Origin of the sequence: Pseudomonas sp. 50_B (assembly GCF_017491625.1) — a bacterium.
Classification (GTDB): Bacteria; Pseudomonadota; Gammaproteobacteria; order Pseudomonadales; family Pseudomonadaceae; genus Aquipseudomonas; species Aquipseudomonas danubii.
The window spans coordinates 1-55,743 of record NZ_JAFGYX010000025.1 but is presented as its reverse complement, the minus strand read 5'-3'; the positions used below and the strand labels follow the sequence as shown (position 1 = coordinate 55,743).

Annotated in this window: 54 protein-coding genes and 1 pseudogene (1 of these 55 only partly in view); 20 read left to right on the top strand and 35 right to left on the bottom strand. The window is 63.4% G+C overall.

Features of this window, described 5'->3' with window-relative positions:
* The 5 genes from J5M73_RS26385 to J5M73_RS26365 all read left to right on the top strand — a co-directional run.
* A protein-coding gene (locus J5M73_RS26385; protein ID WP_115580975.1) for a bifunctional diguanylate cyclase/phosphodiesterase crosses the window boundary here: on the top strand, positions 1-140 show its 3' end. 3,709 nt of this gene lie to the left of the window's left edge; 140 of the gene's 3,849 nt are visible here — the last part of the coding sequence; its start codon lies off the left edge, out of view; its stop codon occupies positions 138-140.
* Positions 141-333: 193 nt separating this feature from the next.
* A complete protein-coding gene (gene glyA, locus J5M73_RS26380) occupies positions 334-1,587 on the top strand; it encodes a serine hydroxymethyltransferase (protein WP_102865433.1) in 1,254 nt (417 codons plus the stop codon).
* A 352-nt stretch (positions 1,588-1,939) separates the two neighbouring features.
* Positions 1,940-3,253, top strand: a complete 1,314-nt coding sequence (locus tag J5M73_RS26375) for a C4-dicarboxylate transporter DctA (protein WP_102865432.1) — start codon at positions 1,940-1,942, stop codon at positions 3,251-3,253.
* A 79-nt stretch (positions 3,254-3,332) separates the two neighbouring features.
* Complete coding sequence (locus tag J5M73_RS26370) at positions 3,333-4,046, top strand: FCD domain-containing protein (protein WP_102865431.1); 714 nt, start codon at positions 3,333-3,335, stop codon at positions 4,044-4,046.
* 37 nt (positions 4,047-4,083) lie between these two features.
* A complete protein-coding gene (locus tag J5M73_RS26365) occupies positions 4,084-4,791 on the top strand; it encodes a GntR family transcriptional regulator (RefSeq protein WP_102865430.1) in 708 nt (235 codons plus the stop codon).
* Positions 4,792-4,814: 23 nt separating this feature from the next.
* Here J5M73_RS26365 and yjiA read toward each other — a convergent pair whose 3' ends face one another.
* The 3 genes from yjiA to J5M73_RS26350 all read right to left on the bottom strand — a co-directional run bounded on the left by yjiA (position 4,815) and on the right by J5M73_RS26350 (position 8,181).
* Positions 4,815-5,786: a GTPase gene (yjiA, locus tag J5M73_RS26360; protein WP_102865429.1), complete on the bottom strand. Its 972-nt coding sequence runs from the start codon at positions 5,784-5,786 to the stop codon at positions 4,815-4,817.
* Positions 5,787-5,900: 114 nt separating this feature from the next.
* Positions 5,901-6,098, bottom strand: a complete 198-nt coding sequence (locus tag J5M73_RS26355) for a YbdD/YjiX family protein (protein WP_007937254.1) — start codon at positions 6,096-6,098, stop codon at positions 5,901-5,903.
* Positions 6,099-6,114: 16 nt separating this feature from the next.
* Positions 6,115-8,181, bottom strand: coding sequence for a carbon starvation CstA family protein (locus J5M73_RS26350; protein ID WP_102865428.1), 2,067 nt, complete (start codon positions 8,179-8,181; stop codon positions 6,115-6,117).
* Between the two features lie 286 nt (positions 8,182-8,467).
* Between J5M73_RS26350 and J5M73_RS26345 the strand changes: the two genes are divergently transcribed.
* Positions 8,468-8,836 carry a PilZ domain-containing protein gene (locus J5M73_RS26345; RefSeq protein ID WP_102865427.1) on the top strand — a complete coding sequence of 123 codons (369 nt, stop codon included), beginning with the start codon at positions 8,468-8,470 and terminating at the stop codon, positions 8,834-8,836.
* A 16-nt stretch (positions 8,837-8,852) separates the two neighbouring features.
* On the opposite strand, the gene J5M73_RS26340 is transcribed toward J5M73_RS26345, so the two are convergent.
* The 4 genes from J5M73_RS26340 to J5M73_RS26325 form a co-directional block, all read right to left on the bottom strand.
* A complete protein-coding gene (locus J5M73_RS26340) occupies positions 8,853-9,575 on the bottom strand; it encodes a hypothetical protein (protein ID WP_102865513.1) in 723 nt (240 codons plus the stop codon).
* A 39-nt stretch (positions 9,576-9,614) separates the two neighbouring features.
* Entirely contained in the window at positions 9,615-10,982 is a 1,368-nt protein-coding gene (gene radA / locus J5M73_RS26335; RefSeq protein WP_025129215.1) for a DNA repair protein RadA, read from the bottom strand.
* A 45-nt stretch (positions 10,983-11,027) separates the two neighbouring features.
* Positions 11,028-11,588, bottom strand: coding sequence for an ankyrin repeat domain-containing protein (locus J5M73_RS26330; RefSeq protein WP_102865426.1), 561 nt, complete (start codon positions 11,586-11,588; stop codon positions 11,028-11,030).
* 67 nt (positions 11,589-11,655) lie between these two features.
* Positions 11,656-13,197, bottom strand: a complete 1,542-nt coding sequence (locus J5M73_RS26325) for a catalase (RefSeq protein ID WP_102865425.1) — start codon at positions 13,195-13,197, stop codon at positions 11,656-11,658.
* 287 nt (positions 13,198-13,484) lie between these two features.
* Here J5M73_RS26325 and mscL point away from each other — a divergent pair, with 287 nt between their 5' ends.
* Positions 13,485-13,898, top strand: a complete 414-nt coding sequence (gene mscL / locus J5M73_RS26320; protein ID WP_102865424.1) for a large-conductance mechanosensitive channel protein MscL — start codon at positions 13,485-13,487, stop codon at positions 13,896-13,898.
* A 49-nt stretch (positions 13,899-13,947) separates the two neighbouring features.
* Here the strand turns inward: mscL and J5M73_RS26315 are convergent, their stop codons facing one another.
* Positions 13,948-14,724 carry a ferredoxin--NADP reductase gene (locus J5M73_RS26315; protein ID WP_102865423.1) on the bottom strand — a complete coding sequence of 259 codons (777 nt, stop codon included), beginning with the start codon at positions 14,722-14,724 and terminating at the stop codon, positions 13,948-13,950.
* Positions 14,725-14,938: 214 nt separating this feature from the next.
* Here J5M73_RS26315 and J5M73_RS26310 point away from each other — a divergent pair, with 214 nt between their 5' ends.
* A complete protein-coding gene (locus J5M73_RS26310; RefSeq protein WP_102865422.1) occupies positions 14,939-16,063 on the top strand; it encodes a methyltransferase in 1,125 nt (374 codons plus the stop codon).
* A 65-nt stretch (positions 16,064-16,128) separates the two neighbouring features.
* Here J5M73_RS26310 and J5M73_RS26305 read toward each other — a convergent pair whose 3' ends face one another.
* The 3 genes from J5M73_RS26305 to J5M73_RS26295 all read right to left on the bottom strand — a co-directional run bounded on the left by J5M73_RS26305 (position 16,129) and on the right by J5M73_RS26295 (position 18,858).
* Positions 16,129-16,296 (bottom strand): DUF2474 domain-containing protein, encoded by a 168-nt coding sequence (locus tag J5M73_RS26305; RefSeq protein ID WP_102865421.1) that lies wholly within the window; start codon positions 16,294-16,296, stop codon positions 16,129-16,131.
* Between the two features lie 111 nt (positions 16,297-16,407).
* Complete coding sequence (cydB, locus tag J5M73_RS26300; RefSeq protein WP_102865420.1) at positions 16,408-17,415, bottom strand: cytochrome d ubiquinol oxidase subunit II; 1,008 nt, start codon at positions 17,413-17,415, stop codon at positions 16,408-16,410.
* A 3-nt stretch (positions 17,416-17,418) separates the two neighbouring features.
* The gene (locus J5M73_RS26295) at positions 17,419-18,858 is read right to left on the bottom strand and encodes a cytochrome ubiquinol oxidase subunit I (protein ID WP_102865419.1); all 1,440 of its coding nucleotides are present in this window, start codon (positions 18,856-18,858) and stop codon (positions 17,419-17,421) included.
* 574 nt (positions 18,859-19,432) lie between these two features.
* Here J5M73_RS26295 and J5M73_RS26290 point away from each other — a divergent pair.
* The 3 genes from J5M73_RS26290 to J5M73_RS26280 all read left to right on the top strand — a co-directional run bounded on the left by J5M73_RS26290 (position 19,433) and on the right by J5M73_RS26280 (position 21,471).
* Positions 19,433-20,671 carry an MFS transporter gene (locus J5M73_RS26290; protein WP_102865418.1) on the top strand — a complete coding sequence of 413 codons (1,239 nt, stop codon included), beginning with the start codon at positions 19,433-19,435 and terminating at the stop codon, positions 20,669-20,671.
* Positions 20,672-20,886: 215 nt separating this feature from the next.
* The gene (locus J5M73_RS26285) at positions 20,887-21,165 is read left to right on the top strand and encodes a type II toxin-antitoxin system RelE/ParE family toxin (protein ID WP_016966171.1); all 279 of its coding nucleotides are present in this window, start codon (positions 20,887-20,889) and stop codon (positions 21,163-21,165) included.
* Positions 21,166-21,180: 15 nt separating this feature from the next.
* Positions 21,181-21,471, top strand: a complete 291-nt coding sequence (locus J5M73_RS26280; RefSeq protein WP_016966170.1) for a HigA family addiction module antitoxin — start codon at positions 21,181-21,183, stop codon at positions 21,469-21,471.
* Between the two features lie 3 nt (positions 21,472-21,474).
* Here J5M73_RS26280 and J5M73_RS26275 read toward each other — a convergent pair whose 3' ends face one another.
* Both J5M73_RS26275 and J5M73_RS26270 read right to left on the bottom strand, forming a co-directional pair.
* A complete protein-coding gene (locus tag J5M73_RS26275) occupies positions 21,475-22,026 on the bottom strand; it encodes a DJ-1 family glyoxalase III (RefSeq protein WP_102865417.1) in 552 nt (183 codons plus the stop codon).
* A 62-nt stretch (positions 22,027-22,088) separates the two neighbouring features.
* The gene (locus J5M73_RS26270) at positions 22,089-22,538 is read right to left on the bottom strand and encodes a DUF4879 domain-containing protein (RefSeq protein ID WP_102865416.1); all 450 of its coding nucleotides are present in this window, start codon (positions 22,536-22,538) and stop codon (positions 22,089-22,091) included.
* 207 nt (positions 22,539-22,745) lie between these two features.
* Here J5M73_RS26270 and J5M73_RS26265 point away from each other — a divergent pair, with 207 nt between their 5' ends.
* A complete protein-coding gene (locus J5M73_RS26265) occupies positions 22,746-24,041 on the top strand; it encodes an NCS2 family permease (RefSeq protein ID WP_102865415.1) in 1,296 nt (431 codons plus the stop codon).
* Positions 24,038-25,117 carry a tRNA (uridine(54)-C5)-methyltransferase TrmA gene (gene trmA, locus J5M73_RS26260; RefSeq protein WP_102865414.1) on the top strand — a complete coding sequence of 360 codons (1,080 nt, stop codon included), beginning with the start codon at positions 24,038-24,040 and terminating at the stop codon, positions 25,115-25,117. Before J5M73_RS26265 ends, trmA begins: the two co-directional genes overlap by 4 nt.
* 207 nt (positions 25,118-25,324) lie before the next feature.
* Here the strand turns inward: trmA and J5M73_RS26255 are convergent, their stop codons facing one another.
* The 9 genes from J5M73_RS26255 to J5M73_RS26215 form a co-directional block, all read right to left on the bottom strand.
* Positions 25,325-26,662 (bottom strand): TolC family outer membrane protein, encoded by a 1,338-nt coding sequence (locus J5M73_RS26255; protein ID WP_102865413.1) that lies wholly within the window; start codon positions 26,660-26,662, stop codon positions 25,325-25,327.
* Positions 26,659-28,008, bottom strand: a complete 1,350-nt coding sequence (locus tag J5M73_RS26250; protein WP_102865412.1) for an HlyD family type I secretion periplasmic adaptor subunit — start codon at positions 28,006-28,008, stop codon at positions 26,659-26,661. Before J5M73_RS26250 ends, J5M73_RS26255 begins: the two co-directional genes overlap by 4 nt.
* Positions 28,005-29,789, bottom strand: coding sequence for a type I secretion system permease/ATPase (locus J5M73_RS26245; protein WP_102865411.1), 1,785 nt, complete (start codon positions 29,787-29,789; stop codon positions 28,005-28,007). Before J5M73_RS26245 ends, J5M73_RS26250 begins: the two co-directional genes overlap by 4 nt.
* A 218-nt stretch (positions 29,790-30,007) precedes the next feature.
* Positions 30,008-30,625 (bottom strand): heme acquisition protein HasA, encoded by a 618-nt coding sequence (locus J5M73_RS26240; RefSeq protein WP_102865410.1) that lies wholly within the window; start codon positions 30,623-30,625, stop codon positions 30,008-30,010.
* A gap of 83 nt (positions 30,626-30,708) precedes the next feature.
* Positions 30,709-33,414: a TonB-dependent receptor gene (locus J5M73_RS26235; protein WP_102865409.1), complete on the bottom strand. Its 2,706-nt coding sequence runs from the start codon at positions 33,412-33,414 to the stop codon at positions 30,709-30,711.
* A gap of 131 nt (positions 33,415-33,545) precedes the next feature.
* Entirely contained in the window at positions 33,546-34,559 is a 1,014-nt protein-coding gene (locus J5M73_RS26230; RefSeq protein WP_102865408.1) for a FecR family protein, read from the bottom strand.
* Positions 34,560-34,622: 63 nt separating this feature from the next.
* Positions 34,623-35,144 (bottom strand): RNA polymerase sigma factor, encoded by a 522-nt coding sequence (locus J5M73_RS26225; protein ID WP_102865512.1) that lies wholly within the window; start codon positions 35,142-35,144, stop codon positions 34,623-34,625.
* 121 nt (positions 35,145-35,265) lie between these two features.
* Positions 35,266-35,712, bottom strand: coding sequence for a DUF2442 domain-containing protein (locus tag J5M73_RS26220; protein ID WP_102865407.1), 447 nt, complete (start codon positions 35,710-35,712; stop codon positions 35,266-35,268).
* Positions 35,709-36,056 carry a DUF4160 domain-containing protein gene (locus J5M73_RS26215; RefSeq protein ID WP_102865406.1) on the bottom strand — a complete coding sequence of 116 codons (348 nt, stop codon included), beginning with the start codon at positions 36,054-36,056 and terminating at the stop codon, positions 35,709-35,711. The genes J5M73_RS26220 and J5M73_RS26215 overlap by 4 nt, the downstream gene beginning before the upstream one ends.
* A gap of 261 nt (positions 36,057-36,317) precedes the next feature.
* On the opposite strand from J5M73_RS26215, the gene aroQ reads away from it, so the two are divergent.
* Positions 36,318-36,767 carry a type II 3-dehydroquinate dehydratase gene (aroQ, locus tag J5M73_RS26210; RefSeq protein ID WP_102865405.1) on the top strand — a complete coding sequence of 150 codons (450 nt, stop codon included), beginning with the start codon at positions 36,318-36,320 and terminating at the stop codon, positions 36,765-36,767.
* Positions 36,764-37,618: a shikimate dehydrogenase gene (locus J5M73_RS26205; protein ID WP_102865404.1), complete on the top strand. Its 855-nt coding sequence runs from the start codon at positions 36,764-36,766 to the stop codon at positions 37,616-37,618. The genes aroQ and J5M73_RS26205 overlap by 4 nt, the downstream gene beginning before the upstream one ends.
* 121 nt (positions 37,619-37,739) lie before the next feature.
* On the opposite strand, the gene J5M73_RS26200 is transcribed toward J5M73_RS26205, so the two are convergent.
* From J5M73_RS26200 to quiC, 3 genes are all read right to left on the bottom strand, one after another.
* Positions 37,740-37,964: a hypothetical protein gene (locus J5M73_RS26200; protein WP_102865403.1), complete on the bottom strand. Its 225-nt coding sequence runs from the start codon at positions 37,962-37,964 to the stop codon at positions 37,740-37,742.
* Positions 37,965-38,079: 115 nt separating this feature from the next.
* Positions 38,080-38,757, bottom strand: coding sequence for a TetR family transcriptional regulator (locus J5M73_RS26195; protein ID WP_102865402.1), 678 nt, complete (start codon positions 38,755-38,757; stop codon positions 38,080-38,082).
* Positions 38,758-38,861: 104 nt separating this feature from the next.
* Entirely contained in the window at positions 38,862-40,772 is a 1,911-nt protein-coding gene (quiC, locus tag J5M73_RS26190) for a 3-dehydroshikimate dehydratase QuiC (RefSeq protein WP_102865401.1), read from the bottom strand.
* Positions 40,773-41,299: 527 nt separating this feature from the next.
* Between quiC and J5M73_RS26185 the strand changes: the two genes are divergently transcribed.
* On the top strand, positions 41,300-42,634 hold the full coding sequence (locus J5M73_RS26185) for an MFS transporter (RefSeq protein ID WP_102882294.1): 1,335 nt from the start codon (positions 41,300-41,302) through the stop codon (positions 42,632-42,634).
* A gap of 89 nt (positions 42,635-42,723) precedes the next feature.
* Positions 42,724-44,346 carry a methyl-accepting chemotaxis protein gene (locus tag J5M73_RS26180; RefSeq protein WP_102865399.1) on the top strand — a complete coding sequence of 541 codons (1,623 nt, stop codon included), beginning with the start codon at positions 42,724-42,726 and terminating at the stop codon, positions 44,344-44,346.
* A 6-nt stretch (positions 44,347-44,352) separates the two neighbouring features.
* Here J5M73_RS26180 and J5M73_RS26175 read toward each other — a convergent pair whose 3' ends face one another.
* From J5M73_RS26175 to pcaQ, 7 genes are all read right to left on the bottom strand, one after another.
* Positions 44,353-45,231, bottom strand: coding sequence for a DMT family transporter (locus J5M73_RS26175; RefSeq protein ID WP_102865398.1), 879 nt, complete (start codon positions 45,229-45,231; stop codon positions 44,353-44,355).
* 102 nt (positions 45,232-45,333) lie between these two features.
* Positions 45,334-46,149, bottom strand: coding sequence for a sugar phosphate isomerase/epimerase (locus tag J5M73_RS26170; RefSeq protein WP_102865397.1), 816 nt, complete (start codon positions 46,147-46,149; stop codon positions 45,334-45,336).
* Positions 46,150-46,156: 7 nt separating this feature from the next.
* Positions 46,157-47,209 (bottom strand): Gfo/Idh/MocA family oxidoreductase, encoded by a 1,053-nt coding sequence (locus J5M73_RS26165; protein WP_102865396.1) that lies wholly within the window; start codon positions 47,207-47,209, stop codon positions 46,157-46,159.
* Positions 47,210-47,631: 422 nt separating this feature from the next.
* Positions 47,632-48,411 (bottom strand): IclR family transcriptional regulator, encoded by a 780-nt coding sequence (locus J5M73_RS26160; RefSeq protein WP_102865395.1) that lies wholly within the window; start codon positions 48,409-48,411, stop codon positions 47,632-47,634.
* 216 nt (positions 48,412-48,627) lie between these two features.
* Complete coding sequence (pcaG, locus tag J5M73_RS26155; protein ID WP_102865394.1) at positions 48,628-49,233, bottom strand: protocatechuate 3,4-dioxygenase subunit alpha; 606 nt, start codon at positions 49,231-49,233, stop codon at positions 48,628-48,630.
* A gap of 10 nt (positions 49,234-49,243) precedes the next feature.
* Positions 49,244-49,963, bottom strand: coding sequence for a protocatechuate 3,4-dioxygenase subunit beta (gene pcaH / locus J5M73_RS26150; protein WP_102865393.1), 720 nt, complete (start codon positions 49,961-49,963; stop codon positions 49,244-49,246).
* Positions 49,964-50,066: 103 nt separating this feature from the next.
* Complete coding sequence (gene pcaQ / locus J5M73_RS26145) at positions 50,067-50,996, bottom strand: pca operon transcription factor PcaQ (RefSeq protein WP_102865392.1); 930 nt, start codon at positions 50,994-50,996, stop codon at positions 50,067-50,069.
* 139 nt (positions 50,997-51,135) lie between these two features.
* Between pcaQ and J5M73_RS26140 the strand changes: the two genes are divergently transcribed.
* Together J5M73_RS26140 and J5M73_RS26135 are read left to right on the top strand one after the other, a co-directional pair.
* On the top strand, positions 51,136-52,029 hold the full coding sequence (locus tag J5M73_RS26140) for a neutral zinc metallopeptidase (RefSeq protein WP_102865391.1): 894 nt from the start codon (positions 51,136-51,138) through the stop codon (positions 52,027-52,029).
* Positions 52,030-53,001 (top strand): hypothetical protein, encoded by a 972-nt coding sequence (locus J5M73_RS26135; RefSeq protein WP_102865390.1) that lies wholly within the window; start codon positions 52,030-52,032, stop codon positions 52,999-53,001.
* Positions 53,002-53,087: 86 nt separating this feature from the next.
* Here J5M73_RS26135 and J5M73_RS26130 read toward each other — a convergent pair whose 3' ends face one another.
* From J5M73_RS26130 to J5M73_RS26120, 3 genes are all read right to left on the bottom strand, one after another.
* Positions 53,088-53,681, bottom strand: a complete 594-nt coding sequence (locus J5M73_RS26130) for an HAD family hydrolase (RefSeq protein ID WP_102865389.1) — start codon at positions 53,679-53,681, stop codon at positions 53,088-53,090.
* Positions 53,678-54,547 carry an acyl-CoA thioesterase II gene (tesB, locus tag J5M73_RS26125; protein WP_102865388.1) on the bottom strand — a complete coding sequence of 290 codons (870 nt, stop codon included), beginning with the start codon at positions 54,545-54,547 and terminating at the stop codon, positions 53,678-53,680. The genes J5M73_RS26130 and tesB overlap by 4 nt, the downstream gene beginning before the upstream one ends.
* A gap of 103 nt (positions 54,548-54,650) precedes the next feature.
* Positions 54,651-55,220 carry a GNAT family N-acetyltransferase gene (locus tag J5M73_RS26120; protein ID WP_102865387.1) on the bottom strand — a complete coding sequence of 190 codons (570 nt, stop codon included), beginning with the start codon at positions 55,218-55,220 and terminating at the stop codon, positions 54,651-54,653.
* Between the two features lie 75 nt (positions 55,221-55,295).
* On the opposite strand from J5M73_RS26120, the pseudogene J5M73_RS26115 reads away from it, so the two are divergent.
* A pseudogene (locus J5M73_RS26115) lies at positions 55,296-55,743 on the top strand (histone deacetylase); the annotation flags it as partial.

The window sequence follows — 55,743 nt, the reverse complement described above, 5'->3', positions numbered from 1 at the left end:
GCGTGGAAACCCACGAGCAGCTGGAGTTCCTGCGCGAACACGGCTGCGACGAGGTCCAGGGCTACCTGTTCGGCCGGCCGATGCCAGCCAACCGCTTCGAAGCGCAGTTCAGCAACGACGCGCTGTTCATGTTCGACTAACCCCCGCGTACGTAGGAGCCGGCTTGCCGGCGAAGGCGATTCAGGGGCCTTTTCGCTGGCAAGCCAGCTCCTACGAGAGATCACGTACTACGTGAAGGCCACTTGTCTGCGACATGATGTCCTTTCATATGCCATCTAAAACCCATTGGGTTAGAATGCCTCCCCTTTCTGCCCCCGATCCTTGAGGACCGCCATGTTCAGCCGTGATTTGACTATTGCCAAGTACGACGCCGATCTCTTTGCCGCCATGGAGCAAGAAGCTCAGCGTCAGGAAGAGCACATTGAGCTGATCGCTTCGGAAAACTACACCAGCCCAGCGGTGATGGAAGCTCAAGGCTCGGTACTGACCAACAAATACGCCGAAGGCTACCCAGGCAAGCGCTACTACGGCGGTTGCGAATACGTCGACGTGGTTGAGCAACTGGCCATTGATCGCGCCAAGGAGCTGTTCGGCGCCGACTACGCCAACGTCCAGCCACACGCCGGCTCCCAAGCCAACGCAGCGGTCTACCTGGCCCTGCTGCAAGGCGGCGACACCATCCTGGGCATGAGCCTGGCCCACGGTGGTCACCTGACCCACGGTGCTGCCGTTTCCTCCTCCGGCAAGCTGTACAACGCTGTTCAGTACGGCATCGACGCCAACGGCCTGATCGACTACGACGAAGTCGAGCGCCTGGCCCTTGAGCACAAGCCGAAAATGATCGTGGCCGGTTTCTCCGCCTACTCGCAGATCCTCGACTTCCCGCGTTTCCGCGAAATCGCTGACAAGGTCGGTGCCTACCTGTTCGTCGACATGGCCCACGTGGCCGGTCTGGTCGCCGCTGGCGTCTACCCGAACCCAGTACCATTCGCCGACGTGGTCACCACCACCACCCACAAGACCCTGCGCGGTCCACGTGGCGGCCTGATCCTGGCTCGCGCCAACGCCGACATCGAGAAGAAGCTGAACTCCGCAGTATTCCCGGGCGCCCAGGGTGGCCCGCTGGAGCACGTGATCGCCGCTAAAGCGATCTGCTTCAAGGAAGCGCTGCAGCCAGAGTTCAAGGCCTATCAGGAACAAGTGGTGAAGAACGCCCAAGCCATGGCCGAAGTGTTCATCGCACGCGGTTTCGACGTGGTTTCCGGTGGTACCAAGAACCACCTGTTCCTGCTGTCGCTGATCAAGCAGGACATCTCCGGTAAAGACGCCGACGCCGCTCTGGGCAAAGCGTTCATCACCGTGAACAAGAACTCCGTGCCTAACGACCCACGTTCCCCGTTCGTCACCTCCGGCCTGCGCTTCGGTACACCGGCCGTGACCACCCGTGGCTTCAAGGAAGCCGAGTGCAAGGAACTGGCCGGCTGGATCTGCGACATCCTGGCGGACCTGTCCAACGAAGCGGTGATCGACGCCGTGCGTGAGAAGGTCAAGGCCATCTGCAAGAAGCTGCCGGTATACGGCGCTTAATCAGCCCGCAGACCGCAACAGAAAAAGCCCGGCCCAGCGCCGGGCTTTTTTGTGCCTGGATGGCCGCCGCACCAGGCGCTGAAAGGAGCCTGCGAGGTCTTGCGAACGCAAGATACTCGGGCGGCCGTTCCGGCCGATCGCAACCTACGGCAGCGGCTACAGTGGCCAGGGGAGGAAAAACCACTGGTCAGACCGGTAAAGCCAATTTTCGTTCAGCCTCTTGTAAACCCATAAAACCCGAGCGTAGACTGCGCCTGCACTGGACATACCGGTAAGACCACAATAATTAAGTCCTCCATCCGCTGTGCTCCCCCGCACACGGCAGACAGGACACCGACCAGGATTCCTCCCCATGCTCAGATGGTGCTCGCGTTCGATTTTCCTCCAGGTTGTGCTCGGACTGATGCTTGGCATCGTCTGCGGCCTCACCCTCCCCGAATACTCCTCACAACTCAAACCACTGGGCGACGGCTTCATCAAGCTGATCAAGATGCTCATCGGCCTGATCGTGTTCTGCGTGGTGGTCAGCGGCATCTCCGGCGCCGGCGACCTGAAGAAGGTCGGCCGCATCGGCCTCAAATCAGTGATCTACTTCGAGATCCTCACCACCATCGCCCTGGTGATCGGCCTGGTCATGGCCTTCAGCACCGGCATCGGCAGCGGCGCCAATATTCACCTGGAGCAGCTGTCCGCCGCCGACATGGGCGATATCGCCCAGCGCGGCCAGCACATGCACACCACCACCCAGTTCCTCATGGACCTGATCCCCACCTCGGTGATCGGCGCCTTTGCCGAGAACAATATCCTCCAGGTGCTGCTGTTCTCGGTGCTGTTCGGCAGTGCCCTGAACCTGGTGGGCGAAGCCGCCTCCGGCATCTCCCGGCTGATCAATGAACTGAGCCACGTGATCTTCCGCATCATGGGCATGATCGTGCGCCTGGCGCCCATCGGCGTGTTCGGCGCCATCGCCTTCACCACCAGCAAATACGGTCTGGATTCGCTGCAGCACCTGGGCAGCCTAGTGGGCCTGTTCTACCTGACTTGCGTCGCCTTCGTCGCGCTGATCCTCGGCCTGGTCATGCGCCTGTCGGGCCTGCGCATGCTGCCCTTCCTCAAATACCTGCGCGAAGAGTTGCTGATCGTTCTCGGCACCGCCTCCTCCGACGCCGTCCTGCCGCAGATCATGCGCAAGCTGGAGCACCTGGGCATTGGCAGCTCCACCGTGGGCCTGGTGATTCCAACCGGCTACTCGTTCAACCTGGATGGTTTCTCCATCTACCTGACCCTGGCCATCGTCTTCATCGCCAATGCCACCGGCACGCCGTTGTCCATGTCGGATCTGTTGACCATCCTCCTGGTGTCGCTGATCACCTCCAAGGGCGCCCATGGCATTCCCGGTTCGGCCCTGGTGATCCTGGCCGCGACCCTGACCGCGATCCCGGCAATTCCGGTGGTGGGCCTGGTGCTGGTGCTGGCCGTGGACTGGTTCATGGGCATCGGTCGCGCCCTGACCAATCTGATCGGCAACTGCGTGGCCACCGTGGCCATCGCCCGCTGGGAAAAGGACATCGACGTGCAACGGGCCAACAAGGTGCTCAGTGGTCAACAGGGCTATACCTTCCAGGCGCGAAAACCGGTGGCCGGTGCCCACCAGCAGGAATTTTGATCCAACCTTGTGCCTGCCGACGGCAGGCACAACAATCAGCGCGGCAACAGCGCGCTACCGATAGCTCATGGAGTCAACAGTGATCAGCTCGTCAACGGTTGTGAATTCAGTGGTAGAAAAGCTCCGGGCGGCCCTTGCCCGAGGCCAGTGGCGCTCCGGCGACATGCTGCCCGGGCAACGTGAATTGGCCGAGCAACTGGGCATCAGCCGCCCCAGCCTGCGCGAAGCGGTGATCGTCCTGGAAACCCTGGGCCTGGTGCGCTCCATGCCTGGCAAGGGCGTGGTGGTGCTGGATGCGCCCCAGAGCGAAGCCCAAGGTGCCGAGCGCAGCGTGGCCGGCGCCAGCCTCGAGGACGTGCTGCAACTGCGCTACACCCTGGAGCCCTTCATCGTCGGGCTGGTGGCGCAATCCATCAGCAGCAAGGAAGTCGGCCAGCTGCGCCTGACCCTGATGGACATGCGCGAAGCCCTGGAGGCCAATGACAGCGAAGCCGGGGTCAATGCCTACATCGCCTTCCACGAGGAACTGTTCACCCTGACCAGCAACCCGATCTTCCAGAACGTGGTGCAACAGACCAGCAATGCCCTCAAGCAAAGTGCGCAGATCCTGCGCAATTCGCCGGAGCACCTGGCCGAACGCCTGGAAGAAAATGAAGCCGTGGTGCGGGCGATCCGCAACAAGAACAGCGCCCTGGCCAGCGCCGAGATGCGTCGGCACATCCTCCAGGAAGGCCAGCGCATGGGCATCGAACTGAATATTCCGGACGATCACCTGGGCTCCAACGCCCTGTAATCAACCCCCGAGTCAGCAACTGGACTGGAGACAGGCCATGGTCAGCTACGCCCTGAAAAACAACCCCTTCACCCTGGTGGCCAGCCTGCCTCGGCGTCAGTGCGGCGAAAAAAAACTGCTGGTCGATGATGTCTATCCACAGATCTTCGACGCCATTCTCGAACAGCGCATCGCACCCGGCAGCCGCTTCACCGAAGACAGCCTCGGGCAGGCCTTCGGCGTCAGCCGCAGCATCATCCGCCAGGTCCTGGCGCGCTTGTCCCACCAGCAAGTGGTGATCCTGCGGCCCAATTACCGCCCCCAGGTCGCGGCTCCTGACCTGGAGCAGACCCGGCAGATCCTGCACGCCCGGCGCCTGACGGAAATCACCCTGGTGCGCCTGGCCTGCCAGCAACCCCGGCGCCAGCTGCAGTCCCTGCGACAGTTGATCGCCCGGGAACGTGAAGCCATTGAGCGCGACCAACGCGGCCCGGCCATCCGCCTGTCCGGGGAGTTCCACCTGCAACTGGCTGAAGTGGCCGGCAACGCCCCACTGGCGCAGTTTCTCGGCAGCCTGGTGCCGCTGACCTCCCTGGCCATCGCCCAGTTTGAAGGCCGCGCCCGCCACTGCTGCGCCTGGCAAGAGCACGCGACGATCATCGATGCGCTACAGGCGGCTGACGTCGAAAAGGCCGAAGCCCTGATGAACCGCCACCTGGATCACCTGGAACAACGCCTGCTAGGCACAGCGCCCGCCGACCTGTAGGAGTCGGCTGGCCAGCGAGGACTTCAGCCCCCCAGCATCTTCTCGAAGCCCTGCCGGATCTTCTCTTCCGGCAGATCGTCGGCAATGAACACCATCACACTCTCCCGCGCCTCGCCCTCAGCCCATTCGGTATCCCAGTCGAAGCCGTAAAGCTTGAGCACGCCCTGGAACACCATGCGCCGTGGCTCGTCGATCACGTTCAGCACGCCCTTGTAACGCAACAATTGCTTGCCATGATCCTCCAGCAGCTCATTCATGAACTCGCTGAGGCGATCCAGATCCAGGGCCTGTTCAGTGCGCAGCACCAGGCTGGAAATCCGATCCACCGAGGGTGCCGGGCTCACCGGACGCAGGCTGATGCCGCCGCCCAGATCAGCATTCAAGTTGAAGCCCCGCACATCCAGCAGTTCCGCCAGATCGATCCGGCCGTGCTCCACCAGGCGAATCGGCGCCCGGCGGTTGATCCGCGTCAGGCGCTGGCTGAGGGCCTCGAAGGTCTGCTCATCCACCAGGTCGCGCTTGCTCACCAGCAGCCGGTCGGCAAAGCCGATCTGCGCCTGGGCGATGGTCTGGGTCAGGTGGAACTCGGCGTGCTTGGCATCCACCAGGGTGATGATGCCGTCGAGGATGTAGCGCTCACGCAACTCTTCATCAATGAAAAAGGTCTGCGCCACCGGAGCCGGGTCGGCCAATCCGGTGCACTCGATCACCAGTCGATCAAAGGCGATCTCGCCACTGTCCAGGCGCTCCAGCAGCAGATACAGGGCCTTGGTCAGGTCGGTGTGGATGGTGCAGCAGACACAGCCATTGGACAGGGTCATGACCTGGACCGGCTCGTCCCCCAGCAGCTGGGTGTCGATACCGGCATCACTGAACTCATTCTCGATCACGGCGATCTTCAAACCGTGCTCGGCCTTGAGCAGATGACGCAGCAAAGTGGTCTTGCCGGCGCCGAGGAAACCGCTGAGCACGGTGACGGGAATAGGATTTTGCAAAACAGGATCTCCCACGCATAAAAACGTAGGAGCCGGCTGGCCGACGATGGCGTCAATCAGAGCGCTATCGCCGAGCAGCCGGCTCCTACATGGGTGTGGCTTACACGCTGTACTTCAACAGCACTTCGGACCGCCCTTGCCGCCGTACCGGGCTTCCTGGCGTTCACGGAAGAACGCCTCGTACGACATCACCGGCTTGTCCGGGTGCTTGGTTTGCATATGCTCGACGTAGTTGTCGTAGTCGGGCATGCCGACCATCAGGCGCGCGGCCTGACCGAGGTATTTACCGAGGCGACTCAGGTCATTGAACATGGTTGCAATCCTCGGGTTACGCGTCAGGCACAGCCTGGTAGGGCGACTCTTTATCCGTACGTTCCTTGCTGCCCCAAGCCGCGATACCGACCTTGAGCGCGTAGAACAGGATGCTGAACACCACCAGCAGGAACAAGGCAGTCAGGGTCGCGTTGGTGTAGGCGTTGAAGATCACGTGCTGCATCTGCGTGATGTCCTTGGCCGGAGCGAGGATCTGACCATTGGCCATCGCATCGCTGTATTTCTTCGCCAACGACAGGAAGCCGATCGCCGGGTTGGCGTCGAACAGCTTGATGAAGCCTGCAGTCGTGGTGCAGATCAGCAGCCAGACAGCCGGCAGCAGGGTGACCCAGATGTAGCGCTGGCGCTTCATCTTGATCAGGACCACGGTGCCCAGCATCAGGGCAATACCGGCCAGCATCTGGTTGGAGATGCCGAACAGCGGCCACAAGGTGTTGATGCCACCCAGCGGATCGATCACGCCCTGGTACAGCAGGTAGCCCCACAGGGCCACGCAACCGGCGGTAGCAATCAGGTTGGCGGTCCAGGATTCAGTGCGTTTGAGCGCTGGAACGAAAGACCCCAGCAAATCCTGGAGCATGAAACGACCGGCACGGGTACCGGCATCCACAGCGGTCAGAATGAACAGGGCTTCGAACAGGATCGCGAAGTGGTACCAGAACGCCATGGTGTTCTCACCCGGCAGTACTTGGTGGAGGATCTGCGCGATACCCACCGCCAGGGTCGGTGCCCCACCGGCACGGGCCAGGATGGTGTTTTCACCGATGTCCTTGGCCACCGCCTGCAGTTGTTCCGGGCTGATGACAAAACCCCAACTGCTGACAGTCTGCGCCACGGCCACCACATCACCGCCGACGATGGCCGCCGGGCTGTTCATGGCGAAGTAAACGCCAGGCTCGATCACCGAAGCCGCGACCATGGCCATGATCGCCACGAAGGACTCCATGAGCATGCCGCCGTAGCCGATGTAGCGGGCATTGGCTTCGTTATCCAGCAGCTTGGGCGTAGTCCCCGAGGAGATCAACGCATGAAAGCCCGACACCGCGCCACAAGCGATGGTGATGAACAGGAACGGGAACAGGCCGCCTTTCCATACCGGGCCAGTGCCATCGGTGAACTGGGTCAGGGCCGGCATTTTCAGCTCGGGCATGGTGATCAGGATGCCAATCGCCAGGGCGATGATGGTACCGATCTTGAGGAAGGTCGACAGATAGTCACGGGGCGCCAGGATCAGCCACACCGGCAGCACCGCAGCGACAAAACCGTAGCCGATCAGCATCCAGGTGATCTGGATGCCGGTGAAGGTAAACATCTTGCCCCAGACCGGATCGGCGGCCACCTGCCCCCCCAGCCAGATGGAACCCAGCAGCAATAGAACGCCGATCAACGAAATCTCGCCGATGCGGCCCGGGCGGATGTAGCGCATGTACACGCCCATGAACACCGCGATCGGAATGGTCGCCATCACCGTGAAGATGCCCCACGGGCTCTCGGCCAGGGCCTTGACCACGATCAGCGCCAGCACCGCGAGGATGATGATCATGATCAGGAAGCAGCCGAACAGCGCAATGGTGCCGGGAATACGCCCCATTTCCTCACGAACCATGTCGCCCAGGGAACGGCCGTTACGTCGGGTGGACAGGAACAGCACCATGAAGTCCTGAACCGCACCGGCCAGGACCACACCGGCGATCAGCCACAGGGTGCCGGGCAGGTAGCCCATCTGCGCAGCCAGGACCGGGCCCACCAAGGGACCGGCGCCGGCAATGGCCGCGAAGTGGTGACCGAAGAGAATGTGTTTATTGGTCGGCACATAGTCCAGACCGTCATTGTTGAGCACGGCGGGAGTGGCCCGACGTGGGTCCAGCTGCATCACATTATTGGCAATGAACAGACTGTAGTACCGGTACGCCACCAGATAGATGGCCACCGCGGCCACCACAATCCACAAGGCGTTGATCGCCTCGCCGCGACGCAATGCAACTACGCCGAGGGCGCACGCTCCTACGATTGCCAGCAGCAGCCAAGGGACATGGCGCAGCAGGCTATTATTATTTTTCATTTTTTTATTCCGGCCAGGGGGATAGAAAAACAGCATTTCGAGTGTAGCGCTACTGTTCTCAAAGACCACCCCCCACGTTGGTCTAGAGCCTTCTTTTATCTTGTGAGCGGCATTTTTTGGGACATTTTTCTGCGCAAGGCGCACCGCCACAAAACCCTGAATCAGCCCCATTCGTCCGGCAAGCCGCGAGCACGGCGGCATTGCATTTTTTTTGCGGTCCGATGGCTTTGTAGCGACAGTCATAAACCGGGGTCTATAGTCAGTGCACCACGCAGAGGGCCAGCCCATGAGCGAGCAACACGCCGAACGCCGACGCTTCAAACGCATCGCCTTCGATGCCACGACTGAACTGAGTCAAGGCACCCACCGCTGGCCGGTGCGGCTGCTGGACCTGTCCCTCAAGGGACTGTTGATCGAACGCCCCGATCCCTGGCTCGGAGATCCCAACCGCCCCTTCGAAGCCGATATTCACCTGGGCCTCGATGCCGACGTGCGTATGGATGTGCAACTGGCCCACGACCATAACGGTCAGTTGGGCTTCGTCTGCCTGCACATCGGCCTGGAGTCCATCGAACACCTCAGGAGGTTGATCGAGCTGAACCTGGGGGACCCCGAGGAGTTGGAGCGGGAACTGGGTGCGCTGATCAGTATTTGATCAAAAACACCCGTGTTCAGGGGAACAGCGCGGGTTCGGGAAAGTCGCTTTCCATGTCCCAGTAACCCGCTTGCTGCCGCGACAATTCTGTCCATTGGCCGTCGACATAACGGAAGGTGCGATAGGTGGTGATGAACTCTTCGTTCTCCATCGTCGACGCCGATGACACCTGCTGGATGCTTTCGGTGCCCCCTTCCCGGGACGGCACGATCCGCCACGCCGCCTTGCCAGTCTGGGCGAACACCAGCGGCTGCCTTTCCCCTCCTTCCCCCAGATAGAGCACCGAGTCCAGCTGACCCTGCTGCGGCATCAGCACTTGCGTGGCCGGACCACTGTAGCTGCCCATGGGGGCGGTCTGGTCGACAGTGAGGAAAAACGCCGGCGATGGCAGGCCGTTGAGCGGCGCCTTTTCCACCGTGGCCAGGGGATAGTCCAGGGGCTTCTGCGCCAGCACCTCGCCGCTGTCGGAAACCAGGCGCACCTGAGCGCCCAAGGGCGTGGTCGGGTGATCGTCCTCGGACTGGGCAAAGCTGTCGGCGTCCAGGCCATTGCCCCAGCTGTCGGCGTGCAGTTGCGGCGTGATGCGCACATCCTCCAGCACCTCCAGCAGCGAACCATCGCCCACCAGCACTTGCTGGGCCACGCGATAGCCCTCGGGCACCTCGCTCGGCTGCGCCACGGCAAAGCCGCTGCCACACAGCAGGCTGAGGCCCAGCCACCAGCCCTTCAACTTTGTCATGCCCATTACCTGCTTCCTTCCATGAGAGCCCAGCTCGATTTATTCGAAGAGCGCATCCAACGCCTGTTCCAGGCGGGTCACGGCAATGATCTTCAAGCCCGGCGGCGACTCTTTCGGCGCATTGCCCTTGGGCACGATGGCCCGTTTGAAGCCGTGCTTGGCGGCCTCTTTCAAACGCTCCTGGCCGCTGGGCACCGGACGCACTTCACCGGACAGGCCGACTTCACCGAACACCAGCAAGTCATGGGGCAGCGGACGATTGCGCAAGCTCGACATCACGGCGGCCATCAACGCCAGGTCGGAGGCGGTTTCCAGCACCTTGACCCCGCCCACCACGTTGAGGAACACGTCCTGGTCATGGGTCGGAATCCCGCCGTGGCGGTGCAGCACCGCCAGCAGCATGGCCAGGCGGTTCTGATCCAGGCCCAGGGTGACCCGGCGCGGATTGGCCAGGTGGCTGTCATCCACCAGCGCCTGGACTTCAACCAGCATCGGCCGGGTGCCTTCCCAGGTGGCCATCACCACGCTGCCGGGCACTTCTTCCTGAGCTCGTGTGAGGAAAATCGCCGAAGGGTTGGACACCTCCTTCAGACCGCGGTCGGTCATGCCGAACACACCCAGCTCGTTGACCGCACCAAAACGGTTCTTCACCGCCCGCAGCAACCGCAGGCGACCGTCGGACTCGCCCTCGAAATACAGCACGGTGTCGACCATGTGCTCCAGCACCCGCGGCCCGGCCAGGGCGCCTTCCTTGGTCACGTGGCCCACCAGGAAGATCGCCGTGCCGCTCTGCTTGGCGTAACGCACCAGCAAGGCCGCGCTCTCGCGCACCTGGGACACGCCGCCGGGAGCCGATTGCAGCTGTTCGGTGAAGATGGTCTGGATCGAGTCGATCACCATGACCTTGGGTTTTTCCACCCGAGCGGTGGCGATGATGGTTTCGATGCAGGTCTCGGTCATCACCCGTAACTGATCCTGGGGCAGGCCCAGCCGCCGGGCGCGCATCGCTACCTGCTGCTGGGACTCCTCGCCGGTGACGTACAAGGCCGGCATGCGCGTGGCGATGTTGCACAGGGTCTGCAGCAGGATGGTCGACTTGCCGATCCCCGGATCACCACCGATCAGCACCACCGAGCCGTCCACCAGGCCGCCGCCCAGCACTCGGTCGAGTTCGCCGGAAGCGGTGGAGAAACGTGGAATCTCCTCGACGCTGACTTCTGCCAGGGTCTTGATCTGCGCCTGTTGCCCGGCCCAGCCAGTGCGCCCGGCGGGAGCCGCGGCACCACCGCTTTCGATCATGGTCTCGGTCAGGGTGTTCCAGGCCCCGCACTCGCCACATTGCCCGGCCCATTTGGGAAAGGTGGAGCCGCACTCGGTGCAGCCGTACATGCGCTTGGCCTTGGCCATCTGAACCCCCGGCAAAAACCGCGATGATAGCTCAGCTGGAACCGATCAGCGCGGCGCCGTGGTGCGTATCTGCCCGCTGGCCAGACGCGTGGCGCTATTGCCCAGCGGGTCTTCGGCATTCAGGTCAGCGCCCTTGGCGGCCAAGGCGTCCAACAGTTCGACCCGCTTGAACAACCCGGCGTACATGGCCGCCGTCTGCCCGGCGCCATTGCGCTGATCGGGACTGCAATCGGTCGCCAGCAAACGCCGAGCGATCTGCACCTCGCCCTTGAAGATCGCCCCCATCAACGCCGTGTTGCCGCGTTTGTCCTGGGCACAGGCATTGGCGCCGGCGTCCAGCAGGCGCTCCACTGCCGGACCCTGGCCGTGATAAGCGGCGAGGATCAATGCCGTGTAGCCCTTTTCATCCTGGGTATCGAGGGAGAAACCAGCCTCGATAAAGGTGTCGAGCATTTCCACATCGCCCCGGCGGGCGGCATCGAAATAGTAGTGTTCCAGCTGCACCTTGACCGCCACCGGGTCGGCGGCGGTCGCGGGTTCGGCCGCCGGCTGCGCGTAGGCGGCAAACGAACAGGCCGCTGACAGCAGCGCTGTAAAAAGACGCATGGCGCGACTCCTCTGTCGGAAAAAGTCGTCACGCCCAGGCGGGCGTGACGGAGTGAAACGCGCTCGATCAATCGCTCAGCTTGGCCGCCAGCGCCTTGACACGAGTCAGGTCGCCCTTGGCCACACGGGTCACGCCGGTGCCGTACTCCGGGTCGGCCTTATACAGGAACGACAGGATGATGTGCTTGCTCTCGTCATCGGTGGTGGCCAGGGAGCCGCCAAAGCTGTCGATCAGGTCCTGACGTTCCTTCTTGCTGAAGGAACGGTACAGATCACCGGCCTGCTTGAAGTTCTGCTCGCGCTGGATCTTCGCCTGCTGGGTGCTGCCCGACAGTGCCAGCTGGCTGTAACGCGCGGTTTGCGGCTCTTCGCGGGGCATCAGGCGGCTCGGCTGGTAGTTGACCCCCGTGCTGGTGTGGCCCAGGTTCATCGCGCCGTCCTGGTTGCCGTTGTTCACCGGGTTCTTCGGTGCGTTGATCGGCAGTTGCAGAGCATTGGCGCCGATGCGGTACATCTGGGTATCGGCATAGGAGAACACCCGGCCTTGCAGCAGGCGGTCTTCCGACGGCTCGATCCCCGGTACCAGGTTGGACGGGGCCATGGCCACTTGCTCAGTCTCTTGGAAGACGTTGGCGGGGTTACGGTTCAACACCATCTGTCCCACTTTGCGCTCGGGTACATCCGGCCAGATCTTGGTGGCGTCCAGGGGATCGAAATCAAACTTGGCCAAGTCTTCGGGTTTCAATACCTGGACATACAAGTCCCACTTGGGAAAGTCCCCTTTATTAATGTGGGTTACCAAGTCATGGGTCATATGGCTGTAATCACGCCCTTGTGCCTCGACCACCTGTTTCGGATCGAGATTCTTCAGACCTTGCAGACTCTTCCAGTGAAACTTCACGTAGTGCACTTCACCCTTGGCGTTGATCAACTTGTAGGCGTGCACCCCATTACCATCCATTTCCCGGTAACTGGCCGGAGTTCCGGAGTTGGAATACAGCTCGGTCAATGTGCGAGTGGCTTCGGGAACATGAGAGAAGAAATCAAAACGTCGCGAGTCATCATCCAGATTGGTACGCGGATCGGGTTTGAACGCGTGCACCATATCCGGGAACTTGATGGCATCGCGAATGAAGAAGGTCGGGAAGTTGTTGCCGACCAGGTCCCAGTTTCCCTCTGCGGTATAGAACTTGGTGGCGAAACCCCGTGGATCACGCAAGGTTTCCGGGGAGTGGTTGCCATGCACCACCGACGAGAAACGCACGAATACCGGAGTCACCTCGCCGGCGGCAAACACCTTGGCACGGGTCAGGTCGCTGAGGTTGTCGGTGACGGTGAAGGTGCCGTGGGCGCCGGTGCCACGGGCGTGTACCACGCGCTCTGGAATGCGCTCGCGATCAAAACGCTGAAGTTTCTGGATCAGTTGCACATCTTGCAGCAACACCGGGCCGGTGGCGCCTGCGGTCTGTGAATTCTGGTTATCGCCCACTGCCGCGCCATTGTCGCGGGTCAGCGTGGCGGCCTGTACGGAAAGGGAAAGCAGACTGGCGGCAAGCACGCCCAGTACGCGTCGCTGGGAAAAACTCCCAAGGCCAAGAGAAGCGGTCATGTTGAATTCCTCTAGTTATATAAGGCGCATCTCGGTGCGCCTGCTAGAGGCTAGTGACTAAACATTTGAAAGATAAATAGAAAGGCCATAACCCATCGATTGACAGAATGTTCTGGTTATCTCGTCAAATGCGGGGTATATCGCGCGCGATCCGATGGCACTTTGAAAAAACTCTTTGCCTGTTTATCGGTCAATAACCCCGCGTGCTGTTAAAAGTTGTGTCGGCAAAATGCTTTTTGCTGAATTACACTGCCGTAACCAACCTCATCTGTAACAAGGAATAACCTATGGGCGTGCTAAGTGAGTTCAAGGCCTTCGCGGTCAAAGGTAACGTGGTCGATATGGCCGTGGGTATCATCATCGGCGCCGCGTTCGGCAAGATCGTCTCGTCCTTTGTCGGCGACGTGGTCATGCCGCCCATCGGCGTGTTGGTCGGTGGGGTGAACTTCGGGGACCTGGCAGTCACGCTGAAAGCGGCGGCAGGGGATACACCCGCGGTGGTTCTGGCCTATGGCAAGTTCATCCAGAGCATCATCGACTTCCTCATCATCGCCTTCGCCATCTTCATGGGCGTCAAGGTCATCAACCGCCTGAAACGCGAAGAAGCCGTGGCCCCTACCCTGCCACCGGTACCGACCAAGGAAGAAGAGCTGCTGGGAGAGATCCGCGATCTGCTCAAGGCGCAGAACAACAAGCCCTGATACAGGCTTCAGCACTCGAAGAAACGGCGCCCCCAAGGCGCCGTTTTGGTTACCAGTAAGTCTCCACCGCCACCTGCCCCGGCCGTCGACTCAGGCTCAGGTTCATCCCTCGCTGCTTGAGCAGCGCACGGGTGTCGTCAATCATCTGTGGGTTGCCGCAGAGCATCACCCGGGAATGCTCGGGGGTCAGTTCCACGCCAGCGGCGCGTTCCAGCTCGCCGTTCTCGATCAGTTGGGTGATGCGCCCATTGAGGCTGCCCGGGTGCTGCTCCCGAGTCACGGTGCTGATGAATTGCAACTTATGCGCGAACTCGGCCAGGTACTCACGTTGCGGCAACTCGGCAAGCAACTGCTGATAAGCCAGCTCCCTGGCCTCGCGCACGCTGTAGACCAGGATGATGCGTTCAAATTTCTCCCAGACCTCGAAGTCCTGGAGGATCGACAGGAACGGCGCAATCCCGGTGCCTGTGGATAACAACCAGAGATCGCGACCGTCGACGAAACGATCCAGGGTCAGATAGCCAAAGGCCTGACGATCCACCAGCAGGCTGTCCCCCACTTCCAGGCGGCTCAGCTCACTGGTGAACTCGCCACCGGGCACCACAATGGAAAAGAATTCGAGAAACTCATCGAACGGCGACGACACCATGGAATAGGCGCGCCACACCGTGCTGCCATCGGCCTTGGTCACCCCGAGACGAGCGAACTGCCCGGCGCGAAAGCGAAAACCCGCATCCCGGGTAGTGCGCAGGGTGAACAGGCTGGAGGTCAGCGGCTGGACCTCGAGCAGGGTCTGGCGAGTGTACTTTTCTTCACTGGCGGTCATGACGGGCTCCACAAAAGCGATGCGCTAGTGTCCCGCAAAGCGCCGGACAGAAACACCGGCGGTTTGTAGTGGCATAGAGCGCGGGCAATCCCCGGCAAAAAAACGTACCATTTAGCCCCGCTTCGAATGGCCCGCGCCTGCGCTGTTCGAGGGTTCCCGTGCGCGCGACAGCCCCCACCGCCGGGACATTCACCGATTACCTAGAGTCCGCCCCATGCCCCTGCTTGCAAGCCCCTTCGCCCAGCTCGACCTGATCCGCCAGCCCGAACAGCAAAACGAGCCGCTGCAAGCCTTCGACGCAGCGGACGAATACCTGCTCAACCATCTGGCCGAGCAGCAACCGACCAGCGATACCCGGGTGCTGATCCTCAACGACAGCTTCGGCGCCCTGGCTGCAAGCCTGCTGGGCAAGGTCCAGGTCAGCAGCAGCGGCGATTCGTACCTGGGCGCCCTGGCCCTGGAAAAGAACCTGATGCGCAACGGCCTGCCCTTCGACGCCCTGCGGGTGATACCGGCCAGCGAGCCGTTGCACGGCCCCTTCGACCGGGTGCTGATTCGCGTCCCCAAGACCCTGGCCCTGCTGGAAGAACAGCTGATCCGCCTGCAGGGACAACTGACCCCTGGCGCCCAGGTCGTGGCGGCGGCCATGGTCAAGCACCTGCCCCGCGCCGCCGGTGACTTGCTGGAGCGCTACATCGGCCCGGTGCAGGCCTCCCTGGCGGTGAAAAAGGCCCGCCTGCTGGTCGCCACGCCAGAAGCCAGACCGCCGGTCGCATCGCCCTACCCGACCCGCTATCGCCTGGAGCAGCCGGCCATCGAGCTGCTCAACCACGCCAACGTGTTCTGCCGCGAAGGCCTGGACATCGGCACCCGCGCCTTCCTCCCGCATCTGCCACAGAACCTCGGCAGCGCCCGGGTCGCAGACCTGGGCTGCGGCAACGGCGTGCTGGCCATCGCCAGCGCCCTGGACAACCCCCAGGCCCACTACACCCTGGTGGACGAATCCTTCATGGCCGTGCAGTCGGCACGGGAGAACTGGCAGGCGCTGCTCGGTGACCGCGAAGCCGAGATGCGTGCCGGTGACGGCCTGGCCGGTCAGGCGCCGCAGTCCCTGGACGTGGTGCTGTGCAACCCGCCGTTCCACCAGCAACAGGTGGTGGGCGACTTCCTCGCCTGGCGCATGTTCCAGCAGGCCCGGGAAGCCCTGGTGGTGGGCGGTGCGCTGTATATCGTCGGCAACCGTCACCTGGGTTATCACAGCAAGCTGGCGCGGCTGTTCCGCGGCGTCGAACAAGTGGCGGCCACGCCCAAGTTCGTGATCCTCAAAGCGCGCAAGTAACAGGTAAAAAAAACCCTCCGCTGACGGAGGGTTGAAACCGCGCCGCAAGGCACGGGATGGGATGATCAGTGGGTAGTCAGGCCCGCGGCGCTCATGAACATGCGCATCAGGCTGGCCACCACGAACAGGGCCAGCACACTGCCACCCCAGATCATCGCCAGCCAGCCCAGGCGCCGCCACAGGGGCTGTTTTTCCGCCTGTTCGATTTCCTGCAAAGAGTGTTTATCGCTCATGATTTCAACTCCTGCTTGACCCAAACCCTCGCCGGGGCTGGCTGGCCAGTGAAAGCGCCGGCCAGCCAGGCACAAGGTGCAGGGCCTGTTCGCCGGCAAGCCGGCTCCTGCCTAGTGGTAACCGTCTTCGTGGGTGACCTTGCCGCGGAACACGTAGTAGCTCCAGAAGGTGTAGCCCAGGATGAACGGGATGATGAACAAGGTGCCCACCAGCATGAAGCCCTGGCTTTGCGGCGGCGCCGCGGCGTCCCAGATGGAGATCGACGGCGGCACGATGTTCGGCCACAGGCTGATACCCAGGCCGCTGTAGCCGAGGAAGATCAGCACCAGGGTCAACAGGAACGGCGTGTAATGCGCGTTGCGGGCCACAGCACGGAGCAGGCCGTACATGGTCACCAGCACCAGGATCGGCACCGGCAGGAACCAGAACAGATTGGGCAGAGTGAACCAGCGCGCCGCGATGTCGGCATGGGCCAAGGGCGTCCAGATACTGACGATGCCGATCACCGCCAGCACCACATAGGCCAGGGGCCGGGCCAGGTCATGCATCTGCTGCTGCAGCTTGCCTTCGGTCTTCATGATCAGCCAGGTGCAGCCGAGCAAGGCGTAGGCCACCACCAGCGCCAGGCCGCAGAACAGGGTGAAGGGCGTCAGCCAGTCCAGGGAGCCACCGGCAAACTGGCGGTCCACCACCGGCAAGCCGTCGATGAATGCACCCAAAGCCACGCCCTGGAAGAAGGTCGCCGCCGCCGAGCCGCCGATAAACGCCTTGTCCCAGATATGACGCTTGTCTTCCTTGGCCTTGAAGCGGAACTCAAAGGCCACCCCGCGGAAGATCAGGCCGATCAGCATCAGGATCAGCGGCAGGTACAGCGCCGAGAGCACCACCGAGTAGGCCAGCGGGAAGGCGCCGAACAAGGCCGCGCCCCCCAGCACCAGCCAGGTTTCGTTGCCGTCCCAGACCGGGGCGACGGTGTTCATCATCACGTCACGGTCGCGCTCGTCCTTGACGAACGGGAAGAGAATCCCGATCCCCAGGTCGAAGCCGTCCATGACCACATACATCATGATGCCGAAGATGATAATCACGGCCCACAACAGCGGAAGATCAATACCCATGACTCAGTTCCCCTTGTTCAGGCGGGTGCCGTGGTCGGCGTCGTGGTCATCGTCGGCTGCGGACAGCGGACGGGCCGGAGTACGTTTCTGCCCGGGACCACCGTGGCTGGTTTCAGCACCTTCGTTGGTGACCGGGCCTTTGCGCACCAGGCGCATCATGTAGCCCAGACCCACGCCGAACAGCGAGAAATACACCACCACGAACAACGCCAGGGTGATACTCATCTGCACAAAACTGTGTGCGGACGAAGCATCCGCCGTGCGCATCAGGCCATAGACCACCCAGGGCTGACGGCCGATCTCGGTGGTGAACCAGCCCGCCAGGATCGCGATCAGGCCGGACGGCCCCATCCACAACGTCAGGTACAGGAACGGACGCGAGGTGTAGAGGGTGCCGCGCTTGCGCAGCCAGACACTCCACAGGCCAGTGAAGATCATCAGCATGCCCAGGCCCACCATGACCCGGAACGACCAGAACACAATGGTCGAGTTGGGACGGTCTTCGGGCGGGAACTCCTTGAGCGCCGGCACCTGCTTGTCCAGCGAGTGGGTGAGGATCAGGCTGCCCAGGTAAGGGATTTCCACTGCGTATTTGGTTTTCTCAGCCTTCATGTCCGGCCAGCCGAAGAGGATCAGCGGGGTCGGCTCATTACCGACGTTTTCCCAGTGACCTTCGATGGCGGCGATTTTCGCCGGTTGGTGCTTGAGGGTATTAAGACCGTGGAAGTCACCGATCACCGCCTGCACCGGCGCCACGATCAGGGCCATCCACATGGCCATCGACAGCATGCGACGAATGGCCGGGTTGTCGCGCCCCCGCAGCAAGTGCCAGGCTGCGGACGAGCCGACGAAGAACGCCGTGGCGACGAACGCCGCCACCGCCATGTGCGCCAGGCGATAGGGGAATGACGGGTTGAAGATCACCGCCAGCCAGTCCACCGGAATCACTCGGCCGTCAACGATTTCGAAGCCTTGCGGGGTCTGCATCCAACTGTTGGAGGACAGAATCCAGAAGGTCGAAATCAGCGTGCCAATGGCCACCATCACCGTGGAGAAAAAGTGCAGCTTGCGCCCGACCTTGTTCCAGCCGAACAGCATGACCCCGAGGAAACCAGCCTCGAGGAAGAACGCGGTGAGCACTTCATAGGTGAGCAAGGGGCCGGTGACAGCACCAGCAAAATCGGAGAAACGGCTCCAGTTGGTGCCGAATTGGTAGGACATCACCAGACCGGACACCACCCCCATGCCGAAGTTGACAGCGAAGATCTTCGACCAGAAGTGGTAAAGATCACGATAGGTATCGTCGCGGGTCTTGAGCCACAGGCCTTCGAGTACCGCCAGATAACTCGCCAGACCAATGGTGATGGCCGGGAACAGGATGTGGAACGAAACGGTGAATGCGAACTGAATTCGGGCGAGATCAAGCGCCTCTAAACCGAACATAAGCTTTCCTCTATCAGGTAAAACCGGCTGCGGGCCAAAGGCCAGCGCCTACTGCCCCCACGGATATGGAGTTCGGCGAATTCGGATTCGTTCTTTTTTAAACCATCGCAACGTAGGGATTCTGGCCCTTGGGCCGCCACATCAAACCACTGGAAAAGGTTTTGATCTGGGTCAAGCAACGTTAAAAGAGTAGTCCTATTTTCAGCGCGCAACTCTGTGGTTATTTGCCGCGTGACAGCTTGCCTCACCCCGCCAAACCCGGGGTTTTCCCGGCTTTTCCCCACACAAAACGCCTGTAGCCGCTGCTGAGCCTGCGAAGCTGCGAAAGGCCGGGCCGCGTTCGGTACGCAGGGTCTTGCCTGGCGATTGCCCGTCGAACCTGCGGCGTACTCAAGAGCCTGGCGTCTCCTCCGGAGCCGTTCGCAGCCTGCGGCAGCGGCTACAAGGGTTGGCGGCCCGGCATGCGAGCAAAAAATCAGATAGATGCGCAGCTAACGATTTTCCCGCACGCCGCAACTATTGGTTACATCTTGGTGATAACCTCGTCGCACTCCCCGCTCAGATTGACCGCCCGATGCCCAGCCAAACGCCTCTGTTGCTCCGTCACCATCGCCCGTTCATCGCTTTCTGGCTGGCCCGGATCTTCACCGCCAGCGGTTTCCAGATGCTCACCGTGGCCATCGGCTGGAACCTCTACCAACTGACCGGCAACGTGCTCGACCTGGGCCTGGTGGGGCTGGTGGAGTTCGCCCCGCGCGTGCTGTTCATGCTGCACACCGGGCACGTGGCCGACCGCTACGACCGGCGCCGAGTGGCGGCTATCTGTCAGTCGCTGCAAGCCTTGATCGCCCTGGCCCTGGCCGTCGGCAGCCTGACCGACAGCGTGACCCGGGAAATGATCTTCATCCTGGCCTTCCTCCTCGGCGGCGCCCGTTCCTTCGAGATGCCCACCACCCAGGCCCTGCTGCCGAGCATCGTGCCAGCGGCGCTGTTTCCCCGGGCGGTGGCCGCCGCGCAATCGGCGCAACAGTCGGCGACCATCGTCGCTCCGGCCCTGGGCGGGTTGCTGTATGCCTTCGGCAGCGTCTGGGTCTACGGCCCCACCGTGGTCCTGTACCTGATCGCCTGCCTGCTGATGCTCAACCTGCCGGCCCGGCAGACGCCGCTGAACAAGGGCAAGGCCACCCTCGATTCGCTGCTGGCGGGGATTCGCTTCATCCGCAGCCGCCCGGACATCCTCGGCGCCATCTCCCTGGACCTGTTCGCCGTGCTGCTGGGCGGCGCCACCGCATTGCTGCCGGTGTTCGCCAAGGACATCCTGTTGACCGGCCCCTGGGGCCTGGGCCTGCTGCGTTCGGCGCCAGCGGTGGGCGCGCTGCTGATGTCACTGTGGCTGGCGCGTTTCAGCGTCGAGCGCAAGGTCGGGCGGGTGATGTTCACCGCCGTCGGCGTATTCGGCGTGGCCACCATCGCCTTCGGCCTCTCGACTTCGTTCTGGTTTTCCCTGGCGGTGCTGGTGGTGCTGGGGGCGGCGGACATGATCAGCATGGTGATCCGCGCGTCCTTCGTGCAGCTGGAAACCCCGGACGAAATGCGCGGCCGGGTCAGCGCGGTGAACGGCTTGTTCATCGGTGCTTCGAACCAGCTGGGGGAATTTGAATCCGGGCTGACCGCCCACTGGTTCGGCACCGTGCCGGCGGTGGTGCTGGGCGGGGTCGGCACGCTGGTCGTGACCGGGGTCTGGATCAAGCTGTTCCCGACCCTGGCCAAGCGCGATCGGATGATCGAATCAGTCGAGCAATCCAAGGCCTGATGCCGCGCCGGGCGGGCGCGGCCAGGTTCAAGCCTCAGTGGCTGGGCTGACCCTCAGAGACGGCTCGCCATTTCGCCGCCTCCAGCAGGTCGCTGTAGCCGGCCCTCTCCAACAACAATCAATGCACGCAACCACCTCGTAACAGCGTGTTGATCATTCTCTGCAATACAAAACCGCTACGAAGAGTGTAAGGTATCGCCTTACACTCACTCCCCATGATCAAGTCCTTTCAGCACAAAGGCCTGCGCGCCTTCTATGAAACCGGATCGACTCGTGGAATACGGGCTGAGCATGCACGCCGGCTGGCCCGCCAGCTGTCGTTCATGGATCACGCCAGCGAACCGGCAGACCTCAACCTGCCGGGTTGGCGGCTGCACCCACTCAAGGGCGACCTGCACGGCTATTGGTCTTTGGTGGTGTCCGGCAACTGGCGAGTGATCTTTCGTTTCGTAGGTTCGGATATCGAACTGGTCGATTATCTGGACTACCACTGAACAGGAGGCAGGATCATGCCCATTCACAACCCCCCCCACCCCGGTGACACCCTGCGCCTGGATGTCTTGCCTGAGCTGGGCATCAGCGTGACGGAGTTGGCCCGGCATATCGGCTATGCCCGCCCGCATCTGTCCAAGGTGTTGAACGGCCATGCGCCGATCCGCGCGGAACTGGCGGTCCGCCTGGAACGTGCCGGAATCGGCAAGGCCAAGGTCTGGCTGGCGGTGCAAGCCGATTACGACATCTGGCACACCGAGCAGGAGTTGCAACCGGTGATCGAGCCTATCGCGGCCCATGTCGGCTGAGCCCTATACCGACAACTCTGCTGCCACCTGGGCGCGCTTGCCGCGACCACACAGCGCCTCCACCAGCGCCAGGGCAAACGTCAGGGCCGCGCCGGAACCCTGGGCGGTGATGCAGTTGCCATCCACCACCACCGGCTGGTCGACAAAGGTACAGCCCAACAGCTGATGGCTGGCGCTGGGCAGGCAGGTCATGCGCCGCTGGCGCAGCACGCCATAGGCCTGCAAGGCCAGGGCCGGTGCTTCGGCGATGCCGGCGAAGAACCTGCCAGCGGCCGCCTGATCCTTGAGCAGCTGCATTAAGGGTTGATGGCCCGCCAAATGCTGGGCACCTACCGCGCCGCCGGGCAGCACAATCAGGTCGAAACGCTGGGCCAGCACATCCACCAGCATGGCGTCGGCGGTCAGTCGGGTGCCGCGGGCGCAGGTGAGCATGCGCCGGTTTTCGACGCTGGCCGCCAACACCTCGATTTCGGCACGGCGCAGTACGTCGATCAGGGTCACGCTTTGCAGGTCATCAATGCCTTCGGCAAGGGTGACCAAGGCTCTGAAGGTCATGGGGATGACTCCACAAGGAAGGTCTTTAGAGCTTAGTCAGCTTTGCCGAACGCCGTTCGGGGCTACCTGATGTAGATCTGCGCACTCAGGGTATTGCCCGGTGCGTTGATCGAGGTGTTGCTGAAGCTGAAGGTGCCTTCCTGCTTGCCCGCCAGGTCGAAGACATAGATGTAGCCCACAGTGATTCCCGAGTTGCCGCAGGGCACATAGGCGGAGCCGTCCTCGCACACCGGCGAGCGAGTGCCGTCGACCTCGAAACCGTCCAGGTTCACATGGGGCTCGCGGCCGTAGCCGATCTCCAGCACGTAGACCTTGATGTTCGGGCCGTTGTGGTCGCACTGGGTGCGTTCACGCCCATCGGAGACATCTTCCAGGCCGCAGGAAGGTGACAGCACCTTGAGAATCTCCACCTGGCTCAACGGCGGCGCCGAACGCGCCAGGGCCGGAGACGCCAACCAGCAGGCCGCTGCCCCCAGCAGCGTCAATGCTGTCATTTTCACTGTGCTGCGCATAAATCCCCCCTTAAAAGCAGCGCGCAGTATGCGCTACTTGCCAGCAGTGCAAAACATCGCCGACGATCGCAGCCATTGGCCCACGCTGCTGGTATGATGCGCGGCTTTTTCCGACCCAGGGCAAATCCACAGGCACCTTATAAAGTCTGTGCTTTGCTGTTGGAGTCGATACATTCACGGCGCCCGGCGGCGCCACGGGGAGCAGACATGCTGGAAAGGCTGTTTCAACTCAAGGCACACAACACCAACGTGCGCACCGAGATTCTTGCGGGCGTCACCACCTTCCTGGCCATGGCCTACATTCTCTTCGTCAACCCGAGCATTCTCGGCGAGACGGGCATGGACAAGGGCGCCCTGTTCGTTGCCACCTGTCTGGCTGCCGCCATCGGCTCCACCATCATGGGCCTGATCGCCAACTACCCGATCGCCCTGGCCCCGGGCATGGGCCTGAACGCCTTCTTCACCTACACCGTGGTCCTGCACATGGGCCACACCTGGCAAGTGGCGCTGGGTGCGGTATTCATCTCGGCGGTGCTGTTCTTCCTGCTGTCGATCTTCAGAATCCGCGAATGGATCATCAACAGCATCCCCCTGCCGCTGCGCTCGGCGATTGCTGCCGGTATCGGCCTGTTCCTGGCGCTGATCGCCCTGCACAACGCCGGCATCGTGGTCAGCAACCAGGCCACCATGGTCGGCCTGGGTGATCTGAAAAAGCCGGCACCGATCCTCGCCACCCTGGGCTTTGCCCTGATCGTCGCCCTGGAAGCGCTGAAAGTGCGCGGGGCGGTGCTGATCGGCATCCTCGCGGTGACCATTGCCTCGATCATCATGGGCTTCACCCCGTTCGCCGGCGTGACCTCGATGCCTCCGTCCCTGGCCCCGACTTTCCTGCAACTGGACATCAAGGGCGCCCTGGACATTGGTCTGGTGAGCGTGATCTTCGCCTTCCTGTTCGTTGATCTGTTCGACAACTCCGGCACCCTGATCGGCGTCGCCAAGCGCGCCGGCCTGATGGGCAAGGACGGCCACATGCCGAAAATGGGCCGCGCGCTGATCGCTGACAGCACCGCCGCCATGGCCGGCTCCCTGCTGGGCACCTCGACCACCACCAGCTACATCGAATCCGCCGCGGGCGTGAGCGCCGGTGGCCGCACCGGCCTGACCGCCATCGTGGTGGCGATTCTGTTCCTGCTGGCACTGTTCTTCTCGCCACTGGCGGCCAGCGTGCCACCGTTCGCCACCGCGCCGGCACTGCTGTTCGTGGCCGTGCTGATGACCTCGGGCCTGGCGGAAATCGACTGGGAAGACATCACCGTCGCCGCCCCGGTGGTGGTCACCGCCCTGGCCATGCCGTTCACCTATTCGATCGCCAACGGCATCGCCTTCGGCTTCATTGCCTGGACCGCGATCAAGCTGCTGTCGGGCCGCGCCCGCGAGCTGAACGCACCGCTGGTGATCCTGTCGATATTGTTCGTGATCAAGCTGGGTTGGTTCGCCGCATGACTTTTGACGCCGCAAGCTACAGCACCCAATTGAACGACAAGGTCACGCGCCTGCGTGACCTGCTGGCGCCCTTCGCTGCGCCCGAGCCCCAGGTCTTCGACTCGCCCCTGCAGAACTTCCGCCTGCGGGCCGAGTTCCGCCTGTGGCGCGAGGCCGGTGAACGCCATTACGCGATGTTCTCCCAGGACGACAAACGCACGCCGATCCTCATTGAAGAGTTCCCCATCGCCAGCCAACGCATCAACCAGTTGATGCCCCGGCTCAAGGCCGCCTGGCAAGCCAGCGCGCCTTTGAGCCACAAGCTGTTCCAGGTGGAGTTCCTCACCACCCTGGCGGGCGACGCGATGATCACCCTGTGCTACCACCGCCCGCTGGACGAGCACTGGCACAAGGCCGCGAGCCAACTGGCCGCCGACCTCAATGTCAGTGTGATCGGCCGTTCCAAGGGCAAACGCGAAGTCATCGGCCAGGACTACGTGGTGGAAAAGCTCGAAGTCGGCGGGCGTACCTTCAGCTATCGCCAACCCGAAGGCGCCTTCACCCAGCCCAACGGCACGGTGAACCAGAAGATGCTCAACTGGGCCTATGAAGCCCTGGGCGAACGCCAGGACGACCTGCTGGAACTGTACTGCGGCAACGGCAACTTCACCCTGCCCCTGGCCACCCGGGTGCGCAAGGTACTGGCCACCGAGATCAGCAAGACCTCGGTCAACGCCGCCTTGAGCAACCTCAGCGAAAACGCTGTGGATAACGTCACCCTGGTGCGTCTGTCCGCCGAAGAGCTGACCGAAGCCCTGAACGAAGTGCGGCCGTTCCGCCGCCTGCAGGGCGTGGACTTGAAGAGCTACGAATTCGGCAGCGTGTTCGTCGACCCGCCCCGGGCCGGCATGGACCCGGACACCTGCGAACTGACCCGGCGCTTCGACAACATCCTGTACATCTCCTGCAACCCGGAAACCCTGGCGGCCAACATCGCCCAGTTGCACGACACCCACCGCATCACCCGCTGCGCGCTGTTCGACCAGTTCCCCTGGACTCACCACATGGAATCCGGGGTCCTGCTGACCCGCCGCTGATTTGCCCCGCTGCCCAACGGCCGTCCTCGAGACGGCCGTTGTCATTCACGGCCGCCGATCCCCCTACCGCTTCCTGTAGCCGCTGCTGCAGGCTGCGATCGACTGCGAAGCTGGCGCAAACCTGACACCGCGGTGCATCAGGCACGTCTGCGTCGCCGGGTGTGCGGGGCTGCGCCCCGGTCGCAGCCTGCGGCAGCGGCTACAAGGTCAGCCCGCGGGTTGAAAGTACCCGGCCAGTTGCTGCAGGTCCTGTTCATTGAGCAGGCCGGCGTAATACTTGAGCTCAATCCGTGCCAGCAGGTAGGCATGCCGGGCATCCGCCAGGTCACGACGGGCAGTGAACAGTTGCTGCTCGGCGTCCAGCACATCGAGGTTGACCCGCTCGCCACCCTGCACGCTTTTGCGGGTCGCGGTCACCAGGGCCTCGGCTGAGCTGACGGCCATTTCATAGGCGCGGACCTTGGCCGCCGCACTGGTGTTGAGGTTGAACTGCTTGCGCAGCTGGTTGAGGGTGTTGGCGGTTTGCGCATCCAGTTCATATTGCGCCTGGGACAGCTGACTGGCCGCCTGGCGGGTCGAGGCCGAGACCGAACCACCGGCAAACAGCGGCAGGCTGACCTGGATACCCACGGTGTTGGTGTCGTACTGCTGGTTGTAGGTGCTCTCCGAATCAGAGCGGGTCTGCCGGCTGCTGGCGTACAGGCTGATCTTGGGCAGGTGCCCGGCGCGCTTGCGCTCCACTTCGTATTCCGCCGCCCGCAGGGCCTGCTGCTGGGAAGCCAGTTCAGGGTTGTTGGCCATGGCCAGGTCACGCCAACTGTCGAAGCGGTTGGGCAGCAGCGGCTGGATCTCGAACTGCCGGGTCAGCGGGTCCAGCTCGTCGATCTGCAGCGGCTCGCCGACTATGGCTTGCAGCTCGCGCAGGGCCGCATCCTGCTGATCCTGGGCCTCGATCTCTTGCGCCAGGGCCAGGCTCAAACGGGCCTGGGTCTCCAGCACATCGGTGCGGGTGCCCTCGCCGCCCTTGAGCAGACGTTCATTGAGCTGCAAGCGTTCGGCGTAGGCACGCTTCTGTGCCCGGCTCAGCTCGATGCGCTCCTGGGCCAGCAGCGCCTGACTGTAGGCACTGAGCAGGCGCACCGCCAGTTCCTGGCTCTTGCCGCGAAAACGCTCGTCGGAAAACAGCGCCTGGGCCGAGCCCTGGCGATAGCGCGCATAGGCCTCGTAGTCCAGCAGTGGCTGTTGCAGGGTCAGGGTCGAGGCGTAGCTGCGGTAGTCACGATCGGTGGTGACATCGCCACGAACCGTGTCCTGGGTCACCTCGGACTGGTTGCGCGAATTGTTGTAGCTCCAGGACAGGTTCGGCAACAGCCCGGCACGGCCGATGGCCCGGTTCTCTTCACCGGCATCGCGCTCCTTGATCGCCGCCTGGAAGGTCGGGTCGTTACGCAGAGCCAGATCGTAGGCATCGAGCAAACCCAGGGCCAGGGCCGACGGGCTGCTCAGCAGGCACAGCAGCGCGAGGAAGCAAAAGGCGCGAGTCATTCTTCCACCAACGCCATATGGGTCCGGTCCAGCAACGGCTTGAACAGGTAGTTGAGCATCGAGCGCTCGCCGGTACGGACAAAGGCCTCCACCGGCATTCCCGGACGGATCTGCAAGCCCTGCAACTGCTGCATGCCTTCGGCGCTGACCGTGGCGCGCAAGGTGTAATAGGGCTCTTCGGTACGTTCGTCGACCTGGCGATCGGCGGACACCAGGGTCACCTCCCCCGGCACCCTCGGCGTGGTGCTCTGGTTGAAGGCCGAGAACATCAGTTCCACGGGCAGCCCCGGGTGCACCTTGTCCACCAGTTGCACCGGCACCCGCGCCTCCACCAGCAGCGGCTCGTCCTGGGGCACGATGTCCATCAGCGGCTGGCCCGGCTTGATCACCCCGCCCTCGGTGTACACCTCCAGGCCCACCACCACACCGGCAGCCGGGGCGCGCACCTGGCTGTTGGCCAGTTCGAACTCGGCGGAGGCCAGGCGATTGCGCAGGTCTTCGGTGCGAATCCGGGTGTCGGCCAACTGGCTGCGCAGGTCTTTCTGGAAATCCTCGGTGGACTGGCGGATGCGCAGGCGCAGTTCGAGGATCTGCCGCTGCAACTGGCCGATGCGGCCGAAGTCCTCGGCGATCGAGCCGTCGATCTGCGCGTACAGGCGTTCGCTGTCCAGCAGGCGATTGCGTGGGATGTAGCCGTCCCGGGCCAGCTCCCGCAGGCCCTGCAACTGTTCGTTCAAGGCACTGCGCTGTTGCCGCTTGCTGGCCTGGGAATCCCGGGTACCGCGCAACTGCGCTTCGGAGCCGGCAATGGTCTCGGCAATGCCCTGTTGCTCCATGCTCAGGGCCTGGCGCCGACTGCTGAACAGCTGCCGTTGCAGGGCCAGGCTGGCGGCCACCTCAGGTTCGCTCGCCAAGGCCTGGAGCTGTGGATCGAAGACGATCTCGCTGGCGCCATCGCGCTCGGCATTGAGTCGCGCTTCGCTGGCCAGGGAACCCAGGTACTGACTGCGCAAGGACTGCATCTGGGTGCGCAGCGGGGTCTCGTTGAGGCGCAGCAACACCTGCCCGGTGCTGACCCGGTCGCCCTCCTTGACCTCGATCCGCTCGACGATGCCGCCGCTCTGGTGCTGCACGGTCTTGCGATGGCCCGAGACCATGACCTTGCCCGACACTGCCACGCCCTTGTCCAGCGGCGCCAGGGCGGCCCAGCCGATAAACCCGGCAAAGCCTCCCAGCACCAGGAGCCAGCCGAGGCGTGAATACTTCCTTTCGTCCAGGACCAACACATTGTTCGCTGCGGGCCCTGGGGCAGGCGCCGTGCGGCCTGTGGATAACCTCGCGCTCATGCTTTCTTCCCTTCGCCGCCGGCCACGCCCAGTCGGTAATTCATGTTCAGGCTGGTCACCGGATTGCTCACCGGTACCGCGGGCGGCGGCGCGGCCTTGGCTTTCTGGTTCGCTTCCAGCACCCGCGCCGTCGGGCCGAAGCCTTGCAGCTGGCCTTCGCGCAGGATCATCAGCTGGTCGGTCATGCTCAGCACATTGGGTTTGTGGGTGATCAGTACCAGGGTCCGCTGCCGTTGCTTGAGTTGGCCGATGGCCTGCAGCAGCGCCTGTTCGCCAGCTTCATCAAGGTTGGAGTTGGGTTCGTCGAGCACGATCAGCGCCGGCAAGCCGTACAACGCGCGCGCCAGGCCGATGCGCTGGCGCTGCCCGCCGGACAGCCCGGCACCACCCTCACCCAGGCGCGTGTCATAGCCCTGGGGCAGTTGCAGGATCAACTCATGCACCCCGGCCATTTGCGCAGCCTGCAGGACCTGATCGGAGTCCAGCGGACCGAAACGCGCGATGTTCTCGGCAATGCTGCCGGCGAACAGTTGGATGTCCTGGGGCAGGTAGCCGATATGCGGGCCCAGTTGCTGCTTGTCCCACTGGGCCAGGTCCGCGCCATCCAGGCGCACCTTTCCCGTCAGGGGCGTCCAGGCACCGACCAACAGCCGGGCCAGGGTGGACTTGCCGCAACCGGAAGGGCCGATCACCCCCAGGACCTGGCCGGCCTCCAGGGTGAAGCCGAGGTTGCTCAGGGCCGGACGGCGACTTCCCGGGGCACAGGCACTCAATTGCTCGACACTCAACTTGCCCTTGGGCGTCGGCAGGCTCATGCGCACCGGCCGCGGCGGGTTGGCCTGCAACAGCTCGGACAAGCGCTCGTAGGCCAGGCGCGCCGAGCTCCATTGCTTCCACACCGCGATCAACTGGTCGATGGGGCTGAGCACCCGGCCCATGAGGATCGAGCCGGCGATCATCATCCCCGGAGTGATCTGCCCCTGCACCGCCAGCCACGCGCCCAGGCCCAATACCAGGGACTGCAAGGCCATGCGCACGCCCTTGGACCAAGCGCTGATAGTGGCGGTCTTTTCACTGGCCAGGTTCTGCTGAGCGAGAAAGCCCTGGTGACCGACGAACCAGCGCTCGCGCAGCGCGCCGAGCATGCCCATGGCTTCGATGGCGTCGGCGTTGCGCAGGTTGGCCGTGGCCTGCTGGCTGGTGATGATCGACAACTGGCTGGCCTGGGCCAGCGGTGCCTGGCAGATATGCTGGTTGATCCAGGCCAGCGCCACCAACAGCAGCGCACCGCACAGGGCCAACAGACCGAGCCAGGGGTGAAAGAGGAAGATCACCAGCAGATAGACCGGGAACCAGGGCGCGTCGAAGAAGGCGAACAAGGCATTGCCGGTGGCGAACTGGCGCAGCGCGGTCAGGTCATTCAAGGCCTGGCCGGCGGCCTGGGGGCTGCCCTTGAGCTGAGCCTCGAACGCCGCGTCATACACCCGCTGGTTCAGGCGCATGTCCATCTGGGTGCCGAGGTGGATCACCACCTGGCTGCGCACCCACTCCAAAGCCCCCATCAGGCCGAACAGGCCGAGGATCATCAGCGTCAGCATCAACAGGGTCATCTGATTGCCCGAGGCCAGCACCCGGTCGTAGACCTGCAGCATGTACAGGGCCGGGGCCAGCATCAGCAAATTGATCACCGCCGAGAACAGGCCGATGTTGAAGAAGCCGCCCTTGTAGGCCGTCAGGGCCGCCAGCGTCTCGGAAGCGGCAAGTGGATTCGGCCTGCTCATCAAGGTGTCCTGTGCAGAGTTTAGGGATACAGGGTCTTCCGCTCAGGCAGAGCGGAACGACAAGAGGCGCGCCCGGTGCGTTGACAGGCACCCCGACGCTCCCCAGAATTTGCCACCGCCGCCGCCCTGGCCTTCGAAAACTCGGGCGACGGAGGTGAGTCAGACCAGCGAATGGAGGAGCGATCCTGCATTCGCTTTTTTATGCCTCAAGCCAGCACTCAGGCGGCCAGTGCCCAGTCCTGGGCCACGTCCTGCACACCCACCAGGCCGACATCGGCTGCGGCGGCGGCAGCCGGGGTGACGTGGGCCACACCGGCGGCGGCCAGGTCGTCGAAAGTGGAATTCACCGACAGGCTTGGGTCGATCGCCTTGAGCAGGGCATCGATCTCGCCGGCCAGCGCCGAGCTGTCGCCGCTCATCAGGCCGTAGACCACCTTGTGCACTTCACCGGCACGGCCTTCATCTTTCAGGCTGTTGAGGCCCAGGTTGCTGAAGCTGACTTCCTGGCTGACCAGGTGGTAGTTGCTGCCCGAACCACCGGCGAGGGTGTCGCCCAGGGAAACGCTGTCCAGCGAGCCCCACAGGGTGTGGCTCGGGTTGCTGAACAGGGTGTAATGCAGGTTGCCGTCGGCCACGAAGGCGGCGTCGCTGGCGGTGCTCTTGATGGCGTACTGGGTGCCGTCGAACGGGCCCGGGTTGAAACCACCGGTATTGGTGCCATCAACCACTTCGCCTGGGCGGTGGTTGACGTCGCCGAAGTAGGCCGACCAGTCAGTCAGGTATTGCGCAACAGTGTTACCGCCGTAGGTAGCGCTGTAAGAGATCGAAATGCTCATGCAAAACTCCAATACATTAGGTGGGTCAGGTCCGCAGCACGCCAGTGCCTGCTGCGGTTTTGCCCTTCAATGGGCAAAAGCGGTCAGAACTGATATTCCACGGTGCCCTGCAAGGTGCGGCCACGGCCGAGGGTGAAGGCCAGGACATCGCCGAGGGGCACCAGGTAGGCGCGGTCGGTGACGTTTTCCATGGCCAGGCGCAGGGTCAGTTCTTCAGTGGCGCGGTAGCTGCCATACAGGTCGTAGACGGTGTAGGGCTTCCAGTCGGCCGGGTAGACGCCGGTCTGGCTCACGGTCCCGGTCGCCGAGCCGGCGATCGAGTAGCCGGCGCTGTAGCGGGCCCGGGCACCGATATCCAGTTTGCGTTCGAAAAAGCGCGCACCCAGGGTCAGGGTGCCGCGGTCCATGGGCATGTGTTCGGCCGAACCGAGGATCGCGGCGTTGCAGCGGCTGGCATTGTTGGCCGCCTCATCGGGACGCATGCCGGTGACAATCGCGCCCCGCCCTGTGCCGTTCTTCACCGGCTGGGTCACCCCTCCCAGCCAGGCGGTCTTCATGCAGAAATCGTTGTCGCCGATCATGTGGGTGTAATTGAGCTGGCCGTAGGCGCGACCGGCGTCATAGTCGAGCTGGTACTCGACGCCCTTGAAGCGGGTGCTGCTGAGATCGTTGACGTAGGCGCTGTTGCCGATGCCGGGTGAGCCATAGCCCGGGGGCTGCACGCCCATGGCCATATAGATGAAGTCATCGACCCGGGTATCGAAGTAGGCCACCTTGATGCCCAGGCGGTCATCGTTGAACCAGAGGTTTTCCTTGAAGACGTTGACCCCCGCTTCCCAGGTGGTGGAGCGCTCTGGCTTGAGGAAGGGGTTGGGAAAGGTGCTCTCAGAACCTCCACCATGGGGGCGTCCGGTGATCATGGTTTCGGTCACCGCCGGTGGCCGCCAGCCCTTGCCATAGCTGGCGAACAGTTGCAGCCACTCGACCCCGGGCTTGACCGACAGGCCGAAGGTCGGCGAGAAGCGCCCTGCCTGGTTGTCGATGTCATAGGCCACCGGCACCGAGATTTGCTGGGGCGTCTTGCCGATCACGAAGGTGCGGGTGTTGATTCCGGTTTCGCCGCGCAGGCGGTAGCGGTCGTAACGCAAGCCGGCATTGAGGTTCAGCCAACCGTCGTAGTCGAAGTCCAGGCGGGTGAACAGGCTACCCAGGGCTCGATCGCCCTCGGGGGTCATGCTCGCCGCAGGCGAGGCGCTGACCGCCGAGCCCTTCGGCACCGGCTGGCTGGAGTCGGGGCGGACCTTGTCGTAGAAGAACTCCAGGCCGTAGTTGGCCTTCAGCGTGGACAGCCCGCCCAGGGCAAAGGTCGACGTGTTCTGCGCCTGGGCGCCATAGGTATAGGTCTGGTAGGTGATCGAGTAGCCAGGGCTGCTGCGGCGGGTCAGGGTGCTCTGGTCATTGCTGTTGTCGACGTAATAGAGCTTGGCCTTGAAGTCGATCAGCGGGTTGTCCGGGGTGTAGCTGTAGTCGATGCCGAAGTTCTGCGAATGCACATCGCTGCTGCCGAGCTTTTCCCAGAGCTGATCCTTGTTCTCGGTGTTCATCATGTTGGCGTCGTCGTAGGACACCTCAGTGGTCAGGTAGCTCAGTTGCAGACGCTGGTCCTGGGGCAGGTTGAGCCCCAGCTTGACCAGGCGCGAGCGCATCACCGAAGCGGAATAGGCCACCTTGGAATGCTTCACCCGATCATTGATCGACGGGTCCATCCAGCTGCCGGTGCGCAATTCGCCAATGCCGCCACGGGTCCCCGGCTTGTAGTCCCCCAGGTGTCGTTCACTGGCGGCCAGCAGCATGTCCCAGACTTCGGTGCCGATGGCGAAGGCGGAGCTGCCGATGAAGTGGGTGCCGTTGCGGCGGCCGCCCAAGCCGGTGGTCAGGCGAATTCGGCCACCGATCTCCTGGCCGGGCTTGAGCAGGTCGCGGGCCTCGATGGTGCGAAAGTTGGCAACCCCGCCAATGACGCCGGCGCCGCCCATGGTGGAGGTGGCGCCCTTCTCCACCACCACTTCGGAGAGCAGCTCGGGGTCGACATAGAGCGTTCCGTTGCGCTGCTGGTGGCCGCTCTGCTGATAGTTCTGGCGCATGCCGTCCACCGACATGTTGACCCGACCATAGTCCTGGATACCGCGGATGTTCACCGACACGCCCGGGTCCTGCTGGCTGAGCGCCGAATACACGCCGGACGTTTCCTCCAGCATTTCGGCGGCATGCCGCGGTGGATTGCGATCAAGTTGCTCGCGCCCGACCACGCTCACCGAGCGTGGCGCGTTGTACACCCAATCGCTCTGCCGGCCTTCGAGGTCACCGGAAATCGTGGTGGGGGCCAAGGCCAGGGCGCCATCACGTCCGGTTTCCACCCGACTCAGGGTCACCTGGCGCTCGCCGCTAAAGCGGTACTCCACCGGCGCATTGCCCAGCAGCCGGGCCAGTCCTTCCTCGGCGCTGTAGCGGCCCTTGAGCGGCGAGCTGTGCAAGCCATGCAGGCGCAAACTGTCGAACAGCACCTGTACCCCGGCCTGCTCGGCAAAAGCCAGCACCGCACTGCCGAGGGCCTGGGCAGGGATATCGAAATCCAGTTCGCGTGGTTGCTGAGCACTCTGCGGGGCTACGCCCACGGGCTCTGCCGCGTGCAACAAACCGCCTCCTGCCAACAGCCCTGCTACGCCCAAGTGAATGGCCAGGGCCAGACGACTTGCGGCGTGAATTCCAGTGCGACTGCCTACCCTCATGTTCCTGATTCCTGCGCTGGCTACTTTTAGTGCATGCGAATGCATCTCAATTAGCTAGACGTGCCAGGCAGGAAAACTCAGTAAGGTTTTTTCAGTTATTTTTCGCCGAAGGTAAAAAAGGCCCGCCGGCCTCAATAAATCAGGCTGACGCCGGCCAGGTCGAAACGCTGCACCTGCAACTCCTGGGTGAGGGTGACCAGGGCCGCGTCGAGCATATCCAGACGGAATACACCGCTGACCTGACGCTGGGCCAGGGCACTGTTGGCCAGCACCACTCGCCCGGATCGATAGCGATTGAGGCGCTCCACTACCGCGCTCAGGGGCTGGCGGTCGAACACCAGGACGCCGCGCCGCCAACTGGTGGCGCGCTGCAGGTCGAGCCCATCAAGTGCCACCACCCCCGACTGCGAGTCATAGCGCACGCTCTGTCCCTCTTGCAGAACCCGCTCGGAAACGCCGCGTTGCGCCGGGGTATCCAGGCTCACGGCGACACTGTGCTGCAACACCCCAACCCAGGCTTGTTGATCGCTCTCGCGCCCGACCACAAAACGGGTGCCCAGGGCCCGGGTCTGGCCGCTAGCGCTGTGCACAATGAAAGGTCGTTGCTCCTCACCGACCATGGGCGCCACATCAAACACTGCGGAGCCGGCCAGCAATTGGATCTGACGCTTGTCGCCGCTGTAATCCAGGCGAATGGCACTGCTCGAGTCCAGCTCCACTTGGCTGCCATCGGCCAGTTGCACGGTGCGCACCTCGCCCTTGTCGGTCTGGTAGTCGGCCTGCAGGTACAGCAGTGCCTGCGGCCCTTGCAGCCAGCCCAGGGCCACCGCCAGAACCAGCATGGCCGCACTGGCGACCCGCACCAGCCGGCGTCGACGGCGCGGGCGCTGTATTGTCGCCGCAGGCCGTTCCACCTGGCGTCTTGGTGGGGCAGTGGCCGCCAGCTCGGGGTCCAGGCGCAGCTCGCCCAAGGCCTCCCAGGTCTGCCGGGCAAACACCAGAGCCTGTGGATGACGCGGGTCCTCGGCCTGCCATTGGGCAAGCTGCGCCTGCTCGGTGGCGCTCAGGCCTCCCGCGTGCAAACGCACCGCCCAATCGGCGGCGGCCTCGGTGATACTGCGCTCTTGCGGACCCTGGCTATTCACGTGTGAATCTCGATTTCTCGTTATATATAAGCAGTGACGTCTGACCCCGACTTTTACCGTAACTCACTGGTCAACCGGCCGACCGTCGGTAGCCTGCAGGCGTTGCATCACATAAGCCAGCGCCCGGGACAGGTGCTTTTGCACCGAGCTGTCGGAGATATTCAGGTGCCGGGCCACCTCGGCGTGGGTCATGCCTTCGATACGGTTCAGGCGGAAGATTTCCTGAGTGCGCGCAGGCAGCTCCGTGATCGCCTGTTTCAGTGCCTTGCGCTGTTGTTGCGCCATCGCCTGAGCCTCCAACCCGGCCGCCTCATCCTCGATGTCGGCCAGCACTTCATGGGGCACGGTCTCGGTCTTGCGCCGTGCCTCCTGACGTACATGGTCGATCAGCAGGTTGTTCGCCGTGCGGTAGAGATAGCCCTGGGAGTTGTCGATCCGCTCACCGCGCGTTTGCTCGGCCAGCCGCAGAAAACTCTCCTGCACCAGATCTGCGGCCAACTGCGGGTCCCGTACCTTGCGCGCCAGGTACCCACGCAAGGTCGCGGCATGCTTGAGAAACAGTCCCTTGAGATCCACGTCCGACAAACCGACTCCCTGGAACATGAAGGAAATTGCCGGCATCTTACGGTCAGTCGAGAATGATTTTCAATTGATATCAGTATTCATTAGCGATCGCTTACACCAGCTGCCAGCCGCTTTCCAGGACCTAGGCTGGCACCTCGACCTTGCGCGGCCGGCCGCCCTTCTTGCCGTTCAGGCGCGCCGCCCGAGCCTTGGCCGCGCTGCTTTGCCGACCGTTGCGGGAGGCGACCAACTGGGTCGCCAGTTTCATCAGCGGCTCGCTGGCGGACAGCAGCCCGACCATCGACACCTGCAGGTCCAGGGCCTCATGGCACACCGCCGTGGCGGAAAAGCCCAGCTGCAGTTGCTGCAACTGGGTGTCGCTCAGCGCCGCCAGCTCCGGATAGTTTTCCACAGGCAAATGAATCGAGCTGCCATCGGCAAAGCCCAGGCACAGGCACCCGGCCGCATAGCTCAAGGTACTGACTTGCAAACCCGCGTCGTGACGCGCCTCACCACGTTCGACCGCTTGATCCAGCTGCTCCTGGGTCAAGGGCACATCGACAGGCACCGCTGCTTTGACGACTTTCATAGTTCGATCTCCACTCCTTGCGCCGCACCCACCAGGGTCAGGCGAGTCAGGTTTCGTTGTTCCTCGTAGTGCGCTGACTCGATCAGGTACACCCTGCAGCCGGCGCTTGAACCTTCCACCACAGCGTTCGCTTGCCAATCCCACAACTGCTGCTCAAGGCACAAGGTGCGCAGCTTGCTCCACCCGATACGCCGAGCCAGATGCACCCGTTGCTTCAAGGCCTGGCGCAAGCCTTCAAGGACTGCCAGTGCCGGGCGACGGCCATGGGGGACAACGTCCCAGAGCTCGACACCGTTGTGCCAGAAGCTGAAGCGAAAACGGGCACTCCAACGACCGCCATCCAAGTGAGGTGACCTGCTTGAGGTTAGTCCCGGAGAAGGTCAGGAAGGCCTCCGGGCGGCCGCAAAGTCGTCAGCATTTATTGCCGGGCAAGGCCTCGCCACGGCCATCGCCCATAACAACGTTCGGTTATCGAACACTTAATCAGCCTTCCCGGGTTCCGCTCTCGGCCATCAATTGACCAAATTAACCAGTTAGTACAATTTACCTCCCCAGTGCCTCGTACCCGCTCCCGAGGCTGACAATAACAACGGAGATCTACCCCCATGCGTCCTATCGTTCTGGTGCTTAACGGCCCGAACCTGAACCTGCTCGGCAGCCGTGAACCTGCCACTTACGGCCACGAAACCCTGGCCGATGTCTCGGCCTTGTGCGGCCGTGCCGCCGAGGAACTGGGCCTGGCCGTGGAGTTTCGCCAGACCAACCACGAAGGCGAATTGCTCGACTGGATCCACGCCGCCCGCGGGCGCTGCGCCGGCATCGTGATCAACCCCGCCGCCTGGACCCACACCTCGGTGGCGATCCGCGATGCGCTGGTGGCCAGTGAACTGCCAGTGATCGAAGTGCACCTGTCCAACGTCCACGCCCGCGAACCCTTCCGCCATCACTCCTTTGTCTCGGGTATTGCCCTGGCGGTGATGTGTGGCTTTGGCAGCCACGGCTATCGCCTGGCGCTGGAACACTTCAGCCTGCGGTTCAAGGAGCAAGGTCTATGACAGGCCATACAGGCGTACTCGCCGGACTGATCGGCGCCGGCATCCAGGCTTCACGCACCCCGGCCCTGCATGAACACGAAGGCGACGCGCAAAGCCTGCGCTACCTGTACCGGCTGATCGATCTGGACCAGCTGGGGCTCGACAGCAGCGCCCTGCCCGACCTGCTCAGCGCCGCCGAACGGATGAACTTCACCGGCCTGAACATCACCTTTCCCTGCAAGCAGAGCATCTTGCCGCTACTGGACGAACTGTCCCCGGAAGCTCGCGGCATCGGCGCGGTCAACACCGTGGTCCTCAAGGACGGCAAACGGGTCGGTCACAACACCGACTGCCTGGGGTTTGCCGAAGGGTTCCGGCGCGGTCTGCAAGGCGTGGCCAGACGGCACGTGGTGCAGATGGGGGCCGGCGGCGCCGGAGCGGCAGTGGCCCACGCCCTGCTCAGTGAGGGTGTGGAGCAACTGAGCATTTTCGATGTGGAAAACCAGCGGGCGCAGAGCCTGGCGGAGAACCTCAACCAGCATTTCGGCGCCGGTCGGGCCAAGGCCGGCACCGACCTGCCCAGCACCCTGGCGAGCGCCGACGGCCTGGTGAACACCACGCCCATGGGCATGGCCAAGCTGCCGGGCACGCCGGTGCCGGTGGAACTGCTACGGGCGGAGCTGTGGGTCGCCGAGATCGTCTACTTCCCACTGGAAACCGAGCTGCTGCGCAATGCCCGCGCCCTGGGTTGCCGAACCCTGGACGGCGGCACCATGGCGGTGTTCCAGGCGGTCAAGGCGTTCGAGCTGTTCAGCGGTCAGAGCGCCGACCCGCAACGCATGCTGGCGCACTTCCACAGCATGAATGGCTGAAACACGCCTGTAGCCGCTGCCGCAGGCTGCGACAGGCCCCGCAGGGGCCTCGGCATCCGTCAGGACGCTGGCGAGCCTGCGGCTCGTTCGCAGCCTTCGGCAGCGGCTACAGGTACTGCGTTTACTCGGGCTTGAGCTGCAGGCGCGCGAGCAGGCCGATCAACAGCACGTTGAAGAGAATCATCAGCAGACTGCCGAACAGGCCCACTACATTGATCAGCGAGCTCGGCAGCCAGTCGAACACGCTGAAACCGGTCAGGGACAGCAGGCGCTCACCGAACCAGAACGAGTCAACGACGATCATCAGGATCAGGATGATTTTAAGCGTTGGGACGGGGTTACCCATGGTGCCTTCCTTGTCGTGGGGGATGATGCGAGAGCCGGGGTGGCGAGGCGATCTTACGGACGCTTTCGCCAGCAAGCCAGCGCCTGACAAGCCAACCCGGCCCTAAAGCTCCGGGTCAGGCCTGCAGGTAGCGCAGCACCGATTCGCAGATCATTTCCCGGTGCCGCTGCTTGATGGCTTCGTCCGGCAGGTCGATCTGGAAGATCTCGCCAAAGGTATGACGGTTCGACACCCGATAGAAACAGAACGAGCTGATCAGCAAATGCACGTCCAGCGGATCCAGGCCGCTGCGGAACACGCCGTCCTGCGCACCGCGCTCAAGGATCTCGCCCAGGGCATGGAGGATGGTGTTGTTCATCGCCTTGATCACGCCGGACTGCTTGACGTACTCGCCCTTGTGGATGTTCTCGATGCTGACGATACGCACGAAATCGACATTGCGGTCGTGGTGATCGAAGGTGAACTCCACCAGCCGGCGAATCGCCTCCCGCGGCGCCAGCTCGGCCAGATGCAGGCGGCTCTCGGTGCTGCGGATATCGCCGTAGAGTTTTTCCAGGACTTCGACGTACAGCTGCTCCTTGCTGCCGAAGTAGTAATAGATCATGCGCTTGGAGGTATGGATGCGCTCGGCGATCGCATCCACCCGCGCACCGGAAAGTCCCTGCTGGACGAACTCGACAATGGCTTCTTGAAGGATGTTCTCGCGGGTTTTTTCCGGGTTGTTCTTGCGACTCTTGCGCGGTTCGAGAGCAGGCTCATCGGACGCAATCGAGCGTTCACTGGTCATTGTCATTCTGGGCTCACGGCCATCACTGAACACGCGGGCGATTATGGGCCGCGTCCAGTCGCGAAAGAAAGCACAGAGGCGGTGGATTACCGCCTCCGGTTACCAATGCGCTACAACTTGGCCTGGCGCACCGCGCCACTGCGAGACTTGGCCATGGCCGCCAGGCGCACCGCAACGTTGGCCGCACCATAGCCGGCGTAGCCGTTCTTGCGCTGGATGATCTCGAAGAAGAACCGCCCCTCGAACGGTTCGGTGTAGACGTGAAACAGCTCGCCGCCCTGGGCATCGCGGTCATACAGGACGTTGTAGTAGGCCAGTTCGCTGAGAAACTCGTCGTCGAAATCAAAACGCGCCGCCAGGTCGTCGTAGTAATTGAGCGGAATATCCAGCAGCGGCACTCCGGCCTGCTTGGCCCGGCTGACCTCGGCAAAAAGGTCGTCGCAGTCGAAGGCAATGTGATGCACCCCGCTACCACGATAACTGGACAGCGCGTGGGAAATCGCGGTGTTGCGGTTCTCCGAGATGTTCAGCGGCAAGCGGATCGAGCTGCAACGGCTGCGCAGGGCGCGGCTTTTCACCAGGCCATAAGGATCGGGCAGCACCACTTCATCATCGGCCTCGAAATCCAGCAGGCTCTTGTAGAACAGCGCCCAGCTGTCGAGGCTGTCCGCCGGCAGGGCCATGGCCATGTGGTCGATACGCTTGAGGCCGCCCTTGGCCTGCACACCGTCATGCATGTTGAAGTCGGTGTCGTACAGGTGCTGGCCGCCCTGCTGCGGGTCCACCAGATAGATCAGGCTGCCATCGGGCTCGCGCACCGCCGCCAGTTCCAGCTCGTTGGGGCCTACAAGCCCGCGATAAGGCTGGCCCTTGTAGGCCACCGCCCGCTCCAGAGCCTTGGCGCTGTCCTTGACCCGGATGGCCGTGGCACACACCGAAGGGCCATGGGCCTCGAAGAAGCTGTGGGCGAAGGAATAGGGCTCGGAGTTGAGGATCAGGTTGATATCGCCCTGGCGCATCAGGCTCACGTTCTTGGAGCGATGCTGTCCAGCCTTGGCAAAACCCAGGCGTTCCAGCCAGCTCCCCAGCTTGGCGCCCAGGGCATCGTCCACCGCGAACTCTAGAAACTCGGTGCCGCCATAGGCTTCAACCGCTGGCGGGGCGAACAGCGTGTCCAGGTTGGCCACCGGCTGCGCCTCCTGCAGCAGGCGCTCGCGGGTCTTCTCCTCCAGGTACAGCAAGGAGCGCAAGCCGTCGGCGGCATTGGCCCGTGGCGGCGCGGCGCGAAAGCCGTCGTTGAAGATTTCCAGGGACAGCGGCCCGGTGTAGCCGCTCTTGATGATCGGCGCCAGAAAGCCCGGCAGATCGAACTCGCCCTGGCCCGGAAAACAGCGAAAATGCCGGCTCCACTCCAGTACATCCATGGCCAGGATCGGCGCATCGGCCATCTGCACGAAGAAGATCTTGTCCCCGGGAATCTCGGCAATCGCCGTCGGGTCGCCCTTGAGCGACAGGGTATGGAAGCTGTCCAGCAACACTCCGAGGTTGGGGTGATCGGCGCTGCGCACGATGTCCCAGACCTGTTGATAGGTATTCACGTGACGGCCCCAGGCCAGGGCTTCGTAGCCGATGCGCAAGCCGCGCAGCGCGGCCCGTTCGGCCAACAGGTGCAAATCATCGATGAGAATCTGCCGGTCCCCGAGGCTGTCGGCCTGGGCGTTGCTGCACACCAGCACCAGGTCGGTGCCCAGCTCCTGCATCAAGTCGAACTTGCGTTCGGCACGTTCCAGGTTGCGCGACAGGCGATCGCGGCGGCAGCCCTCGAAATCCCGGAATGGCTGGAACAGGGTGATGGCGATCCCCAGGTCGGCGCACATCTGCCTGATTTCCCGAGGGCTACCGTCGTAATAGAGAAGGTCGTTCTCGAAAATCTCCACCCCATCGAAGCCGGCGGCGGCGATGGCTTCGAGTTTTTCCGGCAGGGTGCCGCTCAAGGAAACGGTGGCAATGGAACGCTGCATGATTGAACTCCCGGGGGATGACGGCCGGTGGCACCCGAGCCTTTTATTCGATGTTGCGGATTATTCCACAGCATGATTTAAAGTGTACGAACCAGTTAGTTTTGTGTTCGATTATCGAACAAAAAGCCGCTTGGCGAATTGACGATTTTTCAGCCACTGCGCACCATCGACAGCACATTGAGCCGCCCCAAGAAACCGTGGCTTCAATCACCCAGACCCAGAACACACCATAAAAATTTTAAAAATCGGGTACATCCTCATGCTTGCACTCAACGCCCCGCCCTGCTGCTCATCCCTTTGGCTCGCGCCTGGAACGGCCTCAATCGGCACCCTGGATCACGACCCGCTACTGCCCTGAGCGGATCGTCGTACCGATGGCGTTCGCCGGCCCGCAATCAACGGCTCGACGAACCAAACCAGCCGATCAATCACCCAGTCCCTGGCGCTCATGCCCTCGCTGACGATTGATCACGCGCCCTTGAGTTCCGACGAGCCCTGGCTCGTCAGTCACTGAACGGATGGCCTATATGATTCCTTCCCAAAGCTCTCGCATCGCCCCGAGCCTCAGTGTTGCCGGCGGCATCGGCGACAAGATCCGCGGCGCCATGGCCGTCGGCAAGACCCGCTGGGGCATGCTCGCCCTGGTGTTCTTCGCCACCACCCTGAACTACATCGATCGCGCCGCACTGGGCGTGATGCAGCCGATCCTGGCCAAGGAAATGAACTGGACGGCGATGGACTACGCCAATATCAACTTCTGGTTCCAGGTCGGTTACGCCGTGGGCTTCGTGCTGCAAGGGCGCTTGATCGACCGAGTCGGCGTGAAACGGGTGTTCTTCTTCGCAGTGCTGCTCTGGAGCCTGGCCACCGGCGCCCATGGCCTGGCCACTTCGGCGGCGGGCTTCATGGTCTGCCGCTTCATTCTCGGGCTCACTGAAGCCGCCAACTACCCGGCCTGCGTGAAGACCACGCGCCTGTGGTTCCCGGCCGGCGAACGCGCGGTAGCCACCGGCATCTTCAACGCCGGGACCAACGTCGGCGCTATGTTCACCCCCATGCTGCTGCCGTTGATCCTCCACGCCTGGGGCTGGCAAGCGGCGTTCCTGTGCATGGCGGCACTGGGCGGCGTCTGGCTGCTGTTCTGGGGCCTGAAGTACTTCAACCCGGAAGATCACCCCAGCGTCAAAGCCTCGGAACTGGCCTATATCCAGCAACAGGTGGAACCCGAGCCGACCCGCGTGCCCTTCAGCCGCATCCTGCGCATGCGCGGCACCTGGGCCTTCGCCCTGGCCTACTCGCTGACCGCGCCGGTGTTCTGGTTCTACCTGTACTGGCTGCCGCCGTTCCTCAACCAGCAGTACAACCTGGGGATCAACGTCACCCAGATGGGCATCCCGCTGATCATCATCTACCTGACCGCCGACTTCGGCAGCGTCGGTGGCGGCATCCTCTCCTCGTTCCTGATCGGACGCGGCATGAACCCGATCAAGGCGCGGCTGCTGTCGATGTTCCTGTTCGCCTGCTGCATCATCGGCGTGATCATGGCCGCCGGCACCGCCAACCTGTGGCTGGCCGTGTTCGCCATCTCCCTGGGGATCGGTGCCCACCAGGCCTGGACCGCCAACATCTGGAGCCTGGTGATGGACTACACGCCCAAGCACATGATGAGCACCGTGTTCGGCTTTGGCGGCATGTGCGCGGCCATCGGCGGCATGTTCATGACCCAGATCGTCGGCCACATCCTCACCGTCACCAACAACAACTACACCCTGCTGTTCACCCTGATCCCGGCCATGTACTTCATCGCCCTGACCTGGATGTACTTCATGGCCCCGCGCAAGATTCCTCACGTAGAAGACTGATGCTCCTTTCACGCAGGCCCGCCCAGGGCCTGCGTTTTTTTTATCGCCACCCTCCCCCCTTTTGTTTTTCCACACTCGGAGATCGTCCCATGACGCTGGGTAACCTGAGCATCGCCAAACGCGCCGTGATCAGCTTCGGCGTGATTGCCCTGCTGGTCCTGCTGCAGGGGCTGTTCGCCCTCAAGCAAGTGGCCGAAGTCCGCGCCACCGGCCAGCACACCGAAAACATTTCCCTGCCCAGCACCCGCTACCTGGGAGAAGTGCGCGACTACGTATTGAGCATCCGCGTGCTGAGCCTGCGCATGGCCCTCAACCGTGAACCCAAAGTGCTGGAAAGCACCATTGCCCGCCTGCATCAGGTGCAAGCCTGGCTCGACCAGGCCCTGGCCAGGTTCGCGCCGCTGGTGGGCGATCACAACCGGGTGCAGTACGAGACATTCCTCGCCACGGTCAAGAGCTACCAACAGGCCCTGGCCCAGTACGAAGCCCTGTCCCAGGACAATCGCAGCAGCGAGATGACGGCCCTGCTCAACGGCAGGATCCAGGATTACTCGACCCAGACCGGCGACCAGTTCGCCGAACTGATGAACCTGACCGCCGAGGAAGTCAGCCAGTCGGCCCAGCATGCAGACGCGCTGTACACCCAGGTCAAGGTCACGGTGATCGGCGCCCTGATCGCCGTCGCCCTGCTGACCCTGTGCCTGGCCTGGCTGCTGATTCGCAGCATCGTCGTGCCCATCCGCCAGGCCGTGGGCGTGGCCGAGCAAGTGGCCGCCGGCGATCTCAGCCGCCCGATCCACAGCGAGGGCAGCGATGAAACCGCGCGCCTGCTCAAGGCCCTGGCCAGCATGCAGGCGAGCCTGCGTGAAACCCTGCAACTGATCAGCAGCACCTCGACCCAGCTGGCCGCCGCCGCGCAACAGATGAGCCAGAGCACCCACCAGGACTCCAGCCGGCTGCAGCAGCAACACAACGAAATCGAGCAAGCCGCCACCGCGGTCAACGAGATGACCGTGGCCGTCGAGGAAGTGGCACGCAACGCGGTGTCCACCTCCGACACCACCCGCCAGTCCACCGCCCAGGCCGCCCAGGGACAGACCCGGGTGATCGAGACCCTGGACTCGATCCAGGCCATGAGCAGCGATGTCGGCACCGCCCTGCAGCAAGTGCAGACCCTGGCCGAGCAGTCACGGGAAATCGGCAAGGTGCTGGACGTGATCCGCGCCATTGCCGAACAGACCAACCTGCTGGCCCTGAACGCCGCCATCGAGGCCGCGCGAGCTGGTGAAGCCGGGCGTGGTTTTGCCGTAGTGGCAGACGAAGTGCGGGCCCTGGCCCATCGCACCCAGCAGTCGACCCAGGAAATCGAACAGATGATCGGCCGGGTCCAGGGCGACACCGACAGCGTGGTGCAGTCCATGCACGGCAACAGTCAGCGGGTGGCCCAGACCCTGTCCATCGCCGAACAGGCCGGGCTAGCCCTGGGGCAAATCACCCGGGCCATGGAGCAGATCCACGAGCGCAACCTGGTGATCGCCAGTGCCTCGGAAGAACAGGCCCAGGTGGCCCGTGAAGTGGACCGCAACCTGCTGAACATCCGCGACCTGTCCCTGGAAAGCGCCGACGCCGCCACGCGCACCAACGCCACCAGCCAGGAGCTGTCGCACCTGGCGGCCGGCCTGCAGAACCTGGTGGTGCGCTTCCGCTTCTGAGTCGTCTCAGCGGCGGCGTTGCTGCCAGGCCGCCGCCAGCCCGCTGAGGCAGATCACGGCGATGCCCACTTGGGTAATCGCATCCGGCGTGTGGTTGAACAGCAGCCAGCCCAGCAGCCCGGCAAAGACAATCTGGCAATAGCCGAACGGCGCCAGCAGCGCCGGCGCCGCGTGACGGAAGGCCTGGGTCAGGAACAGGTGGGCGCACATGCCACAGGCCCCCAGCGCCAGCATCAGCACGCCATGGACAATCCCCGGGGTCTGCCAGAAGAACGGCACCAGCGCACTCATCACCAGGGTGTTGCACAGCCCGGCGAAGAAGTTGCTGGTGGTGGGGCTGTCATGCTCGGCCAGCTTGCGCGTCAGCAACTGATAGAAGCAGAAGAACAGCGCCGAGCAGAACGGCAGCAACACCGCCGGCGTGAAGAGTTCACCGCCCGGGTGAACGATGATCAGCACCCCGACAAAACCGCAGATCACCGCCAGCCACTGGCCGCGGGTCACCTGCTCGCCGAGCAAGGGCACCGACAACGCGGTGACCAGCACTGGCGCGAGAAAGTTGACCGCCGTGGCCTCGGCCAGGGGAATGAACAGCAGTGCCGAGGTGAACAGCAAACTGGTGCTCAGCAGGCACAAGGCCCGCAGCACTTGCAGCAGCGGTCGCTTGCTGCGCAGCACCCGCAGGCCCGATTGCGGCAGGAAGATCCCGGCCATCAGCAAGGTATGGATCAGGTAACGGGCCCAGACCACCATGATCACCGGGAAGAACCCCGAGAGGTATTTGGACAGGGCATCGTGGCTGGCGAACAGGAAGGTCGCCAGGACGATCAGCAGGATGCCCTTGAAAGGCTGATTGATCCCGGAAAGGGGCGTGCTGCGGGTCATGGGCATTCCTTGAAGGTGATTGAAGACACAGCTTCGCCGGCAAGCTGGCTCCTAGCGGGTATTTGTAGGAGCCGGCTTGCCGGCGAAAGCCCTCCCGCCCACTCAGGTCCTGGCCAGCAGCGCGCGAGTTGCATCCAGCGCCATCTGTGCCCGCTGCAAGGCACTCACGCCCTGTTCGAGCAATTGCACCGTGGGAATTTCCAGACTCAGGGGCAACTCCGGCGGCAGACACTTGAGCAACCCCGCCAGATCACAATCACCCTGCCCCGGAAAACGCCGTTCGTTACGGGCCTGGCGCAGGATCTCCTGCATGTCGTCCGGACGCGGCCCGGCCACGTCGCACAACTGCGCGTAACGCAGGCGCGCCGGAGCGACCTTGGCCAGGTCCGCCAGACGCGAACCCGAACGGTCGAAATGGAAGGCATCCACCAGCACGCAGCCATTGTCACGACCGGCGTTTTCCACCACCCGCACGGCCTGCTCCAGGTTGCGCGCGTCGGTCCAGGGCATGAACTCCAGGTGCGGGTGCAACCCGTACTGCCGCGCCAGATCGCACAGGGCGGCGAAGTTGTCGGTCATGCGCGCCTCGTCCGGGTCATTGCCCGCCACCAGCAACTCGCTGGCGGCGAACTCGGCGCCCACCGCCAGCAGCGCTTCGAAGTCCCCCACCCGGGTCTGCGGCTTGAGCCGCAGGATCTCCACATCCAGCACCCGCACGCCGCCATCGCGCAGGCGCGCCTGGGTCTGGCGACGCAAGCCGGCATCCGCCACAAGCGGGAAGTGATGCTCCTCCGGGGTCGCCGGTTCCAGGCGCAGGCCGACATGGCTGTAGCCGGCCCGGGCCGCCACCTCCACCATCTCCGGTGGCGACAGCTCCAGCACGGTCAGGCTGGCCAGGGAAAAAATCCGCTCACTCATCAGTCGTTCACTCAATCGGGGTGGGGGTGCAGGCGCGACCCGTGGCCGCGGCCTGGCGAATCGCTTCAACCAGCGCCAGGGTGCGCGCGGCATCGGCGGCACTGACCAGGGGCGCGACTTCGCCGCGGGCGACTTGGACGAAGTGCAGCAATTGCAAGCGCAGGGCCTCGCCCGGATCAAAGGCTTCCTGCTGCATCAGCAAGGGTTGATGCCAACCCTCCCCGGCTTCGGCGTAATGCCAGCGCTTGAGCTGGGGAATGCTCAGCGCGCCCTCGGTGCCGGCCAGCAGGTAGCAAGGCTGATCGGCCTGGCGCGGGTACACCGGGTTCTCCCCGGCATCCAGCTCCCAGCTCCAGGGCGCGGCCGCGGCATCGGAACCGGTCAGGCTGCCCAGGGCGCCGTTGTCGAACTGCAACAACACCGCGGCGCAATCTTCGTTGGCGTAGCCGCGCACGCTGTTGCTGGTGATGGCCTGCACTTGTCGCACTTCGCCACACAGGTGGCGCAACAGGTCGAGGTCGTGGATCAGGTTGGTCAGCAACATGCCGGCCCCGGCCTCGCGGCGCCAGGGAATATCGAAGTAGCTCTCGGGTTTGCGCAACTGCCAGAGCGCGGTGACGTTGGTCAGGCGACCCAGGGCGCCGCTGTGCACCAGAGCATGGGCACGGGCGATCAACGGGTTGTGTCGTCGATGGTGGCCCACCAGCACCGGCACGCCCGTGTTGCGCGATGCCGCCACCAGCTCGCGCACTTCATCCAGGTGCACACCCACGGGTTTTTCCAGCAGCACCGGCACGCCTGCGGCCAGGCAATCCAGGGCCGTGCTGACGTGGAGGTTGTTGGGATTGGCGACAATCACCGCATCCGGGCGAATGTCCTCCAGCAGGGTCCGGTGATCGCTGAAATGCGGCACCTGCCATTGCCCGGCAATGGCTTGCGCCTGGGGCCCGGGATCGGCCACGGCGCACAGCCGGGCCTCGGCCAGGGTATTGAGGTGCTGGTAGTGCTGCTGCCCCATGTTGCCGACGCCGATCAGGGCAATGCGCAGTGGCGGGTTCAATGGAAGATCCTCTTGTGATTGTTATAGGGACAATGAATTCCAAATATTTAGAACTCAGTTCCATTTTCATACAAGAGGGATAAAAAATACCGTCCGATTATCGAACGGCTTTGTGCCGAGCCGAGGCTTGTGTAGCCGCTGCCGCAGGCTGCGAACGGCTGTGCAACAGACGCGGCGGTATCAAGGCCTCCACCCGCCCGACGGTAGATCGCCAGGCAAGGCCCTGCGGGCCTTTGCGCAGCCTCGCAGGCTCGGCAGCGGCTACAGAGGACAAGGCCATACCGAAGCCTTTGTAGCCGCTGCCGCAGGCTGCGAACGGCTGTGCAACAGACGCGGCGATATCAAGACCACTACCTGCTCGACGGTAGATCGCCAGGCAAGGCCCTGCGGGCCTTTGCGCAGCCTCGCAGGCTCGGCAGCGGCTACAGGTTGAACAGTTCGGAAGCCTGGCTGGCGGCCGACAGCTCTTCGGCAAATCGCAGCAGCAACGGCGCCAGTTCATGCAGCCGCGCCAACGGTAGACGCGCGCTGGGACCGGCGATGCTGAGCACCCCCACCACCCGGCCATCGATGGGATGGCGCACCACCGCGGCAATCGCCGAGGTGCCGACCGCCGAGCTTTCCTCGACCCAGGCGTAGCCCTGGTCGCGGGCCAGGCGCAGGCGTTCGAGCAACTCGATGTTCGAGCGCGGTGCATTGGGCCCCAGGTCCGCCGGGGGCTCCACGCCCTGGCGCTCCACCAGCGACAAGGCCTCGGCATCGCTCAGGGTAGCCAGCCAGGCATGCCCGGAAGCGGTGTAGAACAGCGGCGCCTCGCGGCCCATGTCCGGATCGTAGCGCAGGCCGGAACGGGCGCCCTGGGACTTGGCGATCCAGGTCTGGCGCTCGCCCTCGATCACCCCCAGGCGTACCAGCTCGCCGGACTCCTGGGCCAGACGATCGAGCACCGGCTGGACAATGTCGGCGCCGCTGACCGCAAGGTAGCGAAAGCCCATGGCCACCAGCCGGGTGGACAGCTGGTAACGCAGGTTGTCCGGGTTCTGGCGCACGTAGCCCAGGCGAATCAACTCCGCCAGCAGGCGATGGGTTGCACTTTTGGGGATCTCCAGTTGTTCCGCCAGGGTCTGCAACGGCAGGCCGCGGGGATCACCGGTAAGACGTTCGAGAACGCTGAAGACGCGTTCGATTTGACTGCCAGCCATGGTCGGGTCCCGACAAAATTTGGCCGATTCTAGTGACAACGGGCCGGTTGGGGAACTGCGCGGCAGGGTTCGATGACCGCCCAGAAGCGACGAGGCCGGACCTTGGGGCCCGGCACAACGTCTTGTGCGCAGATTAGCCGAGCCCGGCTATTTTTTGGAACAGCCTTCCATAAACCAGTCAGGACCGAAGCTTGCCATCGGTGGCGGGACGCTGGGTCAAAAATCGAAGAACACCGTCTCGCCCTCACCCTGAATGCGGATATCGAAGCGGTAGGCGCGCTGGCCGTTCACTTCACAGGGGTGGGCCAGCAGGGTTTCCCGACGTTGCGGCTGCTCGATCAGGTTCAACACCGGGCACTGGGCGTTGGCCTCCGGCTCGTCGGCAAAGTACAGCCGGGTATGCAGGTGGATGTTGATGCCCCGGGCAAACAGCGACAGGTTGATGTGCGGCGCCATCGGCACGCCGGCGGCGTTGTTCACCACCCCGGGCTTGACGGTATGGAGGGTCCATTCCCCGGCATCGAAGGTGGTGGCGGTGCGGCCAAAGCAGTTGAAGGGCTTTTCCGTGTCGAACACCGGGTCGTAGACCCCGGCAGAATCGGCCTGCCAGAACTCCAGGAAGGAGTCGCGCACCAGGTGGCCGTTGCCGTCGTACACATGGCCGATCAGCAGAATCCGCTCGCCCGGCGCATCGGGCTTGGCCATCTGGTTCCAGATCTCCTCGGGACGGGTCGGATTTCCCGCCGCCGCCAGGGCCAGGCCGATGTGCACATAGGGGCCGGCCGTTTGCGAGGGGGTTTCAGGCAGCAATTGAACAGGCATGGCAGGCTCCTCAGCAGTTTTCGAAGTGGGTCTTGCGCTGGCCGCGCAGCACGATGTCGAAGCGGTAGGCCAGGCAATCCATGGGGTTGGCGTTGCCCATGTCCAGGCGCGCGATCAGACTCTGCACCGCGTCCGGGTTGGCGATGGACTTGACGATCGGGCACAGCGGGATCAACGGGTCGCCTTCGAAATACAGCTGGGTGATCAGCCGCGTGGCAATCGACGGGCCGCTGATGGAGAAGTGGATATGCGCCGGGCGCCAGTCGTTGGGACCGTTGCGCCATGGGTAAGGCCCGGGCTTGATGGTGCGGAAGCTGTAGTAGCCGTCACGGTCGGTGAGGGCTCGGCCGACGCCGCCGAAGTTCGGATCAAGGGGCGCCAGGTAGCGGTCGTTCTTGTGCCGGTAGCGGCCACCGGCGTTGGCCTGCCACATCTCCACCAGGGTGTGGGGGATCGGCTTGCCGTATTGATCGCAGACTCGCCCGGAAACGATGATCCGCTCACCTACCGGCAAGCCGCCGTGGTTGAAGTTGAGCAAAAGGTCGTTATCAAAACGCCCGGTGCGCAGGTGGGAAAAGTCCGGGCCACTGGTTTCACTGGCCGATTGCGGAATGCTCACCAGTGCCTGGCGCGGCGAGCGGGTGACGGAGGTCTTGTAGTCGGGGGTCAGGGCCTTGGGGTGCCAATTACGGTCGCGAATCACAAAGCGACTGTTGTCTGCATCAGACATGTCGATCTCCTGTTGTTTGATTTATGGAGCGCAGCCGGCGCAGTTTCAAACAAACCAGGAGTGGGGAAAATTGAAAAGCCGCCCGCCATCCTTAACCAAAAGGTTATGGATAACTGCCCTCGTGATAGGCCCGCCCCACTTCCCTGAGCACGTCCACCGCCCATTGCGCCGCCAGGGACAGCGGCAGGCTGGCATTGCTGGAGATACCCACCGAACCGCCGGGCTCGCGCAGGCCCAGATCCAGCTCCTGCAACTCGCCATTGGCCAGATCCAGGCGCACCGCATCCAGTGGCGCTATCCACAGCGCATCGCTGGACAGGGTGTAGCGCCGGCTCAGGGCAACCGACAGGGTTTCCAGGCGTTGTTGCGACTGGGCGATACCGCACTGAATGAACAGGCTGTCGGCGTGCTTGCGAATGCTGGTGCCAGCCAGGGGCAGTACCAGCGGATAGGCGCTGAGCGCATCGCGATCCAGGGGCCCGGCCGCCAGGGGATGCTCGGGGCGGGCCACCAGGGTCATGGATTCGCTGTACAGGTGCTCGAAGCTCAGGCCGTGGATCTCCGGACTCTCGGTCATGCGGCCAACCACCAGATCCAGGTCACCGACTCGCAGTTGCGAAAGCAGATGAGCGCTGGGGCCGGTCAGCACACTCACGGTCAACGCCGAATGCCGCTGGTGCAGGCGCCGCATCACCTCCGGCAGCAGCAGGCTTTCCACCGTGGACAACACGCCGATGCGCACCAGCCCGGCGGCGTATTCGCCGCCGCGCAAACTGCTGACGCCTTCGCGCAGGGCCTGCACCGAAGGCCCTGCATAGCGCAGGAAGGCTCGCCCGGCTTCGGTCAGGCTGAGCCCGGCCTTGCTCCTGGCAAACAGCCGAGTGTCCAGCAGCTCCTCCAGTTCCTTGAGGGTTTTCGACATTGCCGGCTGGCTCACCGACAGCACGTCGGCGGCCCGCGCCAGGCTGCCTTGGCGGGCCATTTCAAGAAAACACACCAAGTGACGGAATTTGATGCGGGTATCGATGTTCAATAGGAAGCCCCGAATGCGCCAGGAGCGGAGAGATCCGCGATCGGGCCATGGTAGCGTGCGCAAAAATCCCTGACGACCGGACTGGCGCCGCTGCCTGCCAGCAGCAACACTGACCAGCAGAAAAAACGAGGACTCCCCCATGCTTTGGAAAAAAGGCCGGCGCAGCGACAACGTCGTGGATGCGCGAAATGACAGTGGTGGCGGCGGTGGTGGCGGCCTGCGTTTTGGCGGTGGCAAGGGGCTGAGCCTGACGGCGATCATCCTGATCGTCGGTATCGGCTGGGCCACCGGCCAGGACCCGCTGCAGATCCTCGGTCAACTGGTGGGCCAGAGCGGCCAGACTTCGGCCCCGGCCACCACCCAGGCGCGCAAGAGCCCACCGGCCAATGACGAGCAGGCGGAGTTCGTCCGCGCCATCCTCGGCGACACCGAAGACACCTGGGGCCAGATCTTCCAGCAGGCCGGCCGCCAGTATCAGGCGCCCAAGCTGATTCTGTTCCGTGGCCGGGTCAACTCCGCCTGCGGCTCCGCCACCTCTGCCAGCGGCCCCTTCTATTGCCCTGCCGATCAGCAGGTGTACCTGGACATGGACTTCTTCCGCGAGATGGCCCAGCGCTTTTCCGCTGCCGGCGACTTCGCCCAGGCCTACGTGATTGCCCATGAAGTCGGGCACCACGTACAGACCCAGCTGGGGGTCTCGGCGAAAATGCAGGCCGCACGCCAGCAAGGCCGGCAAATGGAAGGTGACGGCGGTCTACTGGTACGCCAGGAATTGCAGGCCGACTGTCTGGCTGGGGTCTGGGCCTACCATGGGCAGAAGCGCCTGAACTGGCTGGAGCCCGGGGATGTGGAAGAAGCCCTGAACGCTGCCAATGCCATCGGTGACGACCGACTGCAGCAACAGGGCCAGGGCCGGGTCGTACCGGACTCCTTCACCCACGGCACCTCGGCGCAACGGGTGCGCTGGTTCAAGACCGGCTTCAGCCAGGGCCAGGTTGGCCAGTGCGACACCTTCGCCGCCAAGAGCCTGTAGATGGGCCGACTGCTGGCGGCATTACTGTGCCTGGGCTGCCTGGGCGCCCAGGCCGCGGAACACACAGTCAAGGTCGTCAGCCCCGAACGCCTGCCCCTGGAGGGCGGGCAACTGGCCCTGGGCCTGAGCCAGGACTGGCGCCAGCCACTGCCTGGGGTGCAGCGCGCGCTGATCATGGTTCACGGTCGGCTGCGCAACGCCCAGACTTACCTCAAGAGCGGCGAAAGTGCTTCACGACAAGCAGGGCAAAGCGCCGCAACCCTGGTGATCGCCCCCCAGTTTCTCAACCAGAGTGACATCGCCCGCCATCAGCTACCGGACGCGCTACTGCGCTGGAAAGGTAATGACTGGATGGCCGGCGAACCTGCTGCCGGCCCCGTGGCCATCAGCTCCTACGCGGTACTGGATGCCGTCCTCCAGCGTCTGCAGGACCGCCAGTTCTTTCCTGCACTCAAGGAAGTGGTGATTGCCGGCCACTCCGGCGGCGCCCAGGTGGTGCAGCGCTATGCCCTGACCACAGGGCAACATGCCGAGCTGAAGCAGTCCGGAATCGAACTGCGCTACGTGATCGCCAATCCGTCGTCCTACGCCTACTTCGATGCAACGCGCCCGGTGGCTTTCGAGCCGGCCAGTTGCCCGGGGTTCAACGACTGGAAATATGGCCTGAATCGGCTCCCGGCCTATGCCAGCGCCCCATCCCCGGCGCAGCTCGAACAAGGCTACGTGACACGCCACATCACCTACCTGCTGGGCCAGCAGGACATCGACCCCAACCACCCGGCCCTGGACAAGAGCTGCGCGGCCGAGACCCAGGGCGCCTACCGGCTGATTCGCGGGCACAACTACTTCGACTACCTGATGCGGCGTCACCCGCAAGGCTTGCCACAACGGCTGGTGGAAGTGCCCGGGGTCGGGCATGACGGCGACAAGATGTTCACCTCCCCCGCAGGGCAGGCGGCGCTGTTCAAGTAGAGAAAGGCGCTGTCTGAAATGACGCTTTCGCCGGCAAGGCGGTTCCTACAGGACGGGTAAGAACCGACTTATCAGCGAACAGGCCCTCAGGCCGACAGCAGTTCGCGCAACTGCGCGCAATCCCGGGCATGCCAGTCGGTCAGCTCCGGCCAGGGGTTGTCCGGCAGGTTCACCAGCACCGTGCGCGTTCCCGCGGCACGCCCGCAGTCCAGGTCGAAGCGGTAGTCACCGACCATGACCATGCGCTGCGGCGCCACATCCCAAGCCTCGGCCAGCTTGAGCAAACCACCGGGATGGGGTTTGGGCGGGGCCTCATCGCGCCCCAGCACATCAGCTTCGGCAAAGCAGTCCGCCAGGCCGATGGCTTCCAGGGTCACGTGGGCCAGCTCCCGGGCATTGCGGGTGAGGATTCCCAGGCGATAACCGCGTCCGGCCAGTTCCCGCACCAGTTCCACTGCACCCGGCGCCGGGCGCGAACCCAGGGCCAGGTCGCGCTCGTGCTCCAGCAGCCAGGCGTGCTTGGCCGCAGACTCCTCTGCCGGCAAGGCCGCCAGGTGAGTGAGGATGTCGTCCTCCGGAGGAATCGACAGCGCCTGGCGGATCGCCGCGAAATCATGCACGGCGATGGTCAGGGTGCCGTCCATGTCGAACACCCAATGTTCTATGTCTGAAAGACTCATGCCCAATCCTTGCGATGACGGATCAACCCTTCCTGAGTCACCGAGGCTACCAGTTGACCGGCACGGTTGAACACGCTGCCCCGGGAGAAGCCCCGGGAGTTACCGGCCCAGGGGCTGTCCATGGCGTACAGCAGCCAGTCGTCGGCCCGCAGGTCGGCGTGGAACCACAGGGCGTGATCGAGGCTGGCGACCTGCATGTCCTTCTGCCACACCGACTTGCCATGAGGCAGCATCGAGGTGGTCAGCAAGCCGAAGTCCGACGCGTAGGCCAGCAGGTACTTGTGCAGGGCCGGGATGTCCGCCAGGGCGCCGTCGGCGCGGAACCAGACGTACTTCACCGGGTCCATCGGCTGCGGGTTGTACGGGTCCTTCTCGGTCACCGGGCGTACTTCGATGGGCTTGGGGCACAGCAGCTTCTCGCGCATGTGCTCGGGAATCAGGTGCGCACGCTGGGTGGTGATTTCCAGTTCCGACGGCAGGTTCTCCGGCCCGACCACCTGGGGCATGCTGTTCTGGTGCTCGAAGCCTTCTTCGTCGTACTGGAAGGAAGCACTGCAGGTGAAGATCGGGTTGCCCTTCTGAATCGCCGTCACCCGCCGGGTGCTGAAGCTGCCACCGTCGCGCACCCGATCCACCTGGTAGACCACTGGCAAGGCGGCGTCGCCGGGACGCAGGAAGTAGCCGTGCATGGAATGCACGTGGCGTGCTTCCTCTACCGTCTGACTGGCCGCGGACAACGACTGGCCGAGCACCTGGCCGCCAAACAGCTGGCGAAAACCCAGGTCCTGGCTGCGACCGCGAAACAGGTTTTCTTCAATGGCTTCCAGGGTCAACAGATCGACCAGATCATCCAGCACATGACTCATTCAGACTCTCCTCACACAGGGCAACACCGCGCAATCTCGGCTGCGGCGGTGATATCAATTGGGGCCAGGTATCTCGTCGGCACATTCTAAACGTGCGCGCCTGCTATCCATGCAAGGTTTCCAGCCATTGTTCGCGGGTAATGCGGTACAGCACATGCTCGCGCAACGGATGATCGGCGGCGAGTTTAGGGTGTTCGAAATCCTCCTGGGCCGCGTGATGCATGCCAATGGCCTGCATGACTTTCTGCGACGGCAGGTTATTGCGGGTGGTGAAGGCCACGACTTCGTCCAGGGCCAGCCGATCGAACGCGCAACGCAAGGCAGTCCAGGCCGCTTCGCTGGCATACCCCAGGCCCCAGTGTTCCCGGGCCAGGCGCCAGCCGATCTCCACCGCAGGGGTAAAGGGCGCTTCGAAGCCCACCTCCAGCAGCCCGGTAAAGCCGATAAAGGCACCGTTATCCTTACGCTCAAGCGCCCAGAGGCCAAAGCCATGTTCGGCGAAATGCCCGCGTATGCGCCCGATCAGCGCGGCACTTTCCAGACGACTCAAGGGCGCGGGAAAGTAGCGCATGACCTGCGGATCGGCACACATCGCGGCAAATGCCGGCAAATCATCGTCACGCCACTGGCGCAGCAGCAGACGCGCGCTTTCGAGTTGCAGTATTGGCTCCATCAGGCCCCTCCGTTTCCGTGGGTGCAAGTCTACATCGCTGGTAGGATCCTTCACGGGTTCCTCTAAGAAAATGCCATGTCATTGCCACTGATCTATCACGACGACTACAGCCCCGAGTTCCCGGCGGAGCACCGCTTTCCCATGGACAAGTTCCGCCTGCTGCGCGACCACCTGGTGGACAGTGGCCTGACCCACGATGCCGATCTGCTGCGCCCCGAGCTGTGCCCGGCCGAAATCCTCGCCCTGGCCCACGACCCTGGCTATATCGAACGCTACATGAGCGGCGAGTTGTCCCGGGAAGACCAGCGGCGTCTCGGCCTGCCCTGGAGCGAAGCCCTGGCCCGGCGCACGGTGCGCGCTGTCGGCGGCTCCCTGCTGACGGCCGAAAAGGCGCTGCAACATGGCCTGGCCTGCCACCTGGCCGGCGGCACCCACCACGCCCACTACGACTACCCGGCGGGGTTCTGCATCTTCAACGACCTGGCCGTGATCAGCCATTACCTGCTGCAAAGCGGGCGGGTGG

What these genes read in the sequence shown, in the direction of transcription:
- glyA (WP_102865433.1), top strand. Translation starts at nt 334, where the DNA reads ATGTTCAGCCGTGATTTGACTATTGCCAAGTACGACGCCGATCTCTTT.
- J5M73_RS26375 (WP_102865432.1), top strand. Translation starts at nt 1,940, where the DNA reads ATGCTCAGATGGTGCTCGCGTTCGATTTTCCTCCAGGTTGTGCTCGGA.
- J5M73_RS26365 (WP_102865430.1), top strand. Translation starts at nt 4,084, where the DNA reads ATGGTCAGCTACGCCCTGAAAAACAACCCCTTCACCCTGGTGGCCAGC.
- J5M73_RS26355 (WP_007937254.1), bottom strand. Translation starts at nt 6,098, where the DNA reads ATGTTCAATGACCTGAGTCGCCTCGGTAAATACCTCGGTCAGGCCGCG.
- J5M73_RS26350 (WP_102865428.1), bottom strand. Translation starts at nt 8,181, where the DNA reads ATGAAAAATAATAATAGCCTGCTGCGCCATGTCCCTTGGCTGCTGCTG.
- J5M73_RS26345 (WP_102865427.1), top strand. Translation starts at nt 8,468, where the DNA reads ATGAGCGAGCAACACGCCGAACGCCGACGCTTCAAACGCATCGCCTTC.
- J5M73_RS26340 (WP_102865513.1), bottom strand. Translation starts at nt 9,575, where the DNA reads ATGACAAAGTTGAAGGGCTGGTGGCTGGGCCTCAGCCTGCTGTGTGGC.
- radA (WP_025129215.1), bottom strand. Translation starts at nt 10,982, where the DNA reads ATGGCCAAGGCCAAGCGCATGTACGGCTGCACCGAGTGCGGCTCCACC.
- J5M73_RS26330 (WP_102865426.1), bottom strand. Translation starts at nt 11,588, where the DNA reads ATGCGTCTTTTTACAGCGCTGCTGTCAGCGGCCTGTTCGTTTGCCGCC.
- J5M73_RS26325 (WP_102865425.1), bottom strand. Translation starts at nt 13,197, where the DNA reads ATGACCGCTTCTCTTGGCCTTGGGAGTTTTTCCCAGCGACGCGTACTG.
- mscL (WP_102865424.1), top strand. Translation starts at nt 13,485, where the DNA reads ATGGGCGTGCTAAGTGAGTTCAAGGCCTTCGCGGTCAAAGGTAACGTG.
- J5M73_RS26315 (WP_102865423.1), bottom strand. Translation starts at nt 14,724, where the DNA reads ATGACCGCCAGTGAAGAAAAGTACACTCGCCAGACCCTGCTCGAGGTC.
- J5M73_RS26310 (WP_102865422.1), top strand. Translation starts at nt 14,939, where the DNA reads ATGCCCCTGCTTGCAAGCCCCTTCGCCCAGCTCGACCTGATCCGCCAG.
- J5M73_RS26305 (WP_102865421.1), bottom strand. Translation starts at nt 16,296, where the DNA reads ATGAGCGATAAACACTCTTTGCAGGAAATCGAACAGGCGGAAAAACAG.
- cydB (WP_102865420.1), bottom strand. Translation starts at nt 17,415, where the DNA reads ATGGGTATTGATCTTCCGCTGTTGTGGGCCGTGATTATCATCTTCGGC.
- J5M73_RS26295 (WP_102865419.1), bottom strand. Translation starts at nt 18,858, where the DNA reads ATGTTCGGTTTAGAGGCGCTTGATCTCGCCCGAATTCAGTTCGCATTC.
- J5M73_RS26290 (WP_102865418.1), top strand. Translation starts at nt 19,433, where the DNA reads ATGCCCAGCCAAACGCCTCTGTTGCTCCGTCACCATCGCCCGTTCATC.
- J5M73_RS26285 (WP_016966171.1), top strand. Translation starts at nt 20,887, where the DNA reads ATGATCAAGTCCTTTCAGCACAAAGGCCTGCGCGCCTTCTATGAAACC.
- J5M73_RS26280 (WP_016966170.1), top strand. Translation starts at nt 21,181, where the DNA reads ATGCCCATTCACAACCCCCCCCACCCCGGTGACACCCTGCGCCTGGAT.
- J5M73_RS26275 (WP_102865417.1), bottom strand. Translation starts at nt 22,026, where the DNA reads ATGACCTTCAGAGCCTTGGTCACCCTTGCCGAAGGCATTGATGACCTG.
- J5M73_RS26270 (WP_102865416.1), bottom strand. Translation starts at nt 22,538, where the DNA reads ATGCGCAGCACAGTGAAAATGACAGCATTGACGCTGCTGGGGGCAGCG.
- J5M73_RS26265 (WP_102865415.1), top strand. Translation starts at nt 22,746, where the DNA reads ATGCTGGAAAGGCTGTTTCAACTCAAGGCACACAACACCAACGTGCGC.
- trmA (WP_102865414.1), top strand. Translation starts at nt 24,038, where the DNA reads ATGACTTTTGACGCCGCAAGCTACAGCACCCAATTGAACGACAAGGTC.
- J5M73_RS26255 (WP_102865413.1), bottom strand. Translation starts at nt 26,662, where the DNA reads ATGACTCGCGCCTTTTGCTTCCTCGCGCTGCTGTGCCTGCTGAGCAGC.
- J5M73_RS26250 (WP_102865412.1), bottom strand. Translation starts at nt 28,008, where the DNA reads ATGAGCGCGAGGTTATCCACAGGCCGCACGGCGCCTGCCCCAGGGCCC.
- J5M73_RS26245 (WP_102865411.1), bottom strand. Translation starts at nt 29,789, where the DNA reads ATGAGCAGGCCGAATCCACTTGCCGCTTCCGAGACGCTGGCGGCCCTG.
- J5M73_RS26240 (WP_102865410.1), bottom strand. Translation starts at nt 30,625, where the DNA reads ATGAGCATTTCGATCTCTTACAGCGCTACCTACGGCGGTAACACTGTT.
- J5M73_RS26235 (WP_102865409.1), bottom strand. Translation starts at nt 33,414, where the DNA reads ATGAGGGTAGGCAGTCGCACTGGAATTCACGCCGCAAGTCGTCTGGCC.
- J5M73_RS26220 (WP_102865407.1), bottom strand. Translation starts at nt 35,712, where the DNA reads ATGAAAGTCGTCAAAGCAGCGGTGCCTGTCGATGTGCCCTTGACCCAG.
- aroQ (WP_102865405.1), top strand. Translation starts at nt 36,318, where the DNA reads ATGCGTCCTATCGTTCTGGTGCTTAACGGCCCGAACCTGAACCTGCTC.
- J5M73_RS26205 (WP_102865404.1), top strand. Translation starts at nt 36,764, where the DNA reads ATGACAGGCCATACAGGCGTACTCGCCGGACTGATCGGCGCCGGCATC.
- J5M73_RS26200 (WP_102865403.1), bottom strand. Translation starts at nt 37,964, where the DNA reads ATGGGTAACCCCGTCCCAACGCTTAAAATCATCCTGATCCTGATGATC.
- J5M73_RS26195 (WP_102865402.1), bottom strand. Translation starts at nt 38,757, where the DNA reads ATGACAATGACCAGTGAACGCTCGATTGCGTCCGATGAGCCTGCTCTC.
- quiC (WP_102865401.1), bottom strand. Translation starts at nt 40,772, where the DNA reads ATGCAGCGTTCCATTGCCACCGTTTCCTTGAGCGGCACCCTGCCGGAA.
- J5M73_RS26185 (WP_102882294.1), top strand. Translation starts at nt 41,300, where the DNA reads ATGATTCCTTCCCAAAGCTCTCGCATCGCCCCGAGCCTCAGTGTTGCC.
- J5M73_RS26180 (WP_102865399.1), top strand. Translation starts at nt 42,724, where the DNA reads ATGACGCTGGGTAACCTGAGCATCGCCAAACGCGCCGTGATCAGCTTC.
- J5M73_RS26175 (WP_102865398.1), bottom strand. Translation starts at nt 45,231, where the DNA reads ATGACCCGCAGCACGCCCCTTTCCGGGATCAATCAGCCTTTCAAGGGC.
- J5M73_RS26170 (WP_102865397.1), bottom strand. Translation starts at nt 46,149, where the DNA reads ATGAGTGAGCGGATTTTTTCCCTGGCCAGCCTGACCGTGCTGGAGCTG.
- J5M73_RS26160 (WP_102865395.1), bottom strand. Translation starts at nt 48,411, where the DNA reads ATGGCTGGCAGTCAAATCGAACGCGTCTTCAGCGTTCTCGAACGTCTT.
- pcaG (WP_102865394.1), bottom strand. Translation starts at nt 49,233, where the DNA reads ATGCCTGTTCAATTGCTGCCTGAAACCCCCTCGCAAACGGCCGGCCCC.
- pcaH (WP_102865393.1), bottom strand. Translation starts at nt 49,963, where the DNA reads ATGTCTGATGCAGACAACAGTCGCTTTGTGATTCGCGACCGTAATTGG.
- J5M73_RS26140 (WP_102865391.1), top strand. Translation starts at nt 51,136, where the DNA reads ATGCTTTGGAAAAAAGGCCGGCGCAGCGACAACGTCGTGGATGCGCGA.
- J5M73_RS26135 (WP_102865390.1), top strand. Translation starts at nt 52,030, where the DNA reads ATGGGCCGACTGCTGGCGGCATTACTGTGCCTGGGCTGCCTGGGCGCC.
- J5M73_RS26130 (WP_102865389.1), bottom strand. Translation starts at nt 53,681, where the DNA reads ATGAGTCTTTCAGACATAGAACATTGGGTGTTCGACATGGACGGCACC.
- tesB (WP_102865388.1), bottom strand. Translation starts at nt 54,547, where the DNA reads ATGAGTCATGTGCTGGATGATCTGGTCGATCTGTTGACCCTGGAAGCC.
- J5M73_RS26120 (WP_102865387.1), bottom strand. Translation starts at nt 55,220, where the DNA reads ATGGAGCCAATACTGCAACTCGAAAGCGCGCGTCTGCTGCTGCGCCAG.